Origin of the sequence: Pseudoflavonifractor sp. 60, from assembly GCF_009911645.1 — a bacterium.
Classification (GTDB): Bacteria; Bacillota; Clostridia; order Oscillospirales; family Oscillospiraceae; genus Lawsonibacter.
Map to the genome: position 1 here is coordinate 1 of NZ_QWKI01000112.1, position 46011 is coordinate 46011.

At 55.9% G+C, this 46011-nt stretch carries 46 protein-coding genes and 3 tRNA genes; 32 read left to right on the forward strand and 17 right to left on the reverse strand.

The features are described from left to right. Positions 1 to 290: 290 nt before the first annotated feature. On the reverse strand, positions 291 to 1412 hold the full coding sequence (gene prfB / locus D1646_RS12300; protein WP_160636745.1) for a peptide chain release factor 2: 1122 nt from the start codon (positions 1410 to 1412) through the stop codon (positions 291 to 293). 188 nt (positions 1413 to 1600) lie between these two features. Between prfB and D1646_RS12305 the strand changes: the two genes are divergently transcribed. The 7 genes from D1646_RS12305 to D1646_RS12335 all read left to right on the forward strand — a co-directional run bounded on the left by D1646_RS12305 (position 1601) and on the right by D1646_RS12335 (position 6296). Continuing rightward, complete coding sequence (locus tag D1646_RS12305) at positions 1601 to 1804, forward strand: helix-turn-helix transcriptional regulator (protein ID WP_160636746.1); 204 nt, start codon at positions 1601 to 1603, stop codon at positions 1802 to 1804. After that, entirely contained in the window at positions 1801 to 2205 is a 405-nt protein-coding gene (locus tag D1646_RS12310) for a hypothetical protein (protein ID WP_160636747.1), read from the forward strand. Before D1646_RS12305 ends, D1646_RS12310 begins: the two co-directional genes overlap by 4 nt. Positions 2206 to 2231: 26 nt before the next feature. After that, complete coding sequence (locus D1646_RS12315; protein WP_160636748.1) at positions 2232 to 2684, forward strand: hypothetical protein; 453 nt, start codon at positions 2232 to 2234, stop codon at positions 2682 to 2684. Between the two features lie 18 nt (positions 2685 to 2702). After that, positions 2703 to 3119 (forward strand): hypothetical protein, encoded by a 417-nt coding sequence (locus D1646_RS12320; RefSeq protein WP_160636749.1) that lies wholly within the window; start codon positions 2703 to 2705, stop codon positions 3117 to 3119. Between the two features lie 12 nt (positions 3120 to 3131). Next, complete coding sequence (locus tag D1646_RS12325; protein ID WP_160636750.1) at positions 3132 to 3596, forward strand: hypothetical protein; 465 nt, start codon at positions 3132 to 3134, stop codon at positions 3594 to 3596. Further along, positions 3593 to 4519, forward strand: coding sequence for an RluA family pseudouridine synthase (locus tag D1646_RS12330; RefSeq protein WP_347565203.1), 927 nt, complete (start codon positions 3593 to 3595; stop codon positions 4517 to 4519). Before D1646_RS12325 ends, D1646_RS12330 begins: the two co-directional genes overlap by 4 nt. A gap of 61 nt (positions 4520 to 4580) precedes the next feature. Beyond that, entirely contained in the window at positions 4581 to 6296 is a 1716-nt protein-coding gene (locus D1646_RS12335; protein ID WP_160636751.1) for a phospho-sugar mutase, read from the forward strand. Between the two features lie 70 nt (positions 6297 to 6366). Here D1646_RS12335 and D1646_RS12340 read toward each other — a convergent pair whose 3' ends face one another. Continuing rightward, complete coding sequence (locus D1646_RS12340) at positions 6367 to 6690, reverse strand: sigma-70 family RNA polymerase sigma factor (protein WP_243154150.1); 324 nt, start codon at positions 6688 to 6690, stop codon at positions 6367 to 6369. Next, positions 6671 to 6904: a hypothetical protein gene (locus D1646_RS12345; RefSeq protein WP_160636752.1), complete on the reverse strand. Its 234-nt coding sequence runs from the start codon at positions 6902 to 6904 to the stop codon at positions 6671 to 6673. The genes D1646_RS12340 and D1646_RS12345 overlap by 20 nt, the downstream gene beginning before the upstream one ends. A gap of 179 nt (positions 6905 to 7083) precedes the next feature. Here D1646_RS12345 and D1646_RS12350 point away from each other — a divergent pair. Continuing rightward, positions 7084 to 7159: transfer RNA gene (locus tag D1646_RS12350), tRNA-Thr, on the forward strand. A gap of 9 nt (positions 7160 to 7168) precedes the next feature. Beyond that, positions 7169 to 7253 (forward strand) — tRNA-Tyr (locus D1646_RS12355). Positions 7254 to 7633: 380 nt separating this feature from the next. Here D1646_RS12355 and D1646_RS12360 read toward each other — a convergent pair. The 3 genes from D1646_RS12360 to D1646_RS12370 all read right to left on the reverse strand — a co-directional run bounded on the left by D1646_RS12360 (position 7634) and on the right by D1646_RS12370 (position 10027). Next, complete coding sequence (locus D1646_RS12360) at positions 7634 to 8044, reverse strand: hypothetical protein (RefSeq protein ID WP_160636753.1); 411 nt, start codon at positions 8042 to 8044, stop codon at positions 7634 to 7636. Positions 8045 to 8363: 319 nt separating this feature from the next. Next, entirely contained in the window at positions 8364 to 8783 is a 420-nt protein-coding gene (locus D1646_RS12365) for a hypothetical protein (RefSeq protein ID WP_160636754.1), read from the reverse strand. Positions 8784 to 8941: 158 nt separating this feature from the next. Then, positions 8942 to 10027 carry a sugar kinase gene (locus D1646_RS12370; protein WP_160636755.1) on the reverse strand — a complete coding sequence of 362 codons (1086 nt, stop codon included), beginning with the start codon at positions 10025 to 10027 and terminating at the stop codon, positions 8942 to 8944. Between the two features lie 533 nt (positions 10028 to 10560). Here D1646_RS12370 and D1646_RS12375 point away from each other — a divergent pair. The 5 genes from D1646_RS12375 to D1646_RS12395 all read left to right on the forward strand — a co-directional run bounded on the left by D1646_RS12375 (position 10561) and on the right by D1646_RS12395 (position 16445). Next, positions 10561 to 12336, forward strand: a complete 1776-nt coding sequence (locus tag D1646_RS12375) for a sensor histidine kinase (RefSeq protein ID WP_243154156.1) — start codon at positions 10561 to 10563, stop codon at positions 12334 to 12336. Beyond that, entirely contained in the window at positions 12329 to 13126 is a 798-nt protein-coding gene (locus tag D1646_RS12380; protein ID WP_160636757.1) for a helix-turn-helix domain-containing protein, read from the forward strand. Before D1646_RS12375 ends, D1646_RS12380 begins: the two co-directional genes overlap by 8 nt. Before the next feature lie 90 nt (positions 13127 to 13216). Beyond that, complete coding sequence (locus D1646_RS12385) at positions 13217 to 14221, forward strand: substrate-binding domain-containing protein (RefSeq protein ID WP_160636758.1); 1005 nt, start codon at positions 13217 to 13219, stop codon at positions 14219 to 14221. Positions 14222 to 14305: 84 nt separating this feature from the next. Beyond that, the gene (locus D1646_RS12390; protein WP_243154151.1) at positions 14306 to 15142 is read left to right on the forward strand and encodes a cyclase family protein; all 837 of its coding nucleotides are present in this window, start codon (positions 14306 to 14308) and stop codon (positions 15140 to 15142) included. Between the two features lie 190 nt (positions 15143 to 15332). Continuing rightward, on the forward strand, positions 15333 to 16445 hold the full coding sequence (locus D1646_RS12395) for a DUF3048 domain-containing protein (RefSeq protein WP_160636759.1): 1113 nt from the start codon (positions 15333 to 15335) through the stop codon (positions 16443 to 16445). Positions 16446 to 16506: 61 nt separating this feature from the next. Here D1646_RS12395 and D1646_RS23295 read toward each other — a convergent pair whose 3' ends face one another. Continuing rightward, positions 16507 to 17160, reverse strand: coding sequence for an S-layer homology domain-containing protein (locus tag D1646_RS23295; RefSeq protein WP_243154152.1), 654 nt, complete (start codon positions 17158 to 17160; stop codon positions 16507 to 16509). 852 nt (positions 17161 to 18012) lie between these two features. On the opposite strand from D1646_RS23295, the gene mgtE reads away from it, so the two are divergent. Next, entirely contained in the window at positions 18013 to 19356 is a 1344-nt protein-coding gene (gene mgtE, locus D1646_RS12405; RefSeq protein WP_160636761.1) for a magnesium transporter, read from the forward strand. A 69-nt stretch (positions 19357 to 19425) separates the two neighbouring features. On the opposite strand, the gene D1646_RS12410 is transcribed toward mgtE, so the two are convergent. Further along, positions 19426 to 20022, reverse strand: a complete 597-nt coding sequence (locus tag D1646_RS12410; protein WP_160636762.1) for a YgjV family protein — start codon at positions 20020 to 20022, stop codon at positions 19426 to 19428. Further along, positions 20019 to 20720: a tRNA (guanosine(46)-N7)-methyltransferase TrmB gene (gene trmB, locus D1646_RS12415; protein WP_243154153.1), complete on the reverse strand. Its 702-nt coding sequence runs from the start codon at positions 20718 to 20720 to the stop codon at positions 20019 to 20021. The genes D1646_RS12410 and trmB overlap by 4 nt, the downstream gene beginning before the upstream one ends. Positions 20721 to 20898: 178 nt before the next feature. Here trmB and D1646_RS12420 point away from each other — a divergent pair. The 4 genes from D1646_RS12420 (at position 20899) to D1646_RS12435 (ending at position 24084) form a co-directional block, all read left to right on the forward strand. Continuing rightward, positions 20899 to 20974 (forward strand) — tRNA-Pro (locus tag D1646_RS12420). Positions 20975 to 21202: 228 nt separating this feature from the next. Continuing rightward, a complete protein-coding gene (locus tag D1646_RS12425; protein ID WP_160636763.1) occupies positions 21203 to 22045 on the forward strand; it encodes a DNA adenine methylase in 843 nt (280 codons plus the stop codon). Next, positions 22032 to 23303: a transcriptional regulator gene (locus D1646_RS12430; protein ID WP_243154154.1), complete on the forward strand. Its 1272-nt coding sequence runs from the start codon at positions 22032 to 22034 to the stop codon at positions 23301 to 23303. Before D1646_RS12425 ends, D1646_RS12430 begins: the two co-directional genes overlap by 14 nt. Positions 23304 to 23328: 25 nt before the next feature. Further along, entirely contained in the window at positions 23329 to 24084 is a 756-nt protein-coding gene (locus D1646_RS12435) for a DNA methyltransferase (protein WP_160636764.1), read from the forward strand. A 258-nt stretch (positions 24085 to 24342) separates the two neighbouring features. Here D1646_RS12435 and D1646_RS12440 read toward each other — a convergent pair whose 3' ends face one another. From D1646_RS12440 to D1646_RS12460, 5 genes are all read right to left on the reverse strand, one after another. Then, positions 24343 to 24609, reverse strand: a complete 267-nt coding sequence (locus D1646_RS12440; RefSeq protein ID WP_160636765.1) for a hypothetical protein — start codon at positions 24607 to 24609, stop codon at positions 24343 to 24345. Between the two features lie 175 nt (positions 24610 to 24784). Next, positions 24785 to 25474: a PilZ domain-containing protein gene (locus D1646_RS12445; protein ID WP_160636766.1), complete on the reverse strand. Its 690-nt coding sequence runs from the start codon at positions 25472 to 25474 to the stop codon at positions 24785 to 24787. 19 nt (positions 25475 to 25493) lie between these two features. Continuing rightward, positions 25494 to 26411, reverse strand: coding sequence for a diguanylate cyclase (locus D1646_RS12450; RefSeq protein ID WP_160636767.1), 918 nt, complete (start codon positions 26409 to 26411; stop codon positions 25494 to 25496). 35 nt (positions 26412 to 26446) lie between these two features. Beyond that, positions 26447 to 26797 (reverse strand): hypothetical protein, encoded by a 351-nt coding sequence (locus D1646_RS22720; RefSeq protein ID WP_201754659.1) that lies wholly within the window; start codon positions 26795 to 26797, stop codon positions 26447 to 26449. A gap of 180 nt (positions 26798 to 26977) precedes the next feature. Further along, positions 26978 to 27601 carry a TetR/AcrR family transcriptional regulator gene (locus tag D1646_RS12460; RefSeq protein WP_160636768.1) on the reverse strand — a complete coding sequence of 208 codons (624 nt, stop codon included), beginning with the start codon at positions 27599 to 27601 and terminating at the stop codon, positions 26978 to 26980. Positions 27602 to 27843: 242 nt separating this feature from the next. Between D1646_RS12460 and feoB the strand changes: the two genes are divergently transcribed. From feoB to D1646_RS12475, 3 genes are all read left to right on the forward strand, one after another. After that, complete coding sequence (feoB, locus tag D1646_RS12465) at positions 27844 to 30243, forward strand: ferrous iron transport protein B (RefSeq protein ID WP_160636769.1); 2400 nt, start codon at positions 27844 to 27846, stop codon at positions 30241 to 30243. A 135-nt stretch (positions 30244 to 30378) separates the two neighbouring features. Further along, complete coding sequence (locus D1646_RS12470; protein ID WP_160636770.1) at positions 30379 to 30780, forward strand: SdpI family protein; 402 nt, start codon at positions 30379 to 30381, stop codon at positions 30778 to 30780. A gap of 5 nt (positions 30781 to 30785) precedes the next feature. After that, complete coding sequence (locus D1646_RS12475; RefSeq protein ID WP_160636771.1) at positions 30786 to 31577, forward strand: HAD family hydrolase; 792 nt, start codon at positions 30786 to 30788, stop codon at positions 31575 to 31577. 128 nt (positions 31578 to 31705) lie between these two features. Here D1646_RS12475 and D1646_RS12480 read toward each other — a convergent pair whose 3' ends face one another. Next, positions 31706 to 31879 carry a hypothetical protein gene (locus tag D1646_RS12480; RefSeq protein WP_160636772.1) on the reverse strand — a complete coding sequence of 58 codons (174 nt, stop codon included), beginning with the start codon at positions 31877 to 31879 and terminating at the stop codon, positions 31706 to 31708. Positions 31880 to 31999: 120 nt separating this feature from the next. Here D1646_RS12480 and D1646_RS12485 point away from each other — a divergent pair, with 120 nt between their 5' ends. Beyond that, positions 32000 to 32416 (forward strand): hypothetical protein, encoded by a 417-nt coding sequence (locus tag D1646_RS12485; RefSeq protein WP_160636773.1) that lies wholly within the window; start codon positions 32000 to 32002, stop codon positions 32414 to 32416. Positions 32417 to 32496: 80 nt separating this feature from the next. Here the strand turns inward: D1646_RS12485 and D1646_RS12490 are convergent, their stop codons facing one another. Then, positions 32497 to 32694 (reverse strand): helix-turn-helix transcriptional regulator, encoded by a 198-nt coding sequence (locus D1646_RS12490; protein ID WP_160636774.1) that lies wholly within the window; start codon positions 32692 to 32694, stop codon positions 32497 to 32499. Between the two features lie 435 nt (positions 32695 to 33129). On the opposite strand from D1646_RS12490, the gene D1646_RS12495 reads away from it, so the two are divergent. The 6 genes from D1646_RS12495 (at position 33130) to D1646_RS12520 (ending at position 41372) form a co-directional block, all read left to right on the forward strand. After that, positions 33130 to 34428, forward strand: a complete 1299-nt coding sequence (locus tag D1646_RS12495; protein WP_160636775.1) for an ABC transporter substrate-binding protein — start codon at positions 33130 to 33132, stop codon at positions 34426 to 34428. A 184-nt stretch (positions 34429 to 34612) separates the two neighbouring features. Then, positions 34613 to 35485, forward strand: coding sequence for a sugar ABC transporter permease (locus D1646_RS12500; RefSeq protein WP_160636789.1), 873 nt, complete (start codon positions 34613 to 34615; stop codon positions 35483 to 35485). Then, the gene (locus D1646_RS12505) at positions 35485 to 36342 is read left to right on the forward strand and encodes a carbohydrate ABC transporter permease (RefSeq protein ID WP_160636776.1); all 858 of its coding nucleotides are present in this window, start codon (positions 35485 to 35487) and stop codon (positions 36340 to 36342) included. The genes D1646_RS12500 and D1646_RS12505 overlap by 1 nt, the downstream gene beginning before the upstream one ends. An 82-nt stretch (positions 36343 to 36424) precedes the next feature. Beyond that, entirely contained in the window at positions 36425 to 37432 is a 1008-nt protein-coding gene (locus D1646_RS12510; RefSeq protein ID WP_160636777.1) for a LacI family DNA-binding transcriptional regulator, read from the forward strand. An 85-nt stretch (positions 37433 to 37517) separates the two neighbouring features. Continuing rightward, the gene (gene malQ, locus D1646_RS12515; RefSeq protein ID WP_160636778.1) at positions 37518 to 39014 is read left to right on the forward strand and encodes a 4-alpha-glucanotransferase; all 1497 of its coding nucleotides are present in this window, start codon (positions 37518 to 37520) and stop codon (positions 39012 to 39014) included. A 78-nt stretch (positions 39015 to 39092) separates the two neighbouring features. Further along, positions 39093 to 41372: a glycogen/starch/alpha-glucan phosphorylase gene (locus tag D1646_RS12520; RefSeq protein ID WP_160636779.1), complete on the forward strand. Its 2280-nt coding sequence runs from the start codon at positions 39093 to 39095 to the stop codon at positions 41370 to 41372. A gap of 150 nt (positions 41373 to 41522) precedes the next feature. Here the strand turns inward: D1646_RS12520 and D1646_RS12525 are convergent, their stop codons facing one another. Then, entirely contained in the window at positions 41523 to 42869 is a 1347-nt protein-coding gene (locus tag D1646_RS12525; RefSeq protein ID WP_160636780.1) for an HTH domain-containing protein, read from the reverse strand. A 179-nt stretch (positions 42870 to 43048) separates the two neighbouring features. On the opposite strand from D1646_RS12525, the gene D1646_RS12530 reads away from it, so the two are divergent. The 3 genes from D1646_RS12530 to D1646_RS12540 form a co-directional block, all read left to right on the forward strand. Next, entirely contained in the window at positions 43049 to 44224 is a 1176-nt protein-coding gene (locus tag D1646_RS12530) for a M20/M25/M40 family metallo-hydrolase (protein ID WP_160636781.1), read from the forward strand. Next, positions 44221 to 45624, forward strand: coding sequence for an AbgT family transporter (locus D1646_RS12535; protein ID WP_160636782.1), 1404 nt, complete (start codon positions 44221 to 44223; stop codon positions 45622 to 45624). The genes D1646_RS12530 and D1646_RS12535 overlap by 4 nt, the downstream gene beginning before the upstream one ends. 121 nt (positions 45625 to 45745) lie before the next feature. After that, positions 45746 to 46011: aromatic amino acid lyase (locus tag D1646_RS12540; protein WP_160636783.1), on the forward strand; the 266-nt coding region annotated here is incomplete at its 3' end.

The following is a 46011-nucleotide window of genomic DNA, read 5'->3' on the forward strand; positions in this document are numbered from 1 at the left end:
TCTGTCCGGCCACCTGCTGGAGGTCAATCCCTTCAACCAGCCCGGCGTGGAGGCCTACAAGAAGAACATGTTTGCCCTGCTGGGCAAGCCCGGCTACGAGGACCTGCGGGCCGAGCTGACGGCCAAGCTGTAAGCCCAATCAAAATCACAAAACGGAGGCTGTCTGGCCTCCGTTTATGAAAAAGAAGTAACCACCGGCTCTCCCGAGCTGGGGTTACTTCTTGTCATTTCTATGGGGCCCGCGTTACTCCAAACGCCGTGCCATTTGGCCTTCACGGCCTGTGAATTTGCTATTTCGACGCCCAGTTCCCCGTGGCCTCGGCGGTGAGGTAGGCATTGACAAAGCCGTCCAGGTCGCCGTCCATCACGGAGCCGATATTGCTGGTCTCGAAGGCGGTGCGGTTGTCCTTCACCATCTGGTAGGGCATAAAGACGTAGGATCGGATCTGACTGCCCCACTCAATTTTCAGCTGGACGCCCTTCAGGTCGGAAATCTTCTCCGCCTTCTCCTGCATTTGCAGCTCCACCAGTTTGGCCCGGAGCATTTTCATACAGTTGTCCTTGTTCTGGAACTGGGACCGCTCCTGCTGGCTGGCCACGACGACGCCGGTGGGCTTGTGGATCAGGCGGACGGCGGAGGAGGTCTTGTTGACGTGCTGTCCCCCCGCGCCGGAGGCCCGGTAGACCTGCATCTCAATGTCCTCGGGGCGGATCTCCACCTCCACGTCCTCGGGCAGGTCGGGCATCACCTCCACAGAGGCGAAGGAGGTCTGCCGCCGGGCGTTGGCGTCGAAGGGGGACACCCGCACCAGCCGGTGGACGCCGTGCTCTCCCCGCAGGTAGCCGTAAGCGTTCTCTCCCTCGATCATAATGGTGGCCGATTTGATGCCCGCCTCGTCCCCCTCCTGGTAGTCCATGATCTGGTAGGTGAAGCCCCGGCGCTCGGTCCAGCGGGTATACATCCGGTAGAGCATCTGGGCCCAGTCCTGGGCCTCGGTGCCGCCCGCGCCGGGGTGGATGGTGAGAATCACGTTGGAGCGGTCGTACTCCCCGGTGAGCAGGGTCTCCAGCCGGGCGGTCTCCATGTTGGACTCCAGGGCGGAAAAGCCCTCCTCCAGCTCGGGGACGAGGGACTCGTCCTCAAACTCGTTGCCCATCTCGCACAGGGCCATCAGGTCGTCCCACTGGCTCTGCCGTCTGCTCTGGCTGTCCACCTTGTCCTGCAAATTTTTGATCCGCTGCTGCACCTTCTGGGCCTTGGCCAGGTTGTCCCAAAAGCCATCGGCGGCGGACTCAGCCTGGAGCATATCCAGCTCCCGCTCCGCCCCCTCCAGGTCCAGGGCCTGGGCCAGCTCCTTCAGGGCCGGAGCCAGGTTGTTCAGCTTTACCTTATATTCGTCAAACTGGAGCATTTAGTTCCCACACTTTCCTGCTGATATCATTTCAGCTTATTATATACGAATGCTCCGGAAAAGTAAAGGAAAATTGCGTCTGGATTTCCACAAGAAAAATGTAAAGGACCCTTGACACGATATGTAAAGTGTGCTATACTTTTCCTGTAAAGCGAACTTTATATCTTCCAGAGGAAGGAGGCGGTCAGGTGACCAACAAAATTGCTCAGCTGCGCAAGGAGCGGCGCATCTCTCAGGCGGAGCTGGCCGACGGGGTTGACGTGACCCGGCAGACCATCATCTCCCTGGAGAGCGGCCGGTACAACGCCTCGCTGCTGCTGGCCCACAAGATCGCAAAGTATTTCGGACTGACCATCGAGGAAGTATTCCTGTTTGAGGAGGAGGGACTATGATATACAGAAAGCATACTTTGTTTGAACAGGGCTTGAACTGCGCGGTCATACTGTTTGTGGGGATCATCAGCGCTCCCTTCATTCCCGGAGAGCTAAGGATGAAGCTGGCTCCATTCGTGCTTCTGGGCTGTGTCCTTGTACTGTGCCTTAATTTCTTTTATGAGCAGAAACGGGGCAGGGCGGATATCCAGCGGGAACAGCGGGACGAGCGCAGCCAGATGATTCTGGAGCGGGCTGTCTGGTACTGCCGGCAGATTGAGGACCGGGGACTGCTGATCTTGTTTTGCATAGTGGGCCTGTGTTTTCAGCGATATGAGATTGCCTATACCCTGTACTGGTTCATCATCGGCCGCTCTTTGCTTACCTTTGCCATCCGCTGGTGGCTGGAACGGAGATATTGAGTATTCCTGTTTGAGGAGGAGTGAATATGAAGCAGGTAAACGGCAAGCCGAAAAAATGGCAGTGGCTCCTGTGTCTGGGGATGATTGGAACAGGCTTTCTCCTGCAATTGCCCATCTTCCCGGCGGAGCTGGGGGACCGGCTGTCCCCGGTGCTGGCGATATCCGGCTTAGGGATTCTTCTGCTGCTGTGGCGGCAGAAGGAGAAATACGAGGACCTGTCCCCGGAGGAGCAGCGGGAGCTGGACCGCCGGGACCGGGACGAGCGGAACCAGATGCTCTATGAAAAGGCGGCCTGGCGGTGCTGGCAGGGGGAGACAATGCTGTTTTTCCTGAGCTATATCCTTCTGGCCCTGTTTGCGGACAAGATCAGCTTCCTCGCCCATGTGGACTACCGAATTTTCTCCTGGATTTTGCTGGCCTACTGGGTCAGGGTCCTGATTTTTGAGCTGGTCCGCTGGCGGCTGGGGCGGAAATATTGAGACTGTGAGGTGTCTGTGATGAAAGAATGGTGCAAAAGAATATCTCCCTTTATGATGTTTGTGGGCGCTGTGGCGGCCTTTTTCGCCGCAATTTTGCTGAGGGAGCGCATCCCGAAGCAACTCAGCCTAGCCCTGTGTACTCTGGGCGGCGTGCTGATTGGCTTCGGAGTGACGGCCATCGCTCTGTCCACCAAAGGCTTGACCCCGGAGGAACAAAAGGAAATAGAGCGGAGCGAGACCGACGAGCGCAATGTGGCCATCCGGGAGAAGGCGGCCATGTCTTCCTGGTACTGGACACTGTATATGCTGTGGGCGGCCTTTATGGTCATCCAGATTTTCGTGGGCGGCCTGTGGGGCGTGGCTATCTCGGTGGTCATCGTGCTCCACTGCGCCTTCTATATGATAAACATCCACCGCTGGAACAAAAAAATGTGAGGGGAAGTTCAAATGTTGATCAAAGCACTGTTTACCGACAGCAAAAATTACGAAAGATCCCTGAAGCTGCGCCGTCTGTGGGCCATTGGAATGCTGTGTATCGGGTTGGTGGGCTTTGCCTGCTACGTTCTGCTGGTGCCCAGCAGCGATCTGTCTGACTACGTCCAGGGCTTCTACCTGGGGGCGGCCAGCGGCATTACCGCCGGGGCGCTGTTCCTGCTGGTGAGGACGCAGTATCTGCTCACCCATCCCCGGGCCCAGCGGCAGGCCAAAATCAAGGAGACCGACGAGCAGGAAATGCAGATTGCCCGCACCTCCGCTCAGATTGCCGGGGCGCTCACCATCTTTGCCGCGGCGGTGGCCAGCTTTATTGTACTTCCCCTGAGCAGAGAGGCCTGCTATGCCCTGACAAGTGTCATCGCGTGCTACATTTTCTCCGCCCTTTTGTCCAGCCTGTGGCTGTCCAAAAAGCTGTGAGCAGGAGGCTGGAGCTGAGGATTTCCCCGGAACTGGCGGGGGTCAAGGTGGATACCCTCTTAAAAAAGCACCTGGGCCTGTCGGGGACGGTGGTGCGCCGTATTAAGTGGCTGGAGGACGGCATTCTGGTGGACGGCGTGCGGGTCAACACCCGGTTCTGTCCGGCGGCGGGACGGGTGCTGTCGGTGCGGCTATCCGACCCCCAGCGGAACAGCAGCATCATCCCCGCCCCCGGTCCCCTGGAGATCGTCCACGAGGACCAGGACCTGATTGTCCTGAACAAGGCGGCGGGGGTGTCCGTCCACCCGGGGCCGGGGCACTATGACGATACGCTGGGTAATTTTTTGGTTCATTATTATGAAAAGACGGGACAGGAGGCGGACTTCCACCCCGTCCACCGGCTGGACCGTGGGACCACCGGCCTGCTGGTGGCCGCCAAGCACCCCCACGCCCAGGAGGTGCTGAAAAATCAGCTCCACACCCGGGACTTCCGGCGGCTCTACCTGGCGGTGTGCCAGGGGGGCCCGGAGCCCCCCGCCGGAGTGATTGACGCCCCGCTGGGACCCAAGCCGGGCTCCCTGATGGAGCAGATGGTCCGCCCCGACGGCAAGAGCGCCCGGACTACATACCGCGTCCTGGGCCGCTGGGGGGACCGGGCGCTGGTGTCCCTGGAGCTGGACACTGGCCGCACCCACCAGATCCGGGTCCACATGGCCCACACCGGCCATCCCCTGACGGGCGACTTTCTCTACGGAACGGAGGACCGGGCACTGATTCAGCGCCCAGCCCTCCACTCCGGATATCTCTCCTTCCTCCACCCCATTACAAAGGAGAAACTGCAATTTTCCGCCCCTCTGCCCGAGGATATGGCCCGGCTGAGGGCCAAAGGAGAAATAGGAGATTTCCACAAAAAGCTCTGGTAATTTTCCCCCTCTTGTGGTACAATAGCAGATGTAAATTTTCAGCCACTGGAGGTATGTTAATATGTCCTACCGCGATACTTATGAGGCCTGGCTGGCCAGTCCCATCCTCATGGAGGAGGAGAAGGCGGAGCTGGAGGCCATCAAGAACGACGACAAGGAGATCGAGTCCCGCTTCTTTGACCAGCTGTCCTTCGGCACCGCCGGCCTGCGGGGCACCATGGGGATGGGCACCTACCGCATGAACATCTACACCGTCCGTCACGCGACCCAGGCCTTTGCCCAGGTCATCCTGGCCGAGGGCCCCGAGGCGGTACAGCGGGGCGTGGCCGTGTGCTACGACTGCCGGAACAACTCCCCGGAGTTCGCCCGGGCGGCGGCCCAGGTCCTTGCCTGCAACGGCATCCCTGTGCGGCTGTTCGAGTCCCTGCGCCCCACTCCTGAGCTGTCCTTCGCCATCCGGGAGTACGGCTGCATCGCCGGCATCAACGTCACCGCCAGCCACAACCCCAAGGAGTACAACGGCTACAAGGTCTACTGGGAGGACGGCGCCCAGCTGCCCCCTCAGCACGCCGACCAGGTGGCCAAGATCATGAAGGAGCTGGACGTGCTCACCGGGCCCCAGCTGGGCTGTGCCACCCCCGCCCCCATCACCGAAATGGGCGCGGAGACCGACGAAAAATTCCTGGCCAACGCCCTGGGGCAGGTCTATGACCAGGCGGCGGTGGACAAGGTGGCCGACACCTTTAAGATGGTGTACACCCCCTTCCACGGCACCGGCTACAAGCTCATCCCCGAGGCGCTGAAGCGGCTGGGCATGAAGCACGTCATCTGCGTCCCCGAGCAGATGGTCATCGACGGCAACTTCCCCACGGTGGTCTCCCCCAATCCGGAGAATCCCGAGGGCTTCGATCTGGCGGTGAAGCTGGCCAAGGAGAACGGGGCCGACTTTATCCTGGGGTCCGACCCCGACGCCGACCGGGTGGGCCTGATGGTGAACACCGGCAGTGGGGAGTTCAAGGTACTCACCGGTAACCAGACCGGCGTGCTGCTGCTGGACTACCTTATCGGCGCCATGAAGCGCACCGGCAAGCTGCCCGTCAATCCGGTGGCCCTGAAGACCATCGTCACCACCGAGATGGCCCGGAAGGTGGCCGAGGTCAACGGTCTGAAGTGCTTCGACACCTTCACCGGCTTTAAGTTCCTGGCCCAGAAGAAGGACCAGCTGGAGAGCAGCGGCGAGGGCAACGTAATTATGTCCTATGAGGAGAGCTATGGCTATATGCTGGGCTCTTTCGTCCGGGACAAGGACGCCGTTACCGCCGCCGTGGCTATGACCGAGATGGCCGCCTACTACGCCGGCCAGGGCATGACCCTGTACGACGCCCTGCTGGCCCTGTACGAGAAGTACGGCTACTACAGCGAGCGCACCATGAACCTGGTGATGCCCGGTCTGGACGGCCTGAAGAAGATGGCCGTCCTGATGGCCAATCTGCGGGAGAAGCCCCCGGTGGAGATTGCCGGTGTGGCCGTCAAGGAGCAGAAGGACTATAAGGACGGCAGTGTGGTCAGCGTGGCCGACGGCGCAAAGTCCGCCATGGAGCTGTCCGGCTCCAACGTACTGCGCTACGAGATGGCCGACGGCACCAGCCTGATCGTCCGGCCCTCCGGCACCGAGCCCAAGGTGAAGGTGTACATCCTGGCCAACGGGACCTCCAAGGAGGACGCCGAGGCCAAGGTGGCCAAGTACGCCGCCTGGGCGGAAACTTTGAAGAACTGATCCTCTCCATGAAAAAACGCCCCCTGGAACAGGCCGCTTCCTGGTCTAGGGGGCGTTTCCCGGAAAGGGGTCAGCTCTCCCCCATCCCCCGCAAATAGGTCTCCGCGCCGTAGCGCAGGCAGCGTCTCAGGCGGCGCTCCCCCCGTTTGATGGTGCGGGAGACGGTGGACTTGTCCACTCCCATGGTCTCGCCGATCTTCCGCATATTCATCCCCTGGGCGTAGTACATCAGCAGAGCCTGCCGCTGCCGTTCGGTAACATCCTCCCGCAGGGCCAGGATCAGATTGCGCTTGAGGCGGCTGAGCTCCTGCCCGTTGTCCCCCGCCATCTGCCGGCTGTATACGGCCATGTCGGCGGCATATTTTCCTCCCCGTCTATATCGTGTACTTGGCATTCCGGCGATACCCCCTGTCATAATAGCGCTCGGTGAGCACGGCCAGCTCCCTGGCCTCCCGCAGCATGATGGACAGCATCCTGATCCGCTCCTGGAGCTGGCAGCGCGTGTCCCCATCCCCGGTCCGCTCCAGGGAGTCCTCCAGCTGGCCGATCCGCAGATCCAGCGCCCTGGCATGGGCCCGGTACTCCAGTGACAGCTCCGCTAACGTCATGTCGTTCCCTCCTCCGTCTGAAGACACAGAACATTCCTGGCGATTTCAGGGCCCGCAGTCCCCAAAAACGCCCGGTCTGAAAAATTTTTAAATTTTAAGAAAAAATTTCTCATTTCTACTTGACATCCCTCCGTTCCTTTGTTATAATATCGCTTGCTGTTGGACAGTTCCGCAAAAATGCTGGTGTAGCTCAGCCGGTAGAGCAGCTGATTTGTAATCAGCAGGTCGGGGGTTCGAATCCGTCCACCAGCTCCAACTGAATATGGAGGAGTTCCCGAGTGGCCAAAGGGGGCAGACTGTAAATCTGTTGCGTTTCGCTTCGGTGGTTCGAATCCACCCTCCTCCACCAGAAAATCGGTGTTCCCGCAAGGGAATGCCGGTTTTCTTTTTTTCCGCAGAAGAAGAGTCTGACAGCCGCCGCAGGGAAACCGGCGCGTTGTCCCATAGGGGTGTGGAAGCCGGCGTGGGACCCTGAAGTGCTGCCGCAGAATTGGCCGGGACCCTGGAGGGGCGGGGCGGGCCCGTCCAATCCGGCGAGGATATGGAACAATTGTTCTATATCCAAATTAAGCATACCTCCACTTTTTTATTTTGTCAACTGCGATTTTTCCATCTTTTGTTGGGCCCAGACCCGTTTAAGGGACTTTTCTCCCTGGAGCCGGTCCCCACCTTTCTCCCCAAACGGCACAAAAATACCCTCCAGCCTGAGCTGGAGGGCATCCTCTGCCATTAAAAGTACTTCTTCACGCCGTCCGGGGCAAGGGACTCGTCATCGCTGATGGTGATGGTGAACTTGATGTTGTGCCGCTCGGCAAACTTGTTCAGCCAGTCCAGGAACTTCTCGGTCTCGTGGTCGCAGTCACCGCCCACAATTTTGGTGAGGCTGTCGATAAAGATGTGGGTGATGTCGTAGTTGCCGGCGTACATTCCGCTGATGAAGCCCTTCAGGGCGGTATAGTCGGCGATATCGTACTCACTGGCCTCTACCAGGCGGATGTGGTAATGGATGTCGAAGGTCAGCTTATTGCCTTTCTCAATGCAGACCACGTTGCCGTGCTCGGTCTGGACTGCGCTGTTAATCAGCTCAATCACGTTCTTGGTCTTGCCGGAGCCCTTCTTGCCCATGATAACACGAATCATGTGTATCACTCCTTACTGATTTGACATAGGGGGTGTGCCCTCTGTTTAATTATACTCTACCATACCTGGCCGTTTATTTCAACTAAAATAATTGTGAATTTTTTAAATCATAGGGTGTAACCAGGCCCTTCCCCTCCAGCCAGCGGAACTTTGGGGCCTGCGACATAAAAACTGGCGTACCGGAGGTGATTCTGGCCCGCCAGTTTTATATTTATCCCTTTTCTCTTTTGTGTTGATGAACACTTGTAAACCTTTTCAACCAGCGAAATGACGAAACAGGCAGCCGCCCAACATGGACGACTGCCCGATAAATGGGAAGTCATTGCTGTTCTTCGTGATATACAATCAAATGCGTTATACCATTATTGTCAAGATAAACACTTTGACGAGTACCAACTAATATGGCAACTCCCTGTTCTCTACTGACTGTTTGAAAGTCCACACGCCACATTTCCGCTTCATTATCATAATATTCACTGGTGGCGTTGTACTCAATGGTACACTCATTTTCTGCCTGCTCCACTGCGGACTTCTGTCCATCAATCAAACAAACATCAGCATTTAAAAAATCACTTGTTTTTAGCCCAAAATCATCATAATAAAGCATATAATCTTCTTCATAGGAAAATGAGGCTAAAGAAGTCAACACGCTATTTCCTTCACTTGTATCTGCTGAATTACAACCAGCAAGGCTAAATATACATATCAACGCAAAACCAAATGCTATATATTTTTTCATATTATCGCCTTCTTTCTCAAACCATGATTTGTTGAACTGATTATATCACAGCCCGTATTCAGTTTCAAGTAGGAATTGGTGAAAACGCCAATGGGCAGGGCTATCAACACAGAAGAGAAAAAGGGATTTATATTTTTGCCGCTTCGAAGGGGTTCCGGCTAGCGTCTGATATCAAAGCTCATATTCATCAGGTTTCGGATGCTGTCCACATCGTCGGTAATATTGCCGTCGCCGTGGATGGTGTGTTTGACGACGCTGCTGGCTACGGCGAAATTCACCATATCCATGGGCTGATAGTCGTTCATCATCGCATAGATCAGTCCGCTGGCAAAGGCGTCGCCGCCGCCCACCCGGTCCAGGATGTTGAAGGTGAACAGCTTGCTCTCAAAGGTACGCCCCTGGTACCACAAATAGGCCATCAGGCTGTTCTCGCTGCCGCTGTGGGCAAATCGGACGTGGCGGGCAATGCACTTCAAGTTGGGAAAGCGCTCCACAAACCGCCGGAACATCTGGTCCTGCTGCTGGCAGCTGGGCTGGAGGGGGACGCCGTCCTTCCAGTCCCCCAGGCTGTGGTCCCTCTCCTCCTTCCAAAGGCGGTAGGGCTCAACGCCCAGCAGCACGTCCACGTAGGGCAGGCATCGGGTACAGTAGTCCCGGGCCTGGTCCCAGGTCCACAGCGTACTGCGGAAATTGCCGTCAAAACTGACAGTGATGCCCTTCTCCTTGGCTTTGACCAGGCAATCCAAAATGAACTGAGCGCAGCTGGGGGACAGCGCCGGGGTGATGCCGCTGAGGTGGAGCCAGTGGAAGCCCTCCAGCAGCCCGTCCAGGTCAACCCTGGAGAAGTCGTACTCGGTGATGGCGCTGTGCCGGCGGTCGTAGGTCACCTTGCTGGGGCGGATGCCGTAGCCCGTCTCCAGGTAGTAGACGCCCAGGCGGTGGGTCGGAGTCTCCTCCCGGGTCGAGAAGATGACCGGGGCGCAGTGGACGTCATTGGCCCGGAGCATCCGGACGGCGCTCTTGCCCAGAGAGTTGTTGGGGACCACGCTGAAAAAGGTGCTGTCAATCCCCAGATTGGCCAGAGCCAGGGCAATATTGGCCTCGGAGCCGCCATAGCTGGCCTCAAAGCTGGTGGCCGCGCGGATCTTGCCGTAGTTGGGCGGGGTCAGGCGCAGCATGATCTCGCCGATGGTAATAAATCGGGGGGAGGGACCGCCCCGGAGCAGAGGATTGGAGTGTACCATGGTCCTTACCTCCGGCTGGGGCCGGACTCCAGGCGTATGGCCTGCACAAGTCCCTCACCGCTGCGGAACTGGGCGCTCCCCTCGCCCAGGACTGCCACTTGAGACATAACAAAATTCCTCCTCACATGTTGTTCCTTGATGACCGCGCCCTTAGAGGGCCGGTTTGCCCTTGCCCACGGCGGCAGCCGGATGGCAGGGACAGCAGCGGCCATAATCTGCGCAGGGGAGGCATTCGGCTTGAGCCCCTCACGGGCAGGGCCGCTGTGAGCTCCCCGGCTTAAATTGCTCTCTGAGCAGGGCTGGACTGCCTCCTCACATCTCTATTATTCTTCAAATATTCGAATTTACAAAGGCTTGGAGCGGGTTTTTTCGCCGCGATGCAGCCTGGAATGATGTTGTATGAAATTGGCTTTTCGTGTAAAATAATGAAATACTACACTTGGCTTTCAGGGGCAAAAGGGGGTTTTACTTTTAATAGCTACAGGCCCGCTGCTCCCCATTTGGAAATTTACATTGCAGGAGGAGATGATGTGATGAGCTCCCATGTTCCGTGGTATCGCAGTATTATGCTGCGGGTGTCCGCCGTCATTGCGGTGATACTTTTCATTCCCTTGATTGCTTTCTGGAATTATTTTTATGATATCTCACAGGCCCATGCGCTCCAGCAATATGAAGAGGCGATGCACAACACCCTCTATGCGGCGTCATTGATGATGCAGAATACCATGTCCCAGGTCAGTGATTTCAGCCGGCAGGTCAGCCAGGACCCGCAGCTGATCTTACTGGTCACCGACTACCAGAACAACGCGCAGAACGCCGGAACCCGGAAAACGCTCCGCAGTCAGCTGTCCTTGGCGCTCAATCAATATGTCAGTCAGCTTCCCGATTTGGAATCTGTCTATCTCTATTTTCCCAGTGTCAAGACCACGATCACCATGCTCCCAAACCAAAAGGAGTTTTCCACAGACGACCCTTACGGGAATCTGCTCCATCAGTTTTACTACAACGATCTGCGCGCACCGATCCAGTGGAACATTCTTCCCACGCCGGACGGAGCGGATAAGGTGCTCTCCCTCAGCCGTCCGGTGGAAGCAGGAAATGGCTGTATGCTGATCTGCAACCTGAAAAATTCGGCATGGGAGCCCAAATTATCGGACCTGGGACTGGACCGGGTCGATCTGTTGATTACCGATTACGCGGGAAATGTTCTGCTCTCCGGGGAGAAAAAGGGTTATAATACCAATATTACAGGCTGTTGGGCGCCCGCTTTTTCCAGCAGCGCAGACTGGGGCTCCTACCCCTATCAGGACGGGGATCAGTCCGTCCAGGTCACCTTTTACAACGCGCGGGAGAGCGGCTGGAAATACTTGGCCCGCACGCCCCAAAAGGACGTCTCTGCACAATTGAGCCTCAGCCCCGCCTTCTATTTTACGGCGGTTTTGTGCTACGCAGTCGCCACAGCGCTGGGCAGCGCTTTGCTGTATCAATGGGTCATCCGGCCCATCCAAACCCTTCAAGCCAGTATGCGTCTGGTGGAAGGGGGCCGGCTGGAAACCGTTGAGCCGGCGGCCCGGCGGGATGAACTGGGCGTGCTCTTTCAGTGCTACAATCATATGATCCTCCGTCTGCGACAGCTGATCGACCAGGTCTATATCCAGCAGCTGCTGCATAAGCAGATGCAGCTGTCCTTTCTCCAGTCCCAAATGGATGAGCACTTTCTGTTCAACACCCTCAATACCATTTACGCCGAGTCATGCCGTGAACAGGCCGATTCCTCTGCGCAAATGATTTTGATCCTGTCCAAATACTTTCGGTTGAGTCTGTCCTATGGGCAGGAGAAGCTCCCCTTGGATCAAATTTCCCAATTGCTGCGCTTATACCTCAACCTGCAAAAAATGCGGTTTGGCCCCACCCTTCGGTGCAAAATTGAGGAATTTCCCGAGATGGCAGACTATGTTGCACTGAAATATTTGTTTCAGCCGATTGTGGAGAATGCGGTTGTCCATGGTCTGGAAAAGAATTTTGAGGACCATGATCTTCAGATCCGGTTCCGCAGGCAGGGGGAAACGCTGTATTTTGAGGTGCAGGACGACGGCGCCGGCATTTCTCCAGAGCGTCTGGAACAGCTCTGCCGGCAGATCAACGGCGCACAGGAGAAGTCACAGGAGAGCTTTGCCTTAAAAAATATTCGGGAGCAGATGTGTTTGACCTACGGGGAACGGGACATACACATAGAAAGTCAGCTGGGCCAGGGCACAAGGGTCTGGTTTGTGATTCCCCTGGAGCGAAAGGAGGATTTAGATGCCTGACAAATATTCGCTGATGATCGTTGACGACGAGGAGCACGCCCGCCGCCATATTTTAGAGGATATCCCATGGAGCACCCTGGAGGTGGGCCCCTTGTATGAGGCAGCCGGCGGCCACAGCGCCCTGGAGGGTATCGTGCAGCACAGCCCCGACATTCTGATTCTGGATATCCGAATGCCGGAGATGGACGGGGTGGAGCTGTTGGAGCGTATCATGCAGCTGCCTCGCCAGCCCCAGATCATTACATTGAGCGGATACAGCGACTTTGACGCGGCGCGCAAAATGCTCTCCAGCGGGATCGTGGTAGAATACCTGCTCAAGCCCGCCTCTGAGGATGAGCTGTTTGAGGCGGTGTACAAATGTATTGAGCGCATGGATGAGAAGCGCCCGGAGCCGGCCCGCGTCCAGCCGGAGGAGGGTCTGGAAGCCCGGGAGCCCTTTCCCCCGCTCTCCCACGGAGTGAAACGGCAGACGGTGGAGACGGTCAAGGAGTATATCCAGGAGAACTATGCAAAACGTATTACATTGGACATGGCAGCCCGACATGTCTATGTTTCGCCCACCTACCTGTCCAAGCTCTTTTCTGCGGTGGAGGGGATTGGATTTTCTGACTATCTCAGTCAAGTGCGGGTTCAGAATGCCAAACGCGCTCTTTTGGACTGCCGCAAGCGCATTTATCAGGTGGCTGAGGAAGTGGGCTATCAGGACGTAAAGCATTTTATCAAGGTCTTTAAAAAGCTGGAGGGCATGACGCCCAGTCAATATCGGGAGACCAAGCTGCTGGAGTTTTAGTGGACAAAATAACACACCAAAAAACAAGATCGCCCCATTTCTCTTTCCGCTCTGCTCCAGTATAATATCACCAGAAACGGGGAGGCCGCTATGATGGGTTCTCAAAAATCAATTCTATGGCTGTTACTGTTGCTGCTTTGCGGGGGCTGCGCCGGAAAAACAGGTCTATCCTCCAGCGGCCCTGATGTTCCAGCCAGGGAGGACCGTCTTCCGCTGATTGGCGTGAGCTTTCCCACCACCAGCTTGGATTTTCGCAAAGCCATGTACCATTTGCTGGAGGAGTATGCCGTCCAGGAGGATCGAAAAGCAGACCTGATCCTGCTGGACGGGGAAAACAGTCAGCGCAAGCAGAATCAGGACCTGATTTCCTTGGTTGACCAACCCGTAGATGGAATCATCCTGATCCCCTATACCATGGAGGGGCCAATCCCGGCGATCCAGTACGCCAACGATCAGGGCGTGCCGGTGCTGACCCTGGACAACCGGATTGAGGTGGCCTCGTCCGCCTTTACAGTCGGGTATGTGGGGGCCAACCACTATCTCATGGGCCTTCAGGCAGGTGAATTGCTTGTGGCCTCGCTGGAGGAGTACTTTCCTGACGCGGAGCTGTGGAACGTGGTTTATCTCACCGGTATTCCTAACTCATCCGGTGAAGTGGACCGAAATACTGGGATCCAGCAGGCAATATCCCAAAATTCCAGGATCCAATTGCTGGGAGAGTACAATGGTGCGTTTACCAGCATTTACGCGCAGAGCATTTTGGATGACTGTCTTAACATTGAGCCTAATCTCCACGGGGTCATTTGCCAGAACGATTTGATGGCGGAGGGCTGTTATCTCGCTTTGGAGGACCATGGTTTGGCCGGAGGGGTTGTTGTAATCGGCATTGACGGTCAACGGTCGGTGGTGGAAAAGATAGCCCAGGGAAAAATTGCCGGGACGGTGATTCAATATCCCAGTATGGTGCTGGAGGCGATAGATGATATGTGCGCCCATCTTCAAGGGGAAAAACTATCCTACTACCACTATCAGCCCACCGACCCCATAACCCGGGAAAATGCGCAGGAATACCTGAACCAGGAGCTTCCCTGGTAGACCTTTGTGAATTCCCTTGCAAAAGAGGATTCTAATACGCTCTGCCTGTGCGGCAGAAACAGAAACGTTAAGGAGGAGAACGAAATGCTGAAAAAGACCATTGCCGCCGCCCTGGCCTGCGCTCTGCTGGCCGGTGCAGCCTCGTGCAGCACCCAACCCGCCGGAAATGGAGGCGGCACATCCAATCAAGGGGGCGCCCACCCCCCCCAGTCCAATCAGAATCCTCAGAAGGAGGAGCTGGAGGAAGCCCTGGGCATGGATTTGAGCGAGTATGAATATGTGGACATTGCTCACCTTCAGGAGGCGGATATGCCAGCAGATCCCGCCCTTCAGCTGCCCCAATCCGACTTCTTCGGCCGCATCGGGATGGAAGGCGGGCTTCACAACCTGGAGGTTATCAGCTACTGCGTACACACCGGAACCCACATGGACGCTCCCTACCATGTGATTGAGGAAGCGGGCGGCGTTGATACCGTTGACCCCACCATTCTGATCGGCCCCGCCTGTGTGATTAGACTGGACGTGATCGGTTCATATGGCATCACTGTGGACGATGTAAAGGCTTGGGAAGAGGAGCACGGCGAGATCCAGCCCGGCGAGGCGGTCCTGTTTGACACCAAGCAGGATTCCCTGTGGAAAGAGGATCCCCAGGAGTACATCACCAACTACCCCTATCTGCTCCCCGAAACCGCTCAGTACCTGGTGGATCAGGGTGTCCGCTATGTTGGCTGCGAGGCTATTTCTCCCGACACCGACACCACCGAGAGCCACAAGATCCTGCTCGGCAACGGCGTGGGCGTAGTAGAGAATGTCTGTAATCTGAGCGACATCCCTGTTGACCGCTGCTACACCATCGGCACCTTCCCCAACTCCCAGGGTTCTACCGGTGTTTGGGTCCGTATCCTGGCTTTCTACCGCTGATTTTACGATGTGAACAGCAGCACATACCGGCAAGACACTGTCCGCTTCTGTGCTCCTGTGAACGCCGCAGATTTTGAACAAGTCTGCGGCGTTTTTTATGTCCAGACCTCAAGTCTCTGGACGGCGGGATTTTTGTTGACTTTTCACAAGGAGTGTCGTATGATAGAGGGGATGATTGGAGGGATTTTTGATGAACAAACGATGGCGGACCATCCTCTTTGCCGGTGCGCTGGCCCTGGCCCTGCTGGCCTCCTGCGGGGGCGGAGAGGGGGGCGGCAGCTCCCAGCCGGGCAGTGCCTCAGAGCCCCCGGACCAGTCCAGTGTTCCGGCAATCGCTCCAGTGGAGCCGGAGCCCGAACCGGAGCCGGTGTACCCCTACGCCAATCCTCTGACGGGAGAGGGGCTGGAGGAGGATATCAGCGGCAAGCGGCCTGTCGCCGTCATGTTCAACAACCTGCGCAAGGCCCTGCCCCAGGTGGGGGTATCCCAGGCCGATGTGCTCTATGAGATTGTGGCCGAGGGGGGCATCACCCGGATCATGGGGGTCTTCCAGGACCTGGAGGGGGCCGGCGACCTGGGCAGCATCCGTTCCGCCCGGGACTACTACGTGAGCCTGGCCCTGGGCCATGACGCCATCTACATCCACGCCGGGGGCAGTCCCCAGGCCTATGACGCCTTTGACAGCTGGAAGGTGACCCACATCGACTTTGTCAACGGTCCCTATGACAAGATGTACTGGCGGGACCCGGAGCGCCGGAAAAATGCCGGCTTTGAGCACTCCCTGCTCACCTCCAGCGAACGGGTCTTGGAGCAGATGCCCAGCCGGTTCCGCCTGGAGCACGAGAGCGGCTATGAGGTGGGCTGGACCTTCTCCCCGGAAGCGCCCTCCGGCGGTGAGGCGGCACAGAAGCTGACGGTACCCTTCTCCAGCTATAAGACAGGGTATTTTACTTATGACGCTGAGACAAATCGATACCTGATTCAGCAGCACATTGACAAGCAGGATATCCCCTATGTGGACGGCGGCACCGGCGAGCCGGTGAGCGTAAGCAATGTGCTGGTGCTGTACACTGATATCAGCCAGGTAAAGGGAGACGAGGCCGGACGGATGTCGGTGCGCACCACCGGCACCGGCGGCGGCCTGCTGCTCCGGGACGGCCAGTGCTGGGAGATCACCTGGCAGCGGGACGACCGGACGGATCACTACTCCTTCCTGGATGCCTCCGGCCAGCCCATCCCCCTGGCGGTGGGTCCCAGCTACATCAACGTGGTGAGTATGTCGGCCCAGGTGGTCTGGGAGTAGGAAAAAATCCCAATAAAAACAGTGCCCTGCCTGGAAAGGCGGGGCACTGTGCGTTAGGAAATTATTTGCCCAAGGCGGCGTAGAGGAAGGTGACGATCTGGCTTCGGGTACAGGTGGAGTCGGGGCCGAAACGGTCCTTGCTGACCCCAGCGGTGATGCCCTTTTCCACGGCCCAATTGACCGCTTTGGCATAGCTGGCATTGGCAGATACATCAGTGAATGCGGCTGCTTGGGCTTCGGGACTCCCCGCCAGCTTCCACAGATAGGTCACCACGTCGGCGCGGGTACAGGGGCTGTCGGGGGCAAGGCTGTGAGAGATGACGCCCTGTTCCTGAGCCCACCGGAAGGGGAGGGCGTAATATTCGCTGCCGCTCACGGTCCCGGCGGCCTCCGGTGAACCGTAAGCCCGCCAGAGGAAGGTCAGGATCTGAGCCTGGGAGCAGGTGGAGTCAGGCCCGAAAGTGGTAGCGCTGGTCCCGGCGGTAATGCCCTTTTCCACGGCCCAGGCCACAGGAGCAGCGTAGTAGGCATTAGCATTAACATCCACAAAGCCGGCGAAAGACGTTACAGGGGTTGTAGGGGCTACGGGGGTATCGGAGGTATTACTAGGGATTTCGTCGCCCCAGTCATTGCCGGAAAATGTGCAGTTATCAAAAGCGTATGTTACTTTTCCGCGCTCTTCATCACGACTAACATACTGATTTACCTTAAGCAAAGTAGAATTTCCGTTATCGATAAATGTGCTGTCAGATATTTGTAGAGAAACGGGTTCGGATATTTTCCCAGAAGTCAAAGCAATGCCATACTCGCTTGGAAAAACGATGCCAGATGTGACATTCTCATCTTCGCTAATAAAACCGTGTCCATTATTAGAAAAGATGCAATTCTTAAAAGTTGCGCTTCCCCTGGATATTTCCAGTATAGATTTGGAACAATCACGGATTGTTGAATTGGTAACAATCAGTGAACTGTTGTAAGTAGAAATTCCCAGCAGTCCGCATCCAAACAAATCACAGTTGTCAATGATTATATTTTCTGAATTGCTCATCTGAACAACGCCAGCCATGCACTGATCTTTGGGAGAAATGTCGTGTCCTAAGATTAGCCCGGATAATGTGATATTCTTACACTTGCTAAGGTTAATGACTACATCCGTATTGGTTTCAGTCAAAATCTGTACCTTTTGATAGCCGCCAGTTTATTTTTTAGTGCGATTCTGCTCTGCAAGGATTGATTTCCGTGAAGACAGCTCAACTTCTCTTGCCAAAGGAGCCAAATCGTGCTACAATAGCATAGGATATTAAGAATCCGCAAATTTTACGGTGAAAGGAAGTGGGACCCACCATGAAAGGCCGAAGTCGCCAGAAAACGGAAAGCTGCCACGAACGAGGGGCGGCGGACTTGGCCCGGACCGGGTCCCAGCCGCGCCGCCGGAACTGATTTCAGAGGGACGCTGTCCTTCTCCTTGTGATGTGCAGCCACAGGTCCGCCGTGCCTTTTTAGGTCCGGCGCCTGTGGCTTTGCGGTTTTCTCCTGGCGTTTGCGAAAACGAGAGGAGGAGAGGAACATGCACGACAACTATGATCTGGACCAGCTGATGAATCTGGTCCAAGCACGTAAATTCCGCCATCTGCGGGAGATCCTTACCGAGATGAACGAGGTGGACATCGCCGGCTTCCTGGACGAGCTGGAGGTGGAACAGGAGATCCTGGTCTTCCGTCTGCTGCCCAAGGACACGGCGGCGGAGGTCTTCGCCTATTTGGAGGAGGATCAGGAGAAGCTGATTGGGGCTCTGAGTGACAAGGAGCTGCGCGAGGTACTGGACGAGCTGTATATGGACGATACGGTAGACCTGATCGAGGACCTGCCCGCCAATCTGGTGTCCCGTATTCTGCGCAACACCGACGCCTCCACCCGCAGTCAAATCAACCAGCTGCTCAACTACCCCAAGGACTCCGCCGGTTCCCTGATGACCACGGAGTTCGTCTACCTCCACCCCAACAATACGGTGGAGGAGTCCTTCGCCCGCATCCGGAAAGTGGGTCTGGACAAGGAGACGGTCTATACCTGCTACGTCACCAACAACCGGGTCCTGGAGGGGGTTGTGACGGTGAAGCGGCTGCTCATGTCCACCTACGAGACCAAAATATCTGACATTATGGAAACCAATCTCCTGTCCGTCAAGACCCACGAGGACAAGGAGGCGGTGGCCCAGATGTTCTCCAAGTACGACCTGACCGCCCTGCCCGTGGTGGACGGAGAGGACCGGCTGGTGGGCATCATCACCGTGGACGACGCCATGGACGTGATGGAGGAGGAGGCCACCGAGGATATCGAGAAAATGGCCGCCATCCTCCCCACCGACAAGCCCTACTTTCAGACCAGCGTGGTGGAGACCTGGAAGCACCGCATCCCCTGGCTGCTGCTGCTGATGATCTCGGCCACCTTTACTGGCACCATTCTGGGCTTTTTTGAGGAGGCGCTGGCCGCCAACGCCGCCCTGACCCTGTTTATCCCCATGCTCATGGACACCGGCGGCAACTCCGGCGGCCAGGCGTCAGTGACCATCATCCGCGCCATGTCCCTGGGGGATGTGGAATTTTCCGACTGGCTGCGGGTGCTTTGGAAGGAGCTGCGGGTGTCCCTGCTGTGCGCCCTCACCCTGGGACTGGTAGTCTTCGGCAAGGTGATGGTCATTGACCGAAAGGATGCCACGGTGGCATCGGTGGTGGCGCTGACCATCTTTTTTACCATTATCATCGCCAAGCTCATCGGCTGTACCCTGCCCATGCTGGCCAAACGGCTGGGCTTTGACCCGGCGGTGATGGCCTCCCCCTTTATCACCACTGTGGTGGATGCCCTGTCTCTGCTGGTCTATTTCGCCATTGCGACCCAGATCCTGGGACTGTAGTTCCTATCAAAAAACTCCCCCTGGGGCGGTACAGCCGCATCCCGGGGGAGTTTTTCAGTATGGGCAAAATCAGCCCAAATCCTTGATGTAGACGCCCTTCTCCTTGGCGAAGCCCATTTTGGACAGGTAGGCGGCGTGGGCCTGGGATTCCTCCTCGGCATAGACCAGGGTGTGGACCCCTCTGGAGGGGAGCTTGCTGTAGAGATAGGCCCCCAGAGAGCAGTCCCGATAGGTGGGGGCCGAGTAGTCCAGGATGACCCGCAGGACGCCCGCTTCCTCCTCCCGCCCCAGCAGAACGCCTGCCGGAGTGCCGCCGCAGCAGACCAGGTAGGCCCGGTCCGCTCCGCAGTCCGCCGAAAAACCGGGGAAGTACTTGCGGATATCCTCCCTGTAGCAGTCCAGCAGATAGCTCAGCAGGCGGTCCTCCGGGGCGGCCTCCACCAGACTGTAACTCTGGTCCTTACGGCTCAGCTTGTACAGGTTGTACAGGTTGATGCCCACCAGACACACGTTCATCAGGGCGGTGGGATAGGAGTGGATCAGCAGAGCGTAGACCGCGAAAATGCCGCTGCCAATGGTGTTGACAATCCGCAGCTTGACCACCGAGGCCATGAGCATGGAGACCACCACCAGGGCGGAACCCAAATAACCCATCAATTCAATCATGGCGCACTTCCCTCCTGGGGCCGGCTGAGAGGACCGGCAATGGGCTTGAACTCCGGCTCCGGGTCCATAGGCTCCTTCGTCCCCACACAGCGGTTGATGGGGGTCCCCATGCGGTGGAACTTCTCCTCATAATCGGTCATCACGCCGCAGATACCCCCGCCGTGGAGGTCCCGGGTCACCTCCGACAGGGCGTAGCCCGCCTTGGGGAACTGGAACAGAGACCACTCAAACAGGTCGTGGTTGTCGCTCTTGAAGTGGATTTGTCCCCCTGGCGCCAATATGCCCCGGTAGAGTACCAGAAATTGCTCGTGGGTCAGCCGCCGCCTGGCGTGTTTTACCCCGGGCCAGGGGTCGCAGAAGTTGATGTAGAGCAGAGATACCTCGCCGGGTGCGAAGTAGTCCCGCAGCAGAGCTGCATCCCCGTCTATAAAAAATATGTTGGTCAGCCCCTTGGCCTGGCACCGCTCCATGGCCACGATCATGGCGTCTGGGACCCGCTCCAGGGCGATATACAAAACGTCGGGATTTTGCTCTGCCGTCTCCGCAGAAAACCGGCCCTTGCCGCAGCCAATTTCCAGACGTACCTCCCGGGCGGCGGGGTATAGCTCTCGCCAGCGCCCCCGCTTGGACGCCGGGTCCCGGATCAGCAGCGCAGCACAGCGCTCCATCCGGAGAGCCAGATTGGGTTTCTTTCTCATTCTCACCGCTTCGTCACCTCTCTTCTGAATTGTAAAAAATATCTTACCATATTGTGTGGAGTACTTGCAATCATTTTTGAAATATATTATACTGATAGGGAGATAACAGAGGCAATCCTTCGCCAGGAAAGACTTGATTTTTTACCGCCGCCGTGTTATGATGCAGAAAACCCAATATCCGGGTGTAGCGCAGTTGGTAGCGCGCTTGCTTTGGGAGCAAGATGCCGGGAGTTCGAGTCTCCCCACTCGGACCATCCTATGATAATCCGAACTGCATCATCAGAGTAGGTGATGTGTTCGGATTTATCATTTCTTTTGAGAATATCATTTAGTACAACAGGGATGGGATAACGTTCTCATCCCTGTATGCAATCAAGGTAAATAAATTTTACACCATAATCCGTTAAAAAGAGATTGTAAATTCAAATTTATTCTGGTATACTTTAGGTAAGTATACGACTAGTTGAATGGGGGTAACAGATATGGCGAAGAACAAATTAGTTGCTCCCGTTGTGAAATGGGTCGGCGGAAAACGTCAGCTCATAGATGAAATTACACCTATGCTCCCTAAGCGAATAACTGCATACTGCGAACCTTTTTTAGGTGGCGGAGCAGTTCTTTTCTCTCTTCAGCCCAAAAATGCTATCATCAACGATCTTAACGCAGATTTGATGCTGGTTTATGAAATAATTCGAGACAACGTAGAAGTATTGATTACTGACTTGGAAAAGCATGAGAATACATCTGAGTACTTTTATAAGTTAAGAGATATGGATCGGGATAAGGCAGTTTATCAGTCCATGACAAAAATAGAAAAAGCATCCAGGATCATTTATCTTAATAAGACATGTTACAACGGCCTTTTTCGGGTAAATGCCGCTGGGGAATTTAATTCTCCTTTTGGCCATTATAAAAACCCAAGCATCGTAAATGCCCCTGTTTTGCGGGCGGTAAGCAAATATTTAACTGCGAGCAACATTCAACTTTTCAGTGAGGACTTTGAAGTCACTCTTCAACGTATACCGCGAGGTGGTTTTGTATATCTCGATCCCCCTTATGATCCTGTGTCTGATACTGCAAGTTTCACTGGTTACAACAGTGGCGGTTTCGGAAAAGATGCTCAAATTCGTTTGAAACAATGTTGTGATACACTCAGCCAGCGTGGCATTAAGTTCTTGCTTTCCAATTCTGCAACTAATTTCATTAAAGATTTGTATAAGGATTATACGATCACTATTGTACATGCTAAGCGCGCAATAAATTCGGATGCCAGTAAACGAGGGGCAATCGAAGAGGTGTTAATTAGAAACTATGGGATTGAATGATACTGCGTGGGGCTTGTTGTTTGAAAAATACCATATTTTAGATGCCATTTCACAGCACGGCTCGTTTGCCATTTCTGCGAATCAGATCAAAGAATTTCGGGAACCACGCTTAATGACCAAATTTGATCACAAGGTCAACCTGCCTAAAATATTTGGCGATAATAATTTAGCGATACTTCCCATAACACGCGGCGATTATGTCATATCCCAATTTTCCGCTTATCAAGAATTCGTTCCTCCTTTGGAGGAATTTCATACTGTCAGAGTTCCTGCCCATATCCAAAGTCTTATGCCCAAATACCTTGTCAGTGAAGCGATTGCGTTAAATTGTGCAAATGCCTGTGGTATTCTGAATGATTTCCTTGAAGATGATGACCTTGTTTCAACCGTAAGTGGGCGGATGAGTTCAGGAAGTTTTGAGTTTAGTATTGATGCAGGGGTAGGGCAACAAGTCTTGACTGTTAATAACTCCCAAATTGAGATTGATGCTGCATATGAAGGAATAAATTATCTTTCCCTGTTTGAGGCAAAGCGCGATATTTCCGATGATTTTTTGATACGACAACTCTATTATCCCTACCGAGTATGGAGCAAACGTGTAACTAAAGCAGTCAAACCGGTATTTCTAGTCTTTTCAAATGGCGTATTCTATTTGTATCAATATGAATTTACAAGTCCGAACAATTATAATTCTTTACGTTTAGTAAAGCAAAAAAATTACATTATTTCACCCGAAATTTCACTTAACGATATTCAGAATATTTTGCAGAATGTGCCTATCTGCGAAGAGCCTGCTCTCGCATTTCCACAGGCCAATAGTATGCCAAGAATTATCAATCTTATGGAACTTCTCTATGAACGTCCCATGACGAGGCAAGACATTACCAGTGAGTATTCTTTCGACGTTCGACAGACAAACTATTATACAGATGCTGGTCGCTATTTGGGATTTATAGAAAAAAATAATAACGATGGGTTCATTTACTTCTTCCTATCTGGCTTAGGACGATTTGTAATGGATTTAAGCCATAAAGAACGACAAATGGCTATTATATCAGCTGTACTTAAACACCGTCCGTTTAACGAAACGCTCAAGGTCTATTTGCGTTGTGGAGAAACGCCAGATGCCAATACTATTGTACAGATAATGAAAACCTCTAATTTGTATCGTATTGAAGCTGACAGCACTTATTTTCGCCGTTCTTCAACGATTTTAGGTTGGATAAACTGGATTTTAGGATTGGTTGAGGAATGTTGATTTCGTATTTTGTTAAGGTATCAATATGCAAGTGCAGAAAGTTATACTATGGGAACCTGATAATTTCAAATTGGAAAGTAGTTCTGTCTGGAGTTTTCCGGCAAGAGGTTCTTGGGCTACCCATGACTCATCTTGGCGTGGAAATTGGTCTCCCTACATTCCGAGAAATATTCTTTTGCGCTATTCTGAGATAGGGGATTTAGTCCTTGATCAGTTTGCGGGTGGTGGCACAACTTTGATCGAAGCTAAGTTGTTGAACCGCAATATCATTGGGGTGGATATAAGCGAGAATGCCATAGCGAAATGCAAAGAAAAAACTTCATTTCTCCGTAAGGGGGCAGATGGGCGAGTTTTTTGCAAGAAAGGCGATGCACGGGCTCTTAGTTTTATCGTATCCGAAAGTATAGATCTTATATGTACGCATCCCCCTTATGCTAACATAATCCAATACAGCAAAGACATTTCTGGGGATTTGTCACGGCTTGATATGCCGGAATTTCTTACTGAAATGAAAAGTGTTGCACAGGAATGTTATCGAGTTTTGAAAAACGGTGGTTATTGCGCCATTCTTATGGGAGATATTCGGCAACAAGGGTTTGTTATCCCATTGGGTTTTGAAGTAATGAGAATTTTTGAAAGTGTTGGATTTAGACTAAAAGAAAATGTAATTAAAGAACAGCATAACTGTCGCACTACGTCCCAATGGAAATCTAAAAGTGAACGGCAAAATTTTTTATTATTGGCGCATGAGTACCTTTTTGTTTTGAAAAAAGTTCCATAGTCGCACTTGCTCCAAGACCTATGTAATATTCTTTTTAACAGGAGGCTTTTATGAGTGGATATTGTAAACACTGTGGTCGGCTCTTAAAAGACTCTCAATACACACATGATGAGAAGTAGAAATCCTGTCCGAAATGTTCTGTAGAGCATGGCGAAGAACATATTTTTTATTCATATCCAAGTGGCTTCGGAGAAAGCACTAAAAGGGCTACGGCCAGCAAACCTGACGGGCCACAGAGCTACTGTTATCCATGCCGGCTCAAAAACTATGGCCCTCACCCTGGAGCAAAACGTTGTAGCGAAGTGAACTGACAAGAAATGGGCTGGATGTATTTGTTTCCAGCCCACTTTTTGTTAGTTGTGGAATTCTTTTGATTTTCTGCTTTGCTTTCCACTCCCGGAACTCTCGCTGCCCCTCCGCGCTCTCGAAGAAGGCTTGAATCTCCGGGAGCAGAACTCTTGCCAGGGCCTTCACCTCGTGGAGCGGAATCCCGGTGCCGTAGTCGTTAGGCTTCTTCTCTGCCAAGCATTGTCCTCCATCCGTTATGTCATTTGAGTTCAATGTCCAATACTTGCTATGATCTGATAAGCACCCTCCCCCGGAAATGGAATGTGCAGGCAGTGTCAAGATGGTCTTGACCTTCGCCTGCACGTTGCTATCCATATTGCTCCAGGAAATATGGTTCGATTTCAACAAACGGTTAAGAACGTCCCAGCTTTTGCCGCTGCGCCGCAAAAATATTTTGCGCAATTTGTTCCTGATCGGCGTCGGTCAGCTCCAAAAACTGGCATCCATACTCAAATCCGGCGTTATCCTTTTCAATAATGCGCATGACCTGACTGAAAATAGCCGATTCTAGCCTGTCCTCCAACAGTCTGACCTTCAGTAAAAACTTGTCGCCATCATGGTATCTGTACTCTGAGCTGATACGGGCTCCGCCTATACTGATATTCAGCAGCTTGCACGGTTTTTCGCCCATCGCCAAACCGCTGAACATGGTGGCGGTGGCGTCGAGATTTGTGTCCAGACGGAAAAACGCGCGGTCATTCCCCATCCGGCATAGTTTCAACTCTGCGACCGACCATTTCTTCTGCGGCAGGGGCGCGATCACCCCCTCCATGTAGACCGCCTTTCGATCCCGGTCGCTGTACCCGCGGATTCTAACCGGAAACGGTTCTTCCTGAGAAATCGTGGTCTCTGAATATTGGTGCAGCTCCGCCTGACTCCCGTGCAGGCCCATCAGCTTTGCCACGAAAAGGAAACGTCCATCCAGGTTCGTCACCTCTACCCGCATCCCCGAATAGATTTCCAGCTCGTCCTCGTCGTATTCCTTCTCAGACTTTTGAGGCTGTGCGTCTGTTTTCTTCCCAAACAATCCGAATAATTTCATATCGTTCTCCCGATTTTGTTTATTTTTCAAATATTTGCTTTAACTGTTCGCCGGCCCAAACAACTCTGTTGCGCCCATGCTTTTTGGCGTCATACAGCATGGTATCCGCTATTTTTAAGTAGACGTCATAGGCGTTCCCCGACTCGGGAATTACGGTCACGCCTCCTATGCTGACCGTGACCCACTGGGAGACGGCGGGACTGTGGGGAATGTGTAAATCTTCTATGGCCTGCCGGATTTTTTGCAGATACTCAAAGATTATGTTCGAGGGAGCACCCATAGAGAGCGCCACAAATTCCTCTCCTCCATAGCGAGCCACAAAGTCTGTGCCGCGCTTCAAATAGGAGGATATTGTTTTTGCTACGGCGGCAATCACCTTGTCCCCGGCCGGGTGTCCAAATGTGTCGTTATACACCTTGAAATGGTCAATATCAAACATACAGATGGAGAAGGGTACTTGCAGGCGGGCCGCCTCGTGCCATTTTGTCAGACTGTAACGGTCATATCTGCGGCGGTTGGCAACCCCGGTCAGCTGATCGGTCATAGATTGTTCTTCAATCTGCCTGCGGTATCGGTACAGCTTGACGTGGGTATTCACTCTCGCTTTGACGATGAGGGGAATATATGGCTTTGTAATATAATCCACGGCCCCTAAAATCAGTCCGCGCTGCTCACTCACCGCATCCGCGAGGCCGGTAATCAAAATGACCGGGACGTTTTGGGTTATAACTTCCTCCTGCAGCTTTTTCAGCAGCGTAAACCCATCCATTTCCGGCATCACTACGTCCAGCAGAATGAGGGAAAAATCTTCATTATGTGCTCTGCGCAGGCCGTCTTCCGCCGTCTGTGCAATGGCAACATCATATTCGTCCTCTATGATTGCCTTGAGCTGTGTCGCTTGCAGGAGACTATCATCGACAATCAATATTTTTTCCATAACTGCACTCCTCACTATGTTTACTCAAATTATCCTTATAACAACTTAATTTTTATTATGTTGTATCGACTTGGAAATGGAATTTCTAATTTCATTGCAAGAAGGTAAAAAGGTATAATAATAGGCGCAAAAAGCAGGCGAGATAAAGCTGAAAAGCATCCCGTCGGTCCTTTCGTGTTTAAATTGGGGAGAGGGGTTGTAAAAAAGCCGGACTTCCTGTACAATGCAGGTATGTATGGTAATTTTTGGGGCCGAAACAACAACATAATGAAAATATGGACATATTTCTTCACCGTGCTCTGGCCCCGTTCCTGCTCCTGGAAATATGCCCCATATTGGGCAATATGGCCGGCGGTAATTGTAAACGCTGTTTCCTGACTGAACATGGCAGTGGCCTCCTTTTTATTCGATGCTGATAGTTTCCCGAATAGAAAGAAGGTTATCCCAACCCAGGGACGCGCCCCTTTGAAGGCCCTGAACTTGTTTCCCAGAGCGGTTTTGCTGGGACGCAAGTAAATGTTCATTATCGCGGCTTTAAAAATGAACCGCCTCTCAGCGGAGCATTTTTATAGCTTCCTCGACTTTTTGGGCTGATTGGGCTTTAAATAGCCGCTCAGTCCGGTGGTCAACAGCTGAAACACGGTATCCTCGGTTTCCTGATTATTTGGCAATACTCCCTCTACCACATATTTTGCATACATAACAGTCGATGTGAGGACATGGAGCCATAACAAGTCCTGATTGATTCTGTCTAGGCTTGGAAATACCTTTTTGAACGCATGAACCATTCCAATGAATGCGTTGAAATAGGCAACATCCCGGCTTTTGTCATACTGCGGAAAAAATGCGCTGTCCCGGAAACGGTGATAGAAAACAGTTTCATCCGGGTGGGACGTCCAAAATCGAAAGTAGGGCAGCCACAGTCCCTTTACCGCTTTCATGGGATCGGTGAGCATGACCAGAGGATTAAACTTCAAGTGTTCAAAAATCGCGGCTGCCTGTCTGTCCACATAAGTAAAACACTCTGCCAGCAGCTGCTCCTTGCCATCAAAATGGCGGTAAATTGCCCCCGACGAAATCCCTGCCAGTTCGCTGACATTCTGGATGCGCACCCCTTCCAGGCCATACTGCCGCACAGCTTTTATTGCTGCAAGAATGATTCGCGTTTTGGTGTCATCCAGAGTAATCACTTCCCCCTGCAATAACCACTTCTTCTGTCACCTGGTTACAGAGCGATTATATACTAATCTATTCTTTTTGACAAGAGCTTTTGGCCGCACTTTTTTTGCTGTGAACAGGCGGAGAAGCCCTTGCCCCGGCGGAGGGAATTTTTCCGCGTCCTAGTGGACAAATCTCTTGAAAACGTCCGCCCAATGGGATACAATATTTGTAAAGTAAGAGGAAGCTAACTTTTACTGTGGGAGGGATACATATGGACAAACGGACCCTGGAGGATCTGGCTCCCGGGCAGCGGGGGACTATTTTGTCTGTGGGCAACAAATCGGGGACGGTAAAGCGCCGCCTGGTGGACATGGGCCTCACGCCGGGCACTGAGGTGAAGGTGACCAAAATCGCCCCTCTGGGGGACCCCATTGAGGTGACCCTGCGGGGCTATGAGCTGTCCCTGCGCAAGGAGGACGCCGCCCAGATCGTCATGGGCCAGCCCCGGCCCCGGAGCACCGGCGCGGCCCGGGCGGCCATGACCCGCCGCGCCGTCGACCCGGAGACCGCCCGCCGCCAGCTGAAGGACCACGAGCACGAGCTGGAGGAGCACGCCCGGCGCTACGACCCCGCCGCCCACGACGCCCGCACCATCCGGGTCGCGCTGGCGGGCAATCCCAACTGCGGCAAGACCACACTGTTTAACGCCCTCACCGGCTCTAACCAGTACGTGGGCAACTGGCCTGGGGTCACGGTGGAGAAAAAGGAGGGTTCCGCCCACATCGGGGACCGGACGGTGACCGTGGTGGACCTGCCCGGCATCTACTCTCTGTCCCCCTACTCCATGGAGGAGATTGTGGCCCGGGATTTCATCATCGGCGAGGCCCCCGACTGTGTGATCGACATTGTGGACGCCACCAACCTGGAGCGCAACCTCTACCTCACCGCCCAGCTGCTGGAGCTGGAGCGGCCCACTGTGGTGGCGCTGAATTTTATGGACGAGGTGGAGAAGCGGGGGGACCAGATCGACGTACGCCGCCTGTCCAGGGAGCTGGGAGTCCCGGTGGTGCCCATCACCGCCCGCACCGGTCAGGGGCTGGAAGAGCTGATGCACACCGCCCACCGGAAGATGCACCTGGGGGTCACGGTGGAGCCCGACGACCTTTACGACGACTATACCCACGACGTCCACCACCGCATGGGCGAGCTGCTCCACGACTACGCCTACGCCGCCGGCCTCCCCGCCCACTGGGCCGCCATCAAGCTGCTGGAGGGGGACGCCATTGTGGAGAAGGCCCTGGAGCTTCCGCCGGAGGTAAAGAAAAAGCTGGACGTGCTGGTGGCGGAGTATGAAAATTCCAGCGACCTGGGCGACCGGGAGACCCTCATTGCCGACAGCCGCTATCAGTTCATCCAGCGGGTCGTGGCCGCATCGGTGGTCAAGGGGGGCGTCCCCGGGGAGCTGTCCCTCAGCGAGAGGATCGACAAGGTGGTCACCCATCGGGTCTTTGCCATTCCCCTGTTTTTGTGTACCATGCTGGTGATGTTTGTGGTCACCTTCGGCCCCTTCGGCTCCTGGCTGTCCGACGGGGTGGGGGCCGGCATGGACGCCCTGTCCCAGTGGCTGGCCACCGCACTGGAGGGCGCAGGGGTCTCCCATGTGATAATCTCCCTGGTGTGCGACGGCATCATCGCCGGGGTGGGCGGGGTCCTCACCTTCCTGCCCCAGATCGCCCTGCTGTTTTTCTTCCTGTCCCTGCTGGAGGATTCGGGCTACATGTCCCGGGCCGCCTTTATCATGGACCGGCTGCTGCGCCGCTTCGGCCTGTCCGGCAAGGCGTTTATCCCTATGCTGATGGGCTTTGGCTGCTCCGTCCCCGCCATCATGGGGGCCAGAACCATGGAGAATGAGAAAGACCGGCGGATGACCATTCTGCTGGTGCCCTTTATGTCCTGCTCCGCCAAGCTGCCGGTCTACGGCCTGATCTCCGCCGCCTTCTTTGGACCCTGGGCGGGGCTGGTGGTGTTTGGGCTGTACATGACCGGCATGGTAGTGGGCATCCTGTCCGGGCTGTTCTTCAAAAAGACTCTCTTCGCCGGAGAACCCGCCCCCTTCGTGCTGGAGCTGCCCCCCTACCGCCTGCCCTCCCTGGGCAATATGCTGACCCACGTGTGGCAGAAGGTGAAGGGCTTCCTGGTAAAAGCCGGCACTTTGATTCTGCTGATGTCCATGGTACTGTGGCTGCTCCAGTTCTTCGACTTCTCCCTGCATATGGTGGAGGACGCCTCCCAGAGTATGCTGGGGACCCTGGGCGGTGCGATTGCCCCCATCTTCGCCCCCTGCGGCTTCGGACAGTGGCAGGCTGCCGTGGCGCTGCTCACTGGCCTGGTGGCCAAGGAGATGGTGGTGTCCTCCCTGTCCATGTTCTACGGCTTTTCCCTCACCGCCGCCAGCGGAGAGGTGGCCGCCGCCATGACCGGCTTTAGCCCTCTGTCCGCCTTCTCCATGCTGGTGTTCATCCTGCTGTATGTCCCCTGTGTGGCCGCCGTGTCGACCCTCTTCAAGGAGATGCAGAGCCGCAGATGGGCCTGGTTCTCCATCGCCTGGCAGATGGGCTGCGCCTATCTGGTATCACTTTTGGTATATCAAATCGGGGGACTGTTCTTCTGAGTTGTTCTTCCTTTCTTTGAAAAGAAAGCGAAAGAAACTTTTTCCTCGCTCTGGCAGATTTGCGGTAATCCCGGCCCCGCCGCCCGGTGACGAAAGAGTGATGTTAGGATTTTGGGCTGACAGGAGGTATGTCCAATGGCGGTAAAAATTGCGTTTTGGCTTTTCGTACTGGCCTTTGACCTGATGCTCCCCCTTCTTATGCTGGGCCTGGGAAAAGAATTTCAAAAAAATCCGCCCACCGAGATCAACCCCGGCTACGGCTACCGCACCACCCGGTCTATGAGGAGCCAGGCGGCCTGGGACTTTTCACAGCGCCGCGTGGGGGAGGTCTGGCACAAATGGGGCCGGGTACTGCTCCTCCCCTCTCTGTTTCCCATGCTTTTTGTGGTGGGCTGGGATGTGGAGATTGTTGGATATTTGGGTTTGTTCCTGTGCGGGGTACAGTTGGCGGTTATGCTGGGCTCCATTTTTGTTGTAGAGCGAGAATTGAAGAGACACTTTGACCAAAACGGAATAAGGAAGACAGAAACGGACTGATTTTTATGGTAAAACTGATTTCTCTGGACCTGGACGGCACTCTGCTGGACCCCAGGGGGCAGATCACCGAGGCCTCCAGGGCGGCCATTGCTCAGGCGCGGGCAGCGGGGGTCCGGGTCGTCATCAACACGGGCCGGGACTGCCACGAGGCAGCCGGGTTCGCCCGGGAGGCCGGCTGTGACCTGCTGACCTCCTCTGTAGGGGGCGCGCTGGTGTCGGACGGAGAGAAGACACTGCGCCGCTGGGACATCCCCGAGCCCTCTGGCCGCCGGGCGGTGGAAATCGCCCTGGGCTGGGACATCGGACTGCTGATTTTCGCCGGGGAACAGGTGCTGGTCAGCTCCGAATACAAGGAGTTTATGGAGAAAAACTATCCCTTCCCCGCCTTTCACGCCCACGCCGTGGTCACCGACGACCCTCTGGGCTATCTGGAGGAGCGCCGTCTCCCTGTCACCAAGCTCCACGGGGAGCTGGACCCCAGCCGCTGGCCCCTGGAGCAGCTGTCCGCCCTGCCCGGAGTGTTCCTCACCACCTCCAGCAGTCACGACTTCGAGCTGGTGGCCCAGGGGGCAGACAAGGGGCGGGCGCTGGCCGTCATCGCGGGGGAGTACGGCCTCTCGCTGGCGGAGTGCGCCGCCGTGGGGGACAGCGACAACGACCTGGGAGTACTGCGGGTGGTGGGGACCCCCATCGCTATGGGCAACGCATCCCCGGCAGCGCTGGCCGCGTCGGTCCGTGTCGCCCCCTCCAACGGGGAAGAGGGAGCGGCCTGGGCGGTTTTGAGCTGTTTGAAATAACCCAAAGAGACGCCTGACGGCGTCTCTTTTTGTCATGTGTGTTGAGTGGACAGGCCATCCTTCCGCCGGAAACGGGTTAGCCATAACCCCAAATATAATATCAGACTCCCCCGCTGACAAGGCGTAACTTATTCGTCCTCCTCCTGGAGGCAGGACTCAATCATACTAATAACTACATTGTTGAAACTGGTTTGATTTTCAACAGCGATTTGCTGGATTTTATCCACCAGGGATTTGGAGATATATAGAGTTTTGTAAATGCTTTCTTTTTTCCATTTTGTTTTCTTGATTTCAAAAGACATAACATCCCCCTCCTTAGTATACCAGTTTAATACATTTTAAAACTTATTAAAAACACAGAAAATTAAATTGCTTTTTTCTGGTGTATATGTTAAGATATGAAGCAGGGAGGGGGAGTTTTAATGGACCGCAGAAAGGACTGGAAAGACTTCCGTATGCTGATGAGCGAGTACTCCAAGCAGTCCGATTTCTGGGATTGGAGGGATTGGCCAGGCTTGCAGGATTGGGTCGACAGCAAGGTCTGCAAGTATCCAGAGGATCACTTTCTTTGGAGAAAATTTCTGGCACAAATATACACAATCAAGGATGATTCCCTTGATTTGCAATATAAGCCCCTACCTGATGACGATACGTGCGATGAGTTTCTTCACCGCCTTGCGATACAGGGAGACCAAGGCTGTATTTTTTATTGCTTTATGGAAATGCTGCTGGAGCACTGTCTTCAAAGTGATGACAACAAGGGCCTGAATTTGATGTTTGCCTTTATGACAGAATATATTGCCACCTTGGAAGAAGAGCTTACATACTGTGAACAATAAACAGGTATGTCGCAGAACAAGATTTGCATCCCACCACTGATTGTGAGCAAAAAACGCCCTTATGCCCTGGGGTAGGGCTTTCAGACGTTGGTCAGACCCAGCAGATAGCCGATGCTTGTTTTATGAATTATTGCTAGCGCAGTTAAAATGTCAGGTGGAATTGTATGTCGGCCCAATTCGTAGTTGCTGTAGATCTGCTGTGAACAATTTAATTTAGCCGCAATCTCAGTTTGACTCATGTCAGAATCTTCTCTCATATCTCTAATTCGCTGATACATCTTTGTCACCTCAGCCCCAGTATATTTACCGCAATTTGTTGTACTTATTTTTACAACAAATCGTGGTTAACTAGAGCTGAGGTGATAAAAATGATTCAAGGTCCTAAGAAAAGTGTTGCAGTTCTGATGAATCTGGAGCTGTACGAACAGGTGAAGTAGCAGGCCAGTAAAACAAAATATCACCTTTGCGAAACCCATGCAATACGCTCCAGTGAAAAAACGAAATCGTCTCCCGTTTCCTTGGTGATATTCGCCAAAGCGGGAGCGATTTTTTTTGGCACTCCTCCAAAATTAAGCAGAAGCCCCAATTTACTCTTGCATCTTTCGCGGGTTGCTGGTATTATATGGGCAGATGAGCTGGAAACGTTACCGGTAACGTCACCAGTAACGTTTCCAGGCGGGTCAAGTAATCTTAATTTATAGGAGGATGTTGAAATGAGCAAGACCAAAAAGATTCTTGCCCTGGCCCTCAGCGCGGCCATGGCACTGTCCCTGCTGGCTGGCTGCGGAGGCGGTGGCGGAAAGGGCGGCGACTCCAGCACCGGTTCGGTCTACTGGCTGAACTTCAAGCCCGAGTCTGACGAGGCGCTGCAGGAGGTAGCCAAGATGTACACCGACAAGACCGGCGTACCGGTGAAAGTGGTCACCGCCGCCTCCGGTACCTACCAGCAGACCCTGAACTCCGAGATGGATAAGTCCAATCCCCCCACCCTGTTCATCATCGGCAACCAGGAGGCGGTGAAGCAGTGGAAGGACTACGCCCTGGACCTGACCGGCAGCGACATCGCCGGCCAGCTGACCACCGACGAGTACACACTTTATGACGACGCGGGCCGTCTGGTGTCCATCAGCTACTGCTACGAGTCCTACGGCATCATCGTCAACCCCGACCTGGTGGAGCAGGCGGGCCACAAGGTGGAGGACATCAAGAACTTTGATACCCTGAAGGCGGTGGCGGAGGACATCCACGCCCGGTCCGCCGAGCTGGGCTTTGACGCCTTTACCTCCTCCGACATGGACGACTCCTCCTCCTGGCGCTTCACCGGCCATATGGCCAACCTGGAGTACTACTATGAACAGGAGGGCAATGTCTGGACCGAGTGCCCGCCCAGCATCACCGGCAAGTATCTGGACAACTTCAAGAACCTGTACGACCTGTGCATCAACAACAGCACTGTGGACCCCAAGGAGCTGTCCGTGGGCGGCCATGACGCCGGCCAGGAGTTCAAGGACGGCAAGGCCGCCTTCTATGTGAACGGCTCCTGGGAGTATACCAACGTGTCTCAGGCGGTGCCCAACGCCACCATGATCCCCTACTACTGCGGCGTGGCCGGCGAGGAGAAGGCCGGTCTGAACGTTGGCACCGAGAACTACTGGGCCATCAACGCCAAGGCCTCTGAGGCCGACCAGAAGGCCACCATGGACTTTATGATGTGGTGCGTCACCGACCCCGAGGCCAGCCGCAAGCTGGTGGACACCTTCGGCGTTATGCCCTACAAGCAGGCCGCCGAGTCCACCAACGCTTTCCTGGCTGCCGCTGAGGCCTACTCCGCCGCCGGCTGCTACAGCATGAACGCCGCCACCAACTTCCAGCCCAACGTGAACGACTACCGTGCCGCCATGGTCTCCGCCCTGAACCAGTACAACGCCGACCAGTCCGACGCCAACTGGGAGCTGTTCCGCACCGCCTTTGTGGACGGCTGGGCCATTCAGTACAATATTGCCAACAGCTGATTAAACTTGAGGCTTTGACGTCTGTGCCGGTGCGGGCCTGCCGCCCGCACCGGCACTCCGCCTGTGGGGGCAGATATCATCCGCCGGCCTGTTGATAGCCCGGGGCGGCGCGTCATATCCGCCCCCACAAAATGTAAAGGGAGTTGATATCTTGAAAACGAAGAAAATCACCAACAGCAACTCCATTCAGCGCGCTACCCGGCTTTGGAGTCCGCTGTTCCTGGGCCCTGTGGTCATCGCGTTTACCATTGGTTTTGTCTGGCCCTTTATCTGGGGCATTTGGCTGTCTCTGTGCCAGTTCCAGACCGTCTCCGACGCCCGCTTTGTAGGCTTTGGCAACTACATCCGGGCATTTCAGGACACCACCTTTACCCACGCCTTCTGGTACACCGCCCTGTTCGCCGTTGTCTCTCTGGTGCTGATTAACGTGCTGGCCTTCACCGTGGCCTACATCCTGACCCAGAGCATCAAGGGCAGCAACCTGTTCCGCACCGTGTTCTTCATGCCCAACCTCATCGGCGGCATTGTGCTGGGCTACATCTGGTCCATGATCTTTGACGGCATTCTCAGCCGGTTCAGCACCTCCATCCTGATGGAGAGCAAGTACGGCTTCTGGGGCCTGATTATCCTGATGTGCTGGCAGCAGATCGGCTATATGATGATTATCTACATCGCCGGACTGCAAAACGTCCCTGGAGAGATGCTGGAGGCCGCCCGCATTGACGGTGCAACCCGGTGGGAGACTCTGTTCAAGATCACCATCCCCAATGTGATGCCCTCCATTACCATCTGCATGTTCCTCTCCCTGACCAACGGCTTTAAGCTCTTCGACCAGAACCTGGCCCTCACCGGCGGCCAGCCCTTCATCATCCAGCCCGACGGCAGCACCATCAAGACCACCGAGATGCTGGCCCTGAACATCTTCAACACCTTCAACGGCACCGGCTCCACGTCCCAGGGCACCGCTCAGGCCAAGGCCGTGATCTTCTTCGTCCTGGTGGCCGGTCTGGGTCTGGCCCAACTGGCCTACACCCGTAAAAAGGAGGTACAGCAGTAATGAACAACAAGAATCTCTCCGCCGAGCAGCGCAGGAAAAACACCCTGTCTGTCATTCTGGGCATTATCTGCGTCATCTACGTGATCCCCGTCCTGATGGTGGTAGTCAACTCCTTCAAGCTGAACACCTTCGTCAAAACCGACACCTTCGCCCTGCCCAGCGGCGAGATGTGGGCCGGCTTTGCCAACTTTGTCAAGGGCATGACCTTCGGCAACTACCCCTTCATCAAGTCGGTGTGCTACAGTGTGGTGATAACCCTGCTGTCCACCTTCCTGATCCTGCTGTGTACCTCCATGGCCGCCTGGTACATCGCCCGGGTCAACTCCGCCTTCTGCAAGATTTTGTACTTCCTGTGCGTGTTCTCCATGGTCATCCCTTTCCAGATGGTCATGTACACCCTGTCCAAAACCGCCGACCGGCTCCATCTGAACACCCCCTGGACCATCCCCATTGTCTACCTGGGCTTCGGCGCTGGACTGGCTATCTTCATGTTTGTGGGCTTTGTCAAGTCCATCCCTCTGGAAATTGAGGAGGCCGCCGCCATCGACGGCTGCGGGCCCCTGCGCACCTACTTCTCGGTGGTCATGCCCATGCTCAAGCCGACCCTGATCTCGGTGGGCATCCTGGAGATCATGTGGGTGTGGAACGACTTCCTTCTGCCCTACCTGGTGCTGGATATCAACGAGTACCGCACCATCCCCATCCACATCCAGTACCTGAAGGGCAGCTACGGCACCGTGGACCTGGGCGCCACCATGGCCCTGATCCTGCTGTCCATCATTCCGGTCATTGTCTTCTACCTCACCTGCCAGAAGCACATCATCGCCGGTGTGGCCGCAGGCGCGGTGAAGGGCTGATTGGATTTCCGGGAATTACTCCGCTTGCCTTTCCCACCGGGATGTGGTAAAATAGCTCCACGACACAGAGAGGGGATATTAAGTGACCATTAAGGATATCGCCAAGCTGTCCGGGTGCGGAGTGGCCACCGTGTCCCGCGTGCTCAACGACCACCCCGACGTCAGCGCAGAGACCCGGCGCAAAGTGATGGCGGTGGTAGAGGAGCAGGGCTTCCAGCCCAACAACAACGCCAAGCATCTCAAGCAGCAGGCCAGCTCCAGCATCGCCGTGATCGTCAAGGGCACCATGAATATGCTCTTCGCCGACCTGGTGGAGCGGGTGCAGTCCCTTCTGCGGGCCGAGGGCCAGGACGCCGCCGTCTACTATCTGGACGAGGACGCCAACGAGGTGGCCTTTGCCTGCCAGCTGTGCCGGGAGCGCCGGCCCATGGGCATCCTGTTTCTGGGGGGCGACCGGGAGCTGTTTCAGGCGGCCTTCCAGAGCATTACCGTCCCCTGCGTACTGCTGACCAACACGGCCAGCGACCTGGGCTTCGGGAACCTGTCCTCCATCACCACCGACGACCGGGAGGCCTCCCGCCAGGCGGTGATGTTCCTGGCCAGCCAGGGCCACCGGCACATTGGAATGCTGGGGGGGAACTGGTCCTGCTTTCAAATCGGGCACAGCCGATATCTGGGCTGCCAGCAGGCCTGTGAGGAGCTGGGCCTCCCCTTCGATGGAGAGCGCCAGTGCGAGCCCTGCCGCTACTCCCTGGAGGACGGCTACGCCGCCGCCAAGGTGCTGCTGGAGCGCTGCCCCGAGCTGACCGCCATCTTCGCCGTCAGCGACGTCACCGCTCTGGGCGCTATGCGGGCCCTGCGGGACCTGGGCAAGCGGGTCCCGGAGGATATCTCCGTGATGGGCTACGACGGCATTGCCATTGGACAGTACTCCCTGCCCCGGCTGACCACCGTCCGCCAGGACACCCAGCAGCTGGCCGAGCGGGGGGTGGACGCCCTGCTCCGGGGCATCAACCGCCGCAGTTCCCCCGTCCACGAGCTGCTCCCCTTCCAGCTCATCCAGGGGGAGAGCGTGGCGCGGCTCAGCTGATTACTGGCGGTCCGCCGGCCCGCTCCCGCTATGGCAGGGCCGGGGGACTGCCATCAATTTGAACAAAGAAAGGGGATTCCAAACCGTGAGAAAAGCGGGAATCCTGATGCCGGTCTCCTCTCTCCCCTCCCCCTGCGGGATCGGGACCATGGGGGCCCAGGCGTTTCAATTCGCAGATTTTCTGGCCGCCGGAGGCCAGTCCTGCTGGCAGGTGCTGCCTCTGGGGCCCACCAGCTATGGCGACTCCCCCTATCAGTCCTTCTCCTCCTTTGCCGGCAATCCCTACTTTATCGACCTGGATATTTTGGCCGAGTGGGGTCTGTTAAAGCCGGAGGAATATCAGTCCCTGGACTGGGGGAGCGACCTGGAGCAGGTGGATTATGGGACCCTCTATCAAAACCGCTTTAGCGTTCTTCGTCTGGCGGTATCCCGGCTGTCCCGGGGGGACAAATTCGAGATGAGGGGAACCCTCTGGGGCGCGGACTGGCTGGAGGACTACGCCCTGTTTATGGCTCTGAAGGACAAATTTGGCGGGGCCGCCTGGCTGGAATGGCCAGAGGAGCTTCGCCTGCGCAAGCCCGCCGCCCTGGAACAGGTGAAACAGGAGCTGGCTGCCGAGATCGACTTCTGGAAATGGGTTCAGCACCTCTTTTTCAGCCAGTGGTGGAGCCTGAAGGAGTATGTCAACCAAAAGGGGATCTCCATCATCGGCGACCTGCCCATTTACGTGGCCCTGGACAGCGCCGACGTGTGGGCCAACCAGTCCCAGTTCCAGCTGGACGAGAGCGGCCAGCCCACCGAGGTGGCCGGCTGTCCCCCCGACGGCTTTTCTGCCGATGGCCAGCTGTGGGGCAACCCCCTCTTTGACTGGGAGCGGATGGAGCAGGACGGCTACGCCTGGTGGCTCAAGCGGATCGCCTGGCAGTTCCAGATCTGCGACACCCTGCGCATTGACCACTTCCGGGGCTTTGACTCCTACTACGCCATCCCCTTTGGAGACAAGACCGCCCAGAACGGCCGCTGGCGCCCCGGACCGGGCATCGCTTTTTTTAAGGCGGTGAACAAGGCGCTGGGTAAGAAGGACATTATTGCCGAGGACCTGGGCTTCCTGACCCCTTCGGTGAAAAAGCTGCTGAAGGACTCGGGCTATCCGGGGATGAAGATCCTAGAGTTCGCCTTTGACAGCCGGGACGCGGAGAGCGACTATCTGCCCCACCGCTACCCCGCCCGCTGCGTGGTCTACACCGGGACCCACGACAACGACACCATCCAGGGCTGGATGGCCTCCGCCCCCAAAAAGGACGTGTCCTTTGCCAAGGCCTACCTGCGCCTGTCAACCCGGGAGGGCTACCACTGGGGCATGATGCGCGCCGCCTGGGCCTCCCCCGCCGATCTGGCGGTGATGCAGTTCCAGGACCTGCTGGGGCTGGGTTCCGAGGCTAGGATGAATACCCCCTCCACTCTGGGGAATAATTGGAAGTGGCGGACTCTGCCCGGGACCTTTGACGAGAAGCTGTCAAAGCGGCTGTATCGGGAGATGCGGGTATATCAGCGCCTGCCCAAGAGGGGAAAAATCTCATAAATCGCTGGGACGGCCTCTGCCGCCCCACGTTTTTATATATAAAATCCATGATAAACGAAACCGCAAGGAGTGTATGTTATGCAACTGAACGAACAGCTCTGGCAGCTGACCCAGGAGCGCTTTGGCTGCGCCCCGGACCAGTGCGATGACCACCAGCTCTATGAGGCCCTGCTCCTCCTCACCCGGAACATGGCCCAGAACCGCCCCGCCCCCGAGGGCACACGGAAGCTCTACTATTTCTCCGCCGAATTCCTCATGGGAAAGCTGCTGTCCAACAACCTGCTGGCCCTGGGCATCCATGACCAGGTGAAGCAGCTTCTCGCCGACCTGGGCCGGGACCTGGGGGTCATCGAGTCCATGGAGCCCGAGCCCTCCCTGGGCAACGGCGGCTTGGGCCGTCTGGCCGCCTGCTTCCTGGACTCCATCGCCGCCCTGGGCCTGCCCGGCGACGGCGTGGGTCTGAACTACCACTACGGCCTCTTCCGGCAGAAGTTCGCCCACCGCCTCCAGACCGAGGTCCCCGACCCCTGGATCGAGGCGGACAGCTGGCTGATCCCCACCGGCGTCAGCTTTGACGTCCCCTTCGGGGGCTTCGACCTGAAGGCGGTGCTCTACGACATTGCCATTCCCGGGGCCCACAATCCCTACGCCAACCGGCTCCACCTCTTTGACGTGGCTGAGCCCGCCCCCATGCCCTGGGTTGGCATCGACTTTGACAAGGGGGACATCGCCCACCACCTCACCTCCTTCCTCTACCCCGACGACAGCGATGAGGCGGGCCGGCTGCTGCGGGTATACCAGCAGTACTTTATGGTGTCCGCCGGAGCCCAGCTGATCCTGGCCGAGCTGGAATCCCGGGGCTTCACCCCCGATACCCTGGCCGACCACGTGGCCATCCAGATCAACGACACCCACCCCTCCATGGTCATCCCCGAGCTCATCCGCCTGCTGACCCAGCGGGGCCTCACCTTTGACGACGCCCTGGATCAGGTCCGCCGCGCCTGCGCCTACACCAACCACACCATTCTGGCCGAGGCGCTGGAGAAGTGGCCCTTGTCCTTCATCGAGAAGGTGGCCCCCCAGCTGGTCCCCGTCATCCAGGAGCTGGACCGCCGCATGAAGCAGGCCCACCCCGACCCCCGGGTTGCCATTGTGGACAGCCAGAACCTGGTGCATATGGCCCACATGGATATCCACTGCGGTCACTCGGTCAACGGCGTGGCCGCCCTCCACACCGAAATCCTGAAAAGCTCCGAGCTGAAGCCCTTCTACGACATCTACCCGGAGAAGTTCAACAACAAAACCAACGGCGTCACCTTCCGCCGCTGGCTGGAGGCCTGCGACCCGGAGCTGGCCGCCCTGATTGACCAGTGCATCGGCGACGGCTGGCGCAGGGACGCCAAAAAGCTGGAGGAGCTGCTGGCCTTCCAGGAGGACGAGGCCGTTCTGGACCGTCTGCTGGAGGTGAAGCAGGCCAAGAAGAACCGCCTGTGTTGGATGATGTGGGCGGAGCAGGGGATCGAGCTGGACCCTCAGTCGGTGTTCGATATTCAGGTCAAGCGGCTCCATGAGTACAAGCGGCAGCAGATGAACGCCCTGTATATCATCAGCAAGTACCTGGACATTAAGGCCGGCAGACTGCCCGAGCGGCCTGTGACCATCCTCTTCGGCGCAAAGGCGGCCCCCGCCTACACCATGGCCAAGCGGATCATCCACCTGATCCTATGCCTGCGCAAGCTCATCGACCGGGACCCCCAGGTGCGCCCCTGGCTGCGGGTTGCTATGGTGGAGAACTACAACGTCACCTGGGCGGAGCGGCTGATCCCCGCCTGTGATATCTCTGAGCAGATCTCCCTCGCCTCCAAGGAGGCCAGCGGCACCGGCAACATGAAGTTTATGGCCAACGGCGCCGTCACTCTGGGAACCCTGGACGGGGCCAATGTGGAGATTGCCCAGCTGGTGGGAGAGGAAAATATTTACACCTTCGGCCAGCACAGCGACACGGTGATCGGCCTGTACAAGGGCGGCGAGCCCGACGGCCGGAGCTACCGCCCCCTGGACTACTACCACCGTCCGGCGGTGGAGCGGCTGGTGGACTTTTTGGTCTCCCCCGAGCTGCTGGCCATCGGCAACCCCACGGAACTGTCCATGCTGTGGCAGGATATGAAGAATAAGGACTGGTTTATGGCCCTCCTGGATGTGGAGGACTACATCGCCGCCAAGGACCGCTGCCTCCACGATTACGGCGACCGCCGGGCCTGGGCCAGGAAGATGCTGGTCAACATCGCCAAGTCGGGCTATTTCTCCTCCGACCGCACCATTGAGCAGTACAATCAGGATATTTGGAAGCTGAAATAACCCTTTGTATCCAAAAGCCCGCCCTGACTCAGCTGGACGGAAGCAGTATGCTTGAAAATCCTGTGTTTTCCAGGGACGGCGTGACTTCGGTCACGCCGTCTCTCCTTTCATCCGCTCATCCGGCCCAGGCCGTCATGTGGGAAGAAGGCGCTATAGATGCTCCACCAATAAGCGGTAGATATTTCCCGGCCGGCCGGCAGTTCCGGTAACAGCCTGCCCGGACAGACAGGCAAGACCGTTTTCCTCCAGCGATGCAAGCAGGCGGTTGGCGCTCCGCAGGGAGATGTGAAGGTGCTCTGCCAGATCGGCGGCAGTAAATAAAGACTTTTTGGTCTGCTCCACCAGCAGCGTGAGCTGCTGCAATTTAACTGCCGAAATGCCTGTGCGCGCCACAACCCCACGCATACGCTCCCGCTCCTCTTTCGCCTTGGTATTCTGCGGACGCACAAAATTGACCGGTCCGGTGATGGAATTGATATTGTGTACAATGTAGGTGCAGCTCTCCTCACGCAGTCCGGCCTTTTTTAATGCCAGTCCGGCGTTGGCCTTTGCCTCGCCGGGCGTGTAGCCATACCCAATGCCCAGGCTTACATTGCAGGCGCTGTTGTCCTGGATCAAGTGGAGAAAGGGGAGGCTTTCCAGGCAATTGCTGTAGATCATCAGGTCCTTTCGATTCATCAGAATAATAAAAGACTCATCTGACTGCTGCATCACAGCAGCCCGGGCATCCTTTGCAAAGTAATACAATTCCTCTGCGGCCTTTAGCTTCTCATGGCTCTCCAGATACTCCCGCTGGGCCTGATAAAAAATTTCCTCCTTGGGGGTGATCCGTAGGGCCAACACCGCCAAATTGCCCGTCTCCATTTGGGCGCGCTCCATACACTCCTGCTTCATCCTGCTCACGGTGCGAACGATATTATCTGTCGTCGGTCTGGAATAGGCGGCGGGGATGCCGTCTGCGGCCAGGCGCTCATAGACCTGGATATCGGTTGCAATGCAGCCGGCCACGGCGCCATCCAGAAAGAGCTTCCGGTGTCCCTGATGCAGTGTGTCAAAATAATTGTCCTCCAGCCGCTTGGGGTAGCGCTTTTTGAGGATATGCACATGGTTGTCGGGAATCCCCGCATCCTCAAAAACTTTTCTCACCGTGGAAGGGGAATAATTATCAATGCTGACCCGAGTGATATCCGCCCTCTGCCAGGAGAGAGAAACCAGAGAGTTCAGCAGCGACACACTGTCCTTTTCGATAAAGCCGCAGGGGATATCCGGCTCAAACAATTTTTGATACTGCTTAAATTGCAGCTCCCCGCCAAAAATCACGCCGGAAATGCGGCTTTTCAGCTCCAGCAGTGTCTGCGCCATCTCCTCGTAATAGTCATAGCGGTCATTCTCAAAAATTTCAATCTGGAGCTCTGGAAACCGCTTCGGCACAATGTTTCGGATCAGCTCCATCCGCACATAGGTCCCTATAAAGCCGAGTTTCAGCTTACGTTCCATCGTTCTTTGCCCCATTTCTTAATTTTCGCCAAATTATAGGCGTTTTTTGGCGTCTGAACTCCTGTCTATAATATAGCACAAGATAGAACCGTTTTCTTGAAGAAATTTTATCACACCCGACAAACTTTGAACAGAGGAAAACGGATTCTATTTTGTAAAATTTATGGAGGTGGAGGCACATGACAGACAGCGCTGCAAAAATCGGCCAATATGTCGATCATTGCCAGGAGGACATGATTAGCTTTTGGCGCTACCTGGTAAACTTCCAAGGCTGTGCAAAGGAAACCGCCCGCATGACAACCCTGCTGCAAACGGTAAAAAGCCGCTTGGAGCAGGAGGGGCTGCTTTGCCGGCTGATCCCATCCGGAGAGGGCATCCCCGTCTTTGCCGCGGTAGACGGGCCGGAGCGGACCGGAAAGCCCATCCTGCTCTGCGGGCACCTGGACACGGTGTTCCCCCGGGACGCCTACCCGGAAAATCCCTTTGTCATCCGGGACGGCATCGCCTATGGCCCCGGCACGGCGGATATGAAAGGCGGAGCCGTAATGATGCTGTACATTGTCAAAACCCTGCGGAGCATCGGCTTTGACCGCAACCCCATCAAGCTGCTGCTCTGCGCCGACGAGGAGACCGGCCATGTGGGCTCCCAGACCCCCGAGATCATCCGCCAGGAGGCGGCCGGGTGCCTGTGCGCCTTCAATCTGGAGACAGGGCGGATGGACGACTGCATTGCCGTGGGACGAAAGGGAAACCTGGACTGCCACATCACGGTCCGGGGACAGGGCGGCCATGTGGGCAACGATTTTCTCGCCGGACGCAACGCCATTATTGAGATGGCCCATAAGGCGATTGCCCTCCAGGCCCTCTCCCGCTACGAGGAAGAGGGGATCATTGTCAGTGTAGACGTGATCCAGGGCGGCACCGTATCCAACGCCATCCCGGATTTCTGCAAGATTGAGGTGGACGCCCGGTTTGACCGCGCCTGCGACCTGGAGCGCCTGAAGGGGCAGATTTCGGAGGTCTGCGGGGTCACGTACATAGAGGGCACCCAGACCACGGTGGACTTTGTCAACGACATGCCCGTCTTTGAGAAAACCCAGGCCAATCTGGACCTGCTGGACCAGATCAATCAGGCCGCTGCGGAGTATGAGTGTCCGCCCTTCGGCATCGCCTTCCCAGGCGGAAACTCCGATGTTTCCTACATTTCTCAGGCCGGCATTCCCGCTGTCTGCGCCTGCGGCGTAAAGGGCAGCGGCGCCCACACCATGGAAGAGTGCGCCATTGTGGATACGCTCTTTCAGCGGACAAAAATCATTGCCTGCGTCATTACAAAATTGGAGGAGGGAATGTCATGAGCAACACATTGGAAAAGAAAAGGGGCGCGCCAAATCCCATCGTAATCATTATCTGCATCATCCTGGTCAGCGCACTGGCCAGCTATGTCGTTCCCGCCGGCGTCTTTGACCGGGTGGTGGACCCCAACTCCGGGCGGACTGTGGTGGACCCCTCCAGCTTCCAGTACCCCGAGCAGAATCCCACCGGGTTCTTCGATCTGTTCAAATCCCTCACCCTGGGTCTTCAGTCCGCCAGCGACATCATCGCCTTCCTCTTTATCATCGGCGGCGCCTTCGGCGTGATGGAGGCCACCGGGGCCATCAAATCCGGCATGGGGACCCTGGTTCTGAAAATGCGGGGAAAGGAGCTGCTGCTGGTCCCTGCCTGTATGCTGATTTTCAGCTGCGGCTCCGCCTTTGCCGCCAATGAGGAGGAGTATCTGGCCTTCCTGCCGCTGATCCTGTCCATCTGTCTGGCCATGGGCTTCGACTCCCTCACCGCCCTGGGCATCGTATTCGGATCCACCGGAGCGGGCATCGCCTCCGGATGTACCAACGCCTTTACGGTTGGCGTGGCTCAGGGGATCGCCGGGCTTCCGGTCTTCTCGGGCATCGAGCTGCGCCTGGTCTCTCTGGCCCTGTTCTATGTCATCAATGTGACCTTTGTAACCCTCCACGCCAGAAAGGTAAAGGCGAATCCCCAATCTAGCCCCATGTACGAGCTGGACCGCAGCCGCGCCCAGACCTTTGAGGTCAACGAGGAGGAGCGCATGACCGGTCGGCACAAGCTGGTGCTGCTGATCTTCGTGGCCACCGTCGCCGTGCCGGTGTTCGGCGTCATCCAGTATGGGTTCTATATTGACGAGCTTGCCGCTCTGTTCCTGATTATGGGAATCGCCGCTGGCCTTGTGGGCGGCCTGCGTCCGGGCCAAATTGCGGACAGCTTTGTAAATGGCTGCCACAATATGCTGTTCCCCTGTATTATGGTGGGCTTCTGCAAGGCGACCACCATCATCCTCACCGACGCTCTGATTATGGACACGGTGATCCACTTCCTGGCCGGTCTGCTGAATGGTATCCCCACCGTGCTCACCGCCTGCGGCATGTTCCTGATCCAGGCCATTTTCAACTTCCTGGTCCCCTCCGGCTCCGGACAGGCCTCCATCACCATGCCCATCATGGCTCCCCTGGCCGACCTGGTGGGCATAACCCGTCAGACCGCCGTTCTGGCCTTCCAGTTCGGAGACGCTTCCACCAACTGCATCACCCCCGCAAGCGGTATGACCATGTCCGCCCTGGCCATTGCGGGCGTCCCGCTGAACAAGTGGTGGAAATTTTTTGTTCCCCTGGTGCTGATCTGGTGGGCTGTTTGCTGTGCCTTCCTGGTCTTTGCCACTGTAACCGGCTACGGTCCCTTCTAATGTCCATGCGCCAGCCTGAGCTGGGCCCAGCAAAAAACGCTTTGGAAGAACTGTTTGACATGGAAAGGCCGCGGGCTGTCTCTGCTGGCTAAGGAATAAGCTGCAAGCGAGGTTGATTGTTATGATAATGACTCCAAAAGAAATCAAGCATATTGTGATAGACGGCCACAGCCTGACGTTAGAGAGCTTTGTTGCCGTCTCCCGGTACCACGCCTCTGTGGAGCTGGCCGACAGCGCCCTGGAGGCCATAAAAAAGTCCCGCGCCCTGGCCGAGAAAATTGCCAACGAGGGCCGGGTCGCCTACGGCATTACCACCGGCTTCGGCGACTTCCAGAAGGTGGCCGTCCCCGAGGAGATGAGCAATCAGCTGTCCACCAACCTGATCCT

Coding starts and splice junctions, on each gene's coding strand:
- prfB (WP_160636745.1), bottom strand. CDS start 1,412: ATGCTCCAGTTTGACGAATATAAGGTAAAGCTGAACAACCTGGCTCCG.
- D1646_RS12310 (WP_160636747.1), top strand. CDS start 1,801: ATGATATACAGAAAGCATACTTTGTTTGAACAGGGCTTGAACTGCGCG.
- D1646_RS12315 (WP_160636748.1), top strand. CDS start 2,232: ATGAAGCAGGTAAACGGCAAGCCGAAAAAATGGCAGTGGCTCCTGTGT.
- D1646_RS12320 (WP_160636749.1), top strand. CDS start 2,703: ATGAAAGAATGGTGCAAAAGAATATCTCCCTTTATGATGTTTGTGGGC.
- D1646_RS12325 (WP_160636750.1), top strand. CDS start 3,132: ATGTTGATCAAAGCACTGTTTACCGACAGCAAAAATTACGAAAGATCC.
- D1646_RS12335 (WP_160636751.1), top strand. CDS start 4,581: ATGTCCTACCGCGATACTTATGAGGCCTGGCTGGCCAGTCCCATCCTC.
- D1646_RS12340 (WP_243154150.1), bottom strand. CDS start 6,690: ATGCCAAGTACACGATATAGACGGGGAGGAAAATATGCCGCCGACATG.
- D1646_RS12345 (WP_160636752.1), bottom strand. CDS start 6,904: ATGACGTTAGCGGAGCTGTCACTGGAGTACCGGGCCCATGCCAGGGCG.
- D1646_RS12360 (WP_160636753.1), bottom strand. CDS start 8,044: ATGATTCGTGTTATCATGGGCAAGAAGGGCTCCGGCAAGACCAAGAAC.
- D1646_RS12365 (WP_160636754.1), bottom strand. CDS start 8,783: ATGAAAAAATATATAGCATTTGGTTTTGCGTTGATATGTATATTTAGC.
- D1646_RS12370 (WP_160636755.1), bottom strand. CDS start 10,027: ATGGTACACTCCAATCCTCTGCTCCGGGGCGGTCCCTCCCCCCGATTT.
- D1646_RS12375 (WP_243154156.1), top strand. CDS start 10,561: ATGAGCTCCCATGTTCCGTGGTATCGCAGTATTATGCTGCGGGTGTCC.
- D1646_RS12380 (WP_160636757.1), top strand. CDS start 12,329: ATGCCTGACAAATATTCGCTGATGATCGTTGACGACGAGGAGCACGCC.
- D1646_RS12385 (WP_160636758.1), top strand. CDS start 13,217: ATGATGGGTTCTCAAAAATCAATTCTATGGCTGTTACTGTTGCTGCTT.
- D1646_RS12390 (WP_243154151.1), top strand. CDS start 14,306: ATGCTGAAAAAGACCATTGCCGCCGCCCTGGCCTGCGCTCTGCTGGCC.
- D1646_RS12395 (WP_160636759.1), top strand. CDS start 15,333: ATGAACAAACGATGGCGGACCATCCTCTTTGCCGGTGCGCTGGCCCTG.
- mgtE (WP_160636761.1), top strand. CDS start 18,013: ATGCACGACAACTATGATCTGGACCAGCTGATGAATCTGGTCCAAGCA.
- D1646_RS12410 (WP_160636762.1), bottom strand. CDS start 20,022: ATGATTGAATTGATGGGTTATTTGGGTTCCGCCCTGGTGGTGGTCTCC.
- trmB (WP_243154153.1), bottom strand. CDS start 20,720: ATGAGAAAGAAACCCAATCTGGCTCTCCGGATGGAGCGCTGTGCTGCG.
- D1646_RS12425 (WP_160636763.1), top strand. CDS start 21,203: ATGGCGAAGAACAAATTAGTTGCTCCCGTTGTGAAATGGGTCGGCGGA.
- D1646_RS12430 (WP_243154154.1), top strand. CDS start 22,032: ATGGGATTGAATGATACTGCGTGGGGCTTGTTGTTTGAAAAATACCAT.
- D1646_RS12435 (WP_160636764.1), top strand. CDS start 23,329: ATGCAAGTGCAGAAAGTTATACTATGGGAACCTGATAATTTCAAATTG.
- D1646_RS12445 (WP_160636766.1), bottom strand. CDS start 25,474: ATGAAATTATTCGGATTGTTTGGGAAGAAAACAGACGCACAGCCTCAA.
- D1646_RS12450 (WP_160636767.1), bottom strand. CDS start 26,411: ATGGAAAAAATATTGATTGTCGATGATAGTCTCCTGCAAGCGACACAG.
- D1646_RS22720 (WP_201754659.1), bottom strand. CDS start 26,797: ATGTTCAGTCAGGAAACAGCGTTTACAATTACCGCCGGCCATATTGCC.
- feoB (WP_160636769.1), top strand. CDS start 27,844: ATGGACAAACGGACCCTGGAGGATCTGGCTCCCGGGCAGCGGGGGACT.
- D1646_RS12470 (WP_160636770.1), top strand. CDS start 30,379: ATGGCGGTAAAAATTGCGTTTTGGCTTTTCGTACTGGCCTTTGACCTG.
- D1646_RS12475 (WP_160636771.1), top strand. CDS start 30,786: ATGGTAAAACTGATTTCTCTGGACCTGGACGGCACTCTGCTGGACCCC.
- D1646_RS12480 (WP_160636772.1), bottom strand. CDS start 31,879: ATGTCTTTTGAAATCAAGAAAACAAAATGGAAAAAAGAAAGCATTTAC.
- D1646_RS12485 (WP_160636773.1), top strand. CDS start 32,000: ATGGACCGCAGAAAGGACTGGAAAGACTTCCGTATGCTGATGAGCGAG.
- D1646_RS12490 (WP_160636774.1), bottom strand. CDS start 32,694: ATGTATCAGCGAATTAGAGATATGAGAGAAGATTCTGACATGAGTCAA.
- D1646_RS12495 (WP_160636775.1), top strand. CDS start 33,130: ATGAGCAAGACCAAAAAGATTCTTGCCCTGGCCCTCAGCGCGGCCATG.
- D1646_RS12505 (WP_160636776.1), top strand. CDS start 35,485: ATGAACAACAAGAATCTCTCCGCCGAGCAGCGCAGGAAAAACACCCTG.
- D1646_RS12520 (WP_160636779.1), top strand. CDS start 39,093: ATGCAACTGAACGAACAGCTCTGGCAGCTGACCCAGGAGCGCTTTGGC.
- D1646_RS12525 (WP_160636780.1), bottom strand. CDS start 42,869: ATGGAACGTAAGCTGAAACTCGGCTTTATAGGGACCTATGTGCGGATG.
- D1646_RS12530 (WP_160636781.1), top strand. CDS start 43,049: ATGACAGACAGCGCTGCAAAAATCGGCCAATATGTCGATCATTGCCAG.
- D1646_RS12535 (WP_160636782.1), top strand. CDS start 44,221: ATGAGCAACACATTGGAAAAGAAAAGGGGCGCGCCAAATCCCATCGTA.